The sequence below is a fragment of the Propionimicrobium sp. BV2F7 genome (genome assembly GCF_000510445.1).
Taxonomy (GTDB): Bacteria; Actinomycetota; Actinomycetes; order Propionibacteriales; family Propionibacteriaceae; genus Propionimicrobium; species Propionimicrobium lymphophilum.
In genome coordinates, this window is the sequence record NZ_AZIS01000003.1 from 114,010 (window position 1) to 171,309 (window position 57,300).

54 protein-coding genes, 3 tRNA genes, 1 pseudogene and 1 CRISPR repeat array (2 of these 59 cut by a window edge) are annotated in these 57,300 nt (G+C 52.4%); of the genes and pseudogenes, 36 read left to right on the top strand and 22 right to left on the bottom strand.

Annotated elements, in window-relative coordinates:
- Positions 1–572, bottom strand: partial view of a metal ABC transporter ATP-binding protein gene (locus tag HMPREF1255_RS01550; protein ID WP_024110736.1) — the 5' portion only. 175 nt of this gene lie to the left of the window's left edge; only the first 572 of its 747 coding nucleotides appear in the window; it begins with the start codon at positions 570–572; the stop codon falls past the left edge of the window.
- A complete protein-coding gene (locus HMPREF1255_RS01555; protein WP_231477440.1) occupies positions 569–1,618 on the bottom strand; it encodes a metal ABC transporter substrate-binding protein in 1,050 nt (349 codons plus the stop codon). Before HMPREF1255_RS01555 ends, HMPREF1255_RS01550 begins: the two co-directional genes overlap by 4 nt.
- A 166-nt stretch (positions 1,619–1,784) precedes the next feature.
- Here HMPREF1255_RS01555 and HMPREF1255_RS01560 point away from each other — a divergent pair, with 166 nt between their 5' ends.
- The 3 genes from HMPREF1255_RS01560 (at position 1,785) to HMPREF1255_RS01570 (ending at position 5,543) form a co-directional block, all read left to right on the top strand.
- On the top strand, positions 1,785–3,170 hold the full coding sequence (locus tag HMPREF1255_RS01560) for a glycine--tRNA ligase (RefSeq protein ID WP_016456295.1): 1,386 nt from the start codon (positions 1,785–1,787) through the stop codon (positions 3,168–3,170).
- 56 nt (positions 3,171–3,226) lie between these two features.
- Complete coding sequence (gene dusB / locus HMPREF1255_RS01565) at positions 3,227–4,378, top strand: tRNA dihydrouridine synthase DusB (protein WP_024110562.1); 1,152 nt, start codon at positions 3,227–3,229, stop codon at positions 4,376–4,378.
- A 94-nt stretch (positions 4,379–4,472) separates the two neighbouring features.
- The gene (locus HMPREF1255_RS01570; RefSeq protein WP_051112351.1) at positions 4,473–5,543 is read left to right on the top strand and encodes an HD domain-containing protein; all 1,071 of its coding nucleotides are present in this window, start codon (positions 4,473–4,475) and stop codon (positions 5,541–5,543) included.
- Here HMPREF1255_RS01570 and HMPREF1255_RS01575 read toward each other — a convergent pair.
- Positions 5,540–6,307, bottom strand: coding sequence for an ABC transporter permease (locus HMPREF1255_RS01575; RefSeq protein WP_016456292.1), 768 nt, complete (start codon positions 6,305–6,307; stop codon positions 5,540–5,542). The genes HMPREF1255_RS01570 and HMPREF1255_RS01575 overlap by 4 nt on opposite strands.
- A gap of 81 nt (positions 6,308–6,388) precedes the next feature.
- Between HMPREF1255_RS01575 and dnaG the strand changes: the two genes are divergently transcribed.
- From dnaG to HMPREF1255_RS01595, 4 genes are all read left to right on the top strand, one after another.
- A complete protein-coding gene (gene dnaG / locus HMPREF1255_RS01580; protein ID WP_024110933.1) occupies positions 6,389–8,251 on the top strand; it encodes a DNA primase in 1,863 nt (620 codons plus the stop codon).
- 49 nt (positions 8,252–8,300) lie between these two features.
- Positions 8,301–9,098, top strand: coding sequence for a sigma-70 family RNA polymerase sigma factor (locus HMPREF1255_RS01585; RefSeq protein ID WP_024110928.1), 798 nt, complete (start codon positions 8,301–8,303; stop codon positions 9,096–9,098).
- A gap of 24 nt (positions 9,099–9,122) precedes the next feature.
- Entirely contained in the window at positions 9,123–9,605 is a 483-nt protein-coding gene (locus tag HMPREF1255_RS09310) for a hypothetical protein (protein WP_024110965.1), read from the top strand.
- Between the two features lie 75 nt (positions 9,606–9,680).
- Positions 9,681–9,755 (top strand) — tRNA-Asn (locus tag HMPREF1255_RS01595).
- A 61-nt stretch (positions 9,756–9,816) separates the two neighbouring features.
- Positions 9,817–12,956: direct repeats of the CRISPR family, unit length 28 nt; unit sequence GGATCATCCCCGCTCGCGCGGGGAGCAC.
- A gap of 44 nt (positions 12,957–13,000) precedes the next feature.
- On the opposite strand, the gene cas2e is transcribed toward HMPREF1255_RS01595, so the two are convergent.
- The 9 genes and pseudogenes from cas2e to HMPREF1255_RS01635 form a co-directional block, all read right to left on the bottom strand.
- A complete protein-coding gene (gene cas2e, locus HMPREF1255_RS09555) occupies positions 13,001–13,345 on the bottom strand; it encodes a type I-E CRISPR-associated endoribonuclease Cas2e (RefSeq protein ID WP_081636659.1) in 345 nt (114 codons plus the stop codon).
- Complete coding sequence (gene cas1e, locus HMPREF1255_RS01600) at positions 13,342–14,388, bottom strand: type I-E CRISPR-associated endonuclease Cas1e (RefSeq protein ID WP_016456258.1); 1,047 nt, start codon at positions 14,386–14,388, stop codon at positions 13,342–13,344. The genes cas2e and cas1e overlap by 4 nt, the downstream gene beginning before the upstream one ends.
- A complete protein-coding gene (cas6e, locus tag HMPREF1255_RS01605) occupies positions 14,355–15,002 on the bottom strand; it encodes a type I-E CRISPR-associated protein Cas6/Cse3/CasE (protein WP_016456257.1) in 648 nt (215 codons plus the stop codon). Before cas6e ends, cas1e begins: the two co-directional genes overlap by 34 nt.
- Positions 14,977–15,705 carry a type I-E CRISPR-associated protein Cas5/CasD gene (gene cas5e / locus HMPREF1255_RS01610; RefSeq protein WP_024110924.1) on the bottom strand — a complete coding sequence of 243 codons (729 nt, stop codon included), beginning with the start codon at positions 15,703–15,705 and terminating at the stop codon, positions 14,977–14,979. Before cas5e ends, cas6e begins: the two co-directional genes overlap by 26 nt.
- A gap of 2 nt (positions 15,706–15,707) precedes the next feature.
- Complete coding sequence (gene cas7e / locus HMPREF1255_RS01615; RefSeq protein ID WP_024110525.1) at positions 15,708–16,829, bottom strand: type I-E CRISPR-associated protein Cas7/Cse4/CasC; 1,122 nt, start codon at positions 16,827–16,829, stop codon at positions 15,708–15,710.
- A gap of 8 nt (positions 16,830–16,837) precedes the next feature.
- Entirely contained in the window at positions 16,838–17,488 is a 651-nt protein-coding gene (casB, locus tag HMPREF1255_RS01620) for a type I-E CRISPR-associated protein Cse2/CasB (protein ID WP_016456254.1), read from the bottom strand.
- Positions 17,488–19,101, bottom strand: a pseudogene (gene casA / locus HMPREF1255_RS10020) (type I-E CRISPR-associated protein Cse1/CasA). The gene casB and the pseudogene casA overlap by 1 nt, the downstream one beginning before the upstream one ends.
- 174 nt (positions 19,102–19,275) lie before the next feature.
- Positions 19,276–22,074 carry a CRISPR-associated helicase/endonuclease Cas3 gene (locus HMPREF1255_RS01630; protein ID WP_024110945.1) on the bottom strand — a complete coding sequence of 933 codons (2,799 nt, stop codon included), beginning with the start codon at positions 22,072–22,074 and terminating at the stop codon, positions 19,276–19,278.
- Positions 22,075–22,301: 227 nt separating this feature from the next.
- Positions 22,302–22,375: transfer RNA gene (locus tag HMPREF1255_RS01635), tRNA-Met, on the bottom strand.
- Between the two features lie 153 nt (positions 22,376–22,528).
- Here HMPREF1255_RS01635 and HMPREF1255_RS01640 point away from each other — a divergent pair.
- From HMPREF1255_RS01640 to serA, 6 genes are read left to right on the top strand one after another with little or no spacing between them, the layout of a single operon-like run.
- On the top strand, positions 22,529–24,031 hold the full coding sequence (locus tag HMPREF1255_RS01640; RefSeq protein ID WP_036916722.1) for an ABC transporter substrate-binding protein: 1,503 nt from the start codon (positions 22,529–22,531) through the stop codon (positions 24,029–24,031).
- Positions 24,032–24,034: 3 nt separating this feature from the next.
- A complete protein-coding gene (locus HMPREF1255_RS01645) occupies positions 24,035–25,030 on the top strand; it encodes an ABC transporter permease (RefSeq protein ID WP_024110637.1) in 996 nt (331 codons plus the stop codon).
- A complete protein-coding gene (locus HMPREF1255_RS01650) occupies positions 25,027–25,842 on the top strand; it encodes an ABC transporter permease (RefSeq protein WP_024110947.1) in 816 nt (271 codons plus the stop codon). The genes HMPREF1255_RS01645 and HMPREF1255_RS01650 overlap by 4 nt, the downstream gene beginning before the upstream one ends.
- Positions 25,842–26,675, top strand: a complete 834-nt coding sequence (locus HMPREF1255_RS01655; protein WP_016456248.1) for an ABC transporter ATP-binding protein — start codon at positions 25,842–25,844, stop codon at positions 26,673–26,675. Before HMPREF1255_RS01650 ends, HMPREF1255_RS01655 begins: the two co-directional genes overlap by 1 nt.
- Entirely contained in the window at positions 26,647–27,444 is a 798-nt protein-coding gene (locus tag HMPREF1255_RS01660; RefSeq protein WP_024110536.1) for an ABC transporter ATP-binding protein, read from the top strand. Before HMPREF1255_RS01655 ends, HMPREF1255_RS01660 begins: the two co-directional genes overlap by 29 nt.
- A gap of 3 nt (positions 27,445–27,447) precedes the next feature.
- Entirely contained in the window at positions 27,448–28,671 is a 1,224-nt protein-coding gene (gene serA / locus HMPREF1255_RS01665; protein WP_255325099.1) for a phosphoglycerate dehydrogenase, read from the top strand.
- Here the strand turns inward: serA and HMPREF1255_RS01670 are convergent.
- Genes HMPREF1255_RS01670 through HMPREF1255_RS01685 form a run of 4 tightly spaced genes read right to left on the bottom strand, consistent with a single transcriptional unit; the run spans position 28,664 to position 32,310 of the window.
- Positions 28,664–29,452, bottom strand: coding sequence for an inositol monophosphatase family protein (locus tag HMPREF1255_RS01670; RefSeq protein ID WP_016456245.1), 789 nt, complete (start codon positions 29,450–29,452; stop codon positions 28,664–28,666). The two genes, serA and HMPREF1255_RS01670, sit on opposite strands and share 8 nt — an antisense overlap.
- A gap of 9 nt (positions 29,453–29,461) precedes the next feature.
- Positions 29,462–30,487: a ribosome small subunit-dependent GTPase A gene (gene rsgA / locus HMPREF1255_RS01675; RefSeq protein WP_024110544.1), complete on the bottom strand. Its 1,026-nt coding sequence runs from the start codon at positions 30,485–30,487 to the stop codon at positions 29,462–29,464.
- Positions 30,484–31,758, bottom strand: coding sequence for a 3-phosphoshikimate 1-carboxyvinyltransferase (gene aroA, locus HMPREF1255_RS01680; RefSeq protein ID WP_024110548.1), 1,275 nt, complete (start codon positions 31,756–31,758; stop codon positions 30,484–30,486). The genes rsgA and aroA overlap by 4 nt, the downstream gene beginning before the upstream one ends.
- Positions 31,759–31,773: 15 nt before the next feature.
- The gene (locus tag HMPREF1255_RS01685) at positions 31,774–32,310 is read right to left on the bottom strand and encodes a DoxX family membrane protein (protein ID WP_024110728.1); all 537 of its coding nucleotides are present in this window, start codon (positions 32,308–32,310) and stop codon (positions 31,774–31,776) included.
- A 105-nt stretch (positions 32,311–32,415) separates the two neighbouring features.
- Here HMPREF1255_RS01685 and HMPREF1255_RS01690 point away from each other — a divergent pair, with 105 nt between their 5' ends.
- A complete protein-coding gene (locus tag HMPREF1255_RS01690) occupies positions 32,416–33,222 on the top strand; it encodes a sigma-70 family RNA polymerase sigma factor (protein WP_024110682.1) in 807 nt (268 codons plus the stop codon).
- Between the two features lie 2 nt (positions 33,223–33,224).
- The gene (gene rsrA, locus HMPREF1255_RS01695; RefSeq protein WP_024110844.1) at positions 33,225–33,506 is read left to right on the top strand and encodes a mycothiol system anti-sigma-R factor; all 282 of its coding nucleotides are present in this window, start codon (positions 33,225–33,227) and stop codon (positions 33,504–33,506) included.
- A gap of 55 nt (positions 33,507–33,561) precedes the next feature.
- Here rsrA and HMPREF1255_RS10140 read toward each other — a convergent pair whose 3' ends face one another.
- Positions 33,562–33,636: a 50S ribosomal protein bL37 gene (locus HMPREF1255_RS10140; protein ID WP_369793279.1), complete on the bottom strand. Its 75-nt coding sequence runs from the start codon at positions 33,634–33,636 to the stop codon at positions 33,562–33,564.
- A gap of 160 nt (positions 33,637–33,796) precedes the next feature.
- On the opposite strand from HMPREF1255_RS10140, the gene HMPREF1255_RS01700 reads away from it, so the two are divergent.
- Positions 33,797–35,287 (top strand): sensor histidine kinase, encoded by a 1,491-nt coding sequence (locus HMPREF1255_RS01700; protein ID WP_024110697.1) that lies wholly within the window; start codon positions 33,797–33,799, stop codon positions 35,285–35,287.
- Positions 35,288–35,401: 114 nt separating this feature from the next.
- Here HMPREF1255_RS01700 and HMPREF1255_RS01705 read toward each other — a convergent pair whose 3' ends face one another.
- From HMPREF1255_RS01705 to HMPREF1255_RS01725, 5 genes are all read right to left on the bottom strand, one after another.
- Positions 35,402–35,656 carry a WhiB family transcriptional regulator gene (locus HMPREF1255_RS01705; RefSeq protein ID WP_016456238.1) on the bottom strand — a complete coding sequence of 85 codons (255 nt, stop codon included), beginning with the start codon at positions 35,654–35,656 and terminating at the stop codon, positions 35,402–35,404.
- A gap of 97 nt (positions 35,657–35,753) precedes the next feature.
- Positions 35,754–36,614 carry an SMP-30/gluconolactonase/LRE family protein gene (locus HMPREF1255_RS01710; RefSeq protein WP_036916727.1) on the bottom strand — a complete coding sequence of 287 codons (861 nt, stop codon included), beginning with the start codon at positions 36,612–36,614 and terminating at the stop codon, positions 35,754–35,756.
- 93 nt (positions 36,615–36,707) lie between these two features.
- Positions 36,708–37,592 carry a hypothetical protein gene (locus tag HMPREF1255_RS01715; protein ID WP_155948418.1) on the bottom strand — a complete coding sequence of 295 codons (885 nt, stop codon included), beginning with the start codon at positions 37,590–37,592 and terminating at the stop codon, positions 36,708–36,710.
- A 392-nt stretch (positions 37,593–37,984) separates the two neighbouring features.
- The gene (locus HMPREF1255_RS01720) at positions 37,985–39,421 is read right to left on the bottom strand and encodes a glycosyltransferase family 87 protein (protein ID WP_024110824.1); all 1,437 of its coding nucleotides are present in this window, start codon (positions 39,419–39,421) and stop codon (positions 37,985–37,987) included.
- Between the two features lie 45 nt (positions 39,422–39,466).
- A tRNA-Arg gene (locus HMPREF1255_RS01725) sits at positions 39,467–39,538 on the bottom strand.
- Between the two features lie 132 nt (positions 39,539–39,670).
- Here HMPREF1255_RS01725 and lysA point away from each other — a divergent pair.
- The 20 genes from lysA to HMPREF1255_RS10145 all read left to right on the top strand — a co-directional run.
- Positions 39,671–41,068, top strand: a complete 1,398-nt coding sequence (gene lysA / locus HMPREF1255_RS01730) for a diaminopimelate decarboxylase (protein ID WP_369793280.1) — start codon at positions 39,671–39,673, stop codon at positions 41,066–41,068.
- A gap of 15 nt (positions 41,069–41,083) precedes the next feature.
- The gene (locus HMPREF1255_RS01735) at positions 41,084–42,379 is read left to right on the top strand and encodes a homoserine dehydrogenase (RefSeq protein WP_024110577.1); all 1,296 of its coding nucleotides are present in this window, start codon (positions 41,084–41,086) and stop codon (positions 42,377–42,379) included.
- Positions 42,379–42,987: a bifunctional phosphoserine phosphatase/homoserine phosphotransferase ThrH gene (gene thrH / locus HMPREF1255_RS01740; RefSeq protein ID WP_024110566.1), complete on the top strand. Its 609-nt coding sequence runs from the start codon at positions 42,379–42,381 to the stop codon at positions 42,985–42,987. Before HMPREF1255_RS01735 ends, thrH begins: the two co-directional genes overlap by 1 nt.
- A 362-nt stretch (positions 42,988–43,349) precedes the next feature.
- Positions 43,350–45,035: a transcription termination factor Rho gene (rho, locus tag HMPREF1255_RS01745; RefSeq protein ID WP_024110801.1), complete on the top strand. Its 1,686-nt coding sequence runs from the start codon at positions 43,350–43,352 to the stop codon at positions 45,033–45,035.
- Positions 45,036–45,153: 118 nt separating this feature from the next.
- On the top strand, positions 45,154–45,369 hold the full coding sequence (rpmE, locus tag HMPREF1255_RS01750; RefSeq protein ID WP_016456230.1) for a 50S ribosomal protein L31: 216 nt from the start codon (positions 45,154–45,156) through the stop codon (positions 45,367–45,369).
- An 88-nt stretch (positions 45,370–45,457) separates the two neighbouring features.
- Positions 45,458–46,528, top strand: a complete 1,071-nt coding sequence (gene prfA / locus HMPREF1255_RS01755; RefSeq protein WP_024110919.1) for a peptide chain release factor 1 — start codon at positions 45,458–45,460, stop codon at positions 46,526–46,528.
- Positions 46,528–47,418 (top strand): peptide chain release factor N(5)-glutamine methyltransferase, encoded by an 891-nt coding sequence (prmC, locus tag HMPREF1255_RS01760; protein WP_024110606.1) that lies wholly within the window; start codon positions 46,528–46,530, stop codon positions 47,416–47,418. Before prfA ends, prmC begins: the two co-directional genes overlap by 1 nt.
- The gene (locus HMPREF1255_RS01765; protein WP_024110558.1) at positions 47,415–48,068 is read left to right on the top strand and encodes an L-threonylcarbamoyladenylate synthase; all 654 of its coding nucleotides are present in this window, start codon (positions 47,415–47,417) and stop codon (positions 48,066–48,068) included. The genes prmC and HMPREF1255_RS01765 overlap by 4 nt, the downstream gene beginning before the upstream one ends.
- A gap of 3 nt (positions 48,069–48,071) precedes the next feature.
- Positions 48,072–49,193 (top strand): MraY family glycosyltransferase, encoded by a 1,122-nt coding sequence (locus HMPREF1255_RS01770; protein ID WP_024110540.1) that lies wholly within the window; start codon positions 48,072–48,074, stop codon positions 49,191–49,193.
- Positions 49,194–49,241: 48 nt separating this feature from the next.
- Positions 49,242–49,700, top strand: coding sequence for a hypothetical protein (locus HMPREF1255_RS01775; protein ID WP_155948420.1), 459 nt, complete (start codon positions 49,242–49,244; stop codon positions 49,698–49,700).
- A gap of 14 nt (positions 49,701–49,714) precedes the next feature.
- Positions 49,715–49,945 (top strand): AtpZ/AtpI family protein, encoded by a 231-nt coding sequence (locus HMPREF1255_RS01780; RefSeq protein WP_036916939.1) that lies wholly within the window; start codon positions 49,715–49,717, stop codon positions 49,943–49,945.
- Positions 49,946–50,020: 75 nt separating this feature from the next.
- A complete protein-coding gene (gene atpB / locus HMPREF1255_RS01785; RefSeq protein ID WP_024110817.1) occupies positions 50,021–50,812 on the top strand; it encodes a F0F1 ATP synthase subunit A in 792 nt (263 codons plus the stop codon).
- 23 nt (positions 50,813–50,835) lie between these two features.
- The gene (atpE, locus tag HMPREF1255_RS01790) at positions 50,836–51,057 is read left to right on the top strand and encodes an ATP synthase F0 subunit C (RefSeq protein ID WP_016456222.1); all 222 of its coding nucleotides are present in this window, start codon (positions 50,836–50,838) and stop codon (positions 51,055–51,057) included.
- Between the two features lie 11 nt (positions 51,058–51,068).
- Positions 51,069–51,602 carry a F0F1 ATP synthase subunit B gene (locus HMPREF1255_RS01795; RefSeq protein ID WP_028822572.1) on the top strand — a complete coding sequence of 178 codons (534 nt, stop codon included), beginning with the start codon at positions 51,069–51,071 and terminating at the stop codon, positions 51,600–51,602.
- Positions 51,603–52,418, top strand: coding sequence for a F0F1 ATP synthase subunit delta (locus HMPREF1255_RS01800; RefSeq protein WP_024110735.1), 816 nt, complete (start codon positions 51,603–51,605; stop codon positions 52,416–52,418). It begins immediately after the preceding gene.
- 59 nt (positions 52,419–52,477) lie between these two features.
- Positions 52,478–54,106, top strand: coding sequence for a F0F1 ATP synthase subunit alpha (gene atpA / locus HMPREF1255_RS01805; RefSeq protein ID WP_024110977.1), 1,629 nt, complete (start codon positions 52,478–52,480; stop codon positions 54,104–54,106).
- 3 nt (positions 54,107–54,109) lie between these two features.
- Complete coding sequence (locus tag HMPREF1255_RS01810) at positions 54,110–55,063, top strand: F0F1 ATP synthase subunit gamma (RefSeq protein ID WP_024110552.1); 954 nt, start codon at positions 54,110–54,112, stop codon at positions 55,061–55,063.
- A gap of 3 nt (positions 55,064–55,066) precedes the next feature.
- Positions 55,067–56,536 (top strand): F0F1 ATP synthase subunit beta, encoded by a 1,470-nt coding sequence (atpD, locus tag HMPREF1255_RS01815; protein ID WP_016456217.1) that lies wholly within the window; start codon positions 55,067–55,069, stop codon positions 56,534–56,536.
- Positions 56,536–56,949, top strand: a complete 414-nt coding sequence (locus HMPREF1255_RS01820; protein ID WP_016456216.1) for a F0F1 ATP synthase subunit epsilon — start codon at positions 56,536–56,538, stop codon at positions 56,947–56,949. Before atpD ends, HMPREF1255_RS01820 begins: the two co-directional genes overlap by 1 nt.
- Positions 56,950–56,955: 6 nt before the next feature.
- Positions 56,956–57,300: the 5' portion of a DUF2550 domain-containing protein gene (locus HMPREF1255_RS10145; protein ID WP_028822567.1), read on the top strand. The gene runs 90 nt beyond the window's last position; 345 of the gene's 435 nt are visible here — the first part of the coding sequence; the start codon lies at positions 56,956–56,958; the stop codon falls past the right edge of the window.

Below are 57,300 nucleotides of genomic sequence, written 5' to 3' on the forward strand. Positions count from 1 at the left end.
GACAGTCCCTGCTCGTTGAGCGATGCCAGCAAGTGAGCAAGCTCGGTTTGGGTGCGCACATCAAGAGCTGCCAGCGGCTCGTCTAGAACCAATAATTTGCTGTGCCCGGCAAGTGCTCGCGCAATAAGCGCACGCTGTTGTTGACCGCCCGAGAGCCGCGCTATTGCGCGATTTTCGTAGCCACCCAGCCCGACTCGTTCGAGAGCGTCGGAGACGGCGAGCCGGTCTTTCTTGTTCGGGATGCCAAACCAGGGGTGCCTGGAGAGTCTGCCGAGCAACACCACTTCGCTGACCGTTGCCGACGGGACTTGTAACGATCCGCGTTGGGGAACGTAGCCGACCTTCGACCAGTCGTGGAAGTGCCCCAAATCTTTTCCGAACAATTCGATGCTTCCCGACGAATACGGAATTAACCCGAGCAGGGTTCGAATCAGGGTCGTTTTGCCGGAGCCGTTACCTCCTAAGAGTGCAACGACCTCGCCGGCGTTGACGTCCAAGTCCACACCATGGAGGATCTGGTGATCACCAAGGAAAACGTCAACGCCGGCGGCGTGAATTACTTTTTCGCTCACTTGCAGCTGTTTGCTTTCCTGAGCGATTCAAGATTCGATTTCATAACTTCAACGTAGTCGCTGCCCCTTGACCCGTCACTTAGGGTTTCAAGAGGATCCAGTACGTCGGTCTTGAGTTTGAGGTCGCTAGCGATTGTTTCGGCAACCTTCGGGGAAACCGTCTGCTCGTAGAAGATCGTGGTCACTTTGCTGGCTTTGGCGATCTCGTGGACCTCTTCGATGCGTGCGGGGCTGGGTTCTTCTTCCGTGGATAGCCCGGAGATCCCGACCTGCTTCAGGTTGTATTTGTCTGCGAGGTATCCGAATGCTGCGTGGTTGGTAACGAAGGTGTCGATCTTGCAGCTCTGCAGGCCTGCGGAGAATTCGCCGTCCAGTTCGCTCATCGACTCGCTCAAGGCCGACGCATTGTTCTTGTAGCTCTCGGAGTGCTCGGGATCAATCTTCGATAGCTCTTCAGCTATGTGTTGACCAATCTCAGAAACGTTCATTGGGTTGAGCCAAACGTGCGGATCGTATTTTCCGTGGTCGTGTTCGCCGTGCTCGTCCGATTCTTCATGCTCGCTGTGATCGTGATCTGTGTGCTCAGCAGAGTCCTTGTGATCTGCGTGGTCGTGGTCGGCATGATCGTGGTCTTCGGAATGTTCTTCTTCGTGCTCGTGGTCGGCGTTGTTAGCCAGCCTAAGCTTCAGAAAAACAGCGGTGTCCAGCACGTGCTTGGGGGACTGCTGGGCTACAGCGTCATCGAGAGCGCTTTGCAACTTGGACTGGTATACCACCAGGTCTGCGTCTTTAACTGCAGATACTTGCTTGGCTGTTAGCTCGAGGTCATGGGCATCAGTTCCGGGGTTGAGCAGGTTCGTCACCTGCGCGTTATCGCCAGCGATTGCCTCTGCTGCGTACTGGAATGGGTATGCTCCGACGATAATTTTTGGCTTCTGCGCAGAAGTCTCGTTTGATTCAGCGGAGCAGCCAGTTGCTAGTGCGAGCGAACCGGCAGCGAAAAGTAGGAATGTAGTCTTAAAAAACTTGTTAAACACGATAATCATTCTCATATTATTTTGGTTAGTTTTCAAATTCATAAAAACTCGATTCGAGACAACATTGCCGAACAGATAACCTATATATGTTGTGTCGGTTCTTTCACCGACCAGGCTCGGTGCCAGCCAGGTATCGAGAAATAGCCCTAATGGGGCCTGCGTAGATGAGGATTTAATGGCTGAAAGCAAGCTGGATAAGGTAATCAACCTTTGTAAGCGTCGCGGTTTTGTTTTCCCCTGTGGTGAGATTTACGGCGGAACTCGTGCCGCCTGGGACTACGGCCCGCTTGGTGTAGAGCTGAAGACCAACATTAGGCGTCAGTGGTGGCAGCATATGGTCACCTCTCGTAGTGACGTCGTAGGTTTGGATTCGTCGGTAATTTTGCCTCGAGAGGTCTGGGTTGCTTCCGGTCACGTAGGAGTCTTCACCGACCCGCTGATTGAGTGCCTGAGCTGCCACAAGCGTTGGCGCGCAGACCAGTTGATGGAAGAATTTGCGGCTCGCAAGAACATATCCGAGGAAGACGTTGCGTTGACCGACGTGCCTTGCCCAAGCTGCGGCAACCGCGGCGAATACACCGAGCCTCGCGACTTCAATATGATGCTCAAGACCACCCTCGGTCCGGTCGAGGATGAGTCGGGTCTGCACTACCTGCGTCCCGAGACAGCTCAAGGCATCTTCGTGAACTTCAAGAATGTGCTCAATTCTTCGCGCATAAAGCCTCCATTTGGCATTGCCCAGATCGGTAAAAGTTTCCGCAACGAGATCACCCCAGGCAACTTCATCTTCCGAACCCGTGAGTTTGAACAGATGGAGCTCGAGTTCTTCGTAGAGCCGGGAACCGATGAGGAATGGCACCAGTACTGGATCGATAACCGCAAGGCCTGGTATATGGACCTGGGCATCAGCGAAGAAAACTTGCGTTTCTACGAGCACCCGCAGGAGAAGCTGTCGCACTACTCGAAGCGCACGGTGGACATCGAATACCGCTTCGGATTCCAGAACAGCGATTTCGGTGAGCTCGAGGGTATCGCGAACCGCACAGACTTTGACCTGAAGACCCACTCCGAGCACTCCGGCACTAACCTCGAGTACTACGATCAGGCTCAGAACAAGCACTACATTCCGTACGTGATCGAGCCTTCCGCTGGTCTGACCCGTTCCTTGATGGCATTCATGGTTGAGGCTTACACCGAAGACGAAGCTCCCAACACTAAGGGCGGCGTAGATAAACGCGTTGTTCTCAAGCTAGACCCGCGCCTGTCGCCCGTTAAGGCCGCTGTTCTACCACTCTCGCGCAACGAGAAGCTTTCTCCGAAGGCGCGTGATCTAGCAGCTGAGCTGCGTAAGTACTGGAACGTCGACTTCGACGACGCACAGGCAATTGGTAAGCGCTATCGTCGTCAAGACGAGATCGGCACTCCCTACTGCATCACGGTGGACTTCGACACTCTTGACGACGATGCCGTGACGATCCGCGAGCGCGACACCATGCGTCAGGAACGCATCGGAATCGACAAGGTCAAGGAATTCCTGGCCGGCAAGTTGATCGGCTGCTAATAATCAACCGGGGTGCGTTCCTTGGAACGCACCCCCATTATTTTTCTTTTTGCCTAGTGAATCTTCTACCTCCGCTAAAACTCAGCGCACCTTCTAACCCAGACGCGCTAGTCGTAAACACTCCTGTTATCCTCGCGCCTATGGCGGGGGTAACCAATGCCGCTTTCCGTCAGCTTTGCGCAGAGCAGGGCGCGGGCCTGTACGTGTGCGAAATGATCACGGCACGAGGCCTAGTGATGGGTGACTGGAAAACCGCGGACATGCTCACGTTCGCCGATAATGAGGTCTTCAGGAGCGTTCAAACTTATGGCGCAGACCCCGAGTCCATCTATGTCGCAGTCGGCATATTGTGCGAGTCGTTCAACGTCAGCCATATTGATCTCAACTTTGGCTGCCCGGTGCCTAAAGTAACTAGAAAAGGCGGGGGTGGCGCCTTGCCATGGAAGCTCGACTTGATGCGAGCTGTGCTGAAGGCCGCTGTAGATTCTGCAGACCGATATGGGGTTCCGGTAACCGCCAAGACCAGAATCGGAATCGACCAGAATCACATCACATATCGCGATTTCGGGCAGATCGCTCAGGACGTCGGCATCGCCGCGGTTTGCCTGCACGGGCGAACAGTATCCGAATATTACGGCGGGCACGCCAACTGGGAGCCCATCGCAGATCTGGTGGAGCTTCTTGATATTCCAGTCATCGGCAACGGAGACATTTGGGAAGCTTCCGATGCAGTTGAGATGGTTAAGCAAACCAACTGTGCTGGCGTTGAAGTGGGCAGGGGCTGTTTAGGAAGGCCTTGGATATTCAGGGATCTCGCCGATGCAATGGCAGGCAAGCAGACGCTTACACTGCCAAACCTGGGGCAGATTGCTGCATTGGCCAGAAGACACGCCCAGCTGCTGATCAAATATAGGGGAGAGCAACACGGTATGCCGGATTTCCGAAAGCACACTGCCTGGTATTTCAAGGGATTCCCCATCGGCGGCGAAATGCGACACGCTTTCGGAATGGTCAGTACTCTAGACGAATACGACGATCTCGTTAGTCAGCTTGATCCGCAAATGGAGTTTCCAGAGAAGCTGCTAGGGAAAACCAGGGGAAGAACAGGACGAGCAAAACGAGTCGCGCTTCCAGACGGTTGGCTAGAAACTCGCAGCGTCGAAGGATTCGATATGAGCGGTGCCGAAGAACACGTCGACGGCGGGTAGTTCCTGCAGGCAGGAATTTTCTTTCTTCAGGTGGCAAGCTGGATGTGTGGCAAAGCTAGAACCTAATTCCCGCACGAAAGCATGGGCTAAAACGATGAGTGGCCATGGTGGTGGAGAATTCATCACCGCGCATAAGGATACGCATGCCGAACTCGAACCTGGAAAGACGGTAGGACGCGTAGCAAGGGAAGAGTTAGAGGCCGCCACTTTGCGACCCGGTGCGACGCTTTCCAAAGGTGCGGGTAATCGGGCGCTCCCGGAAGAACCAGATCCGGAGCGAACGTGTTTCGAGCGAGACAGGGACAGAATCGTCCACTCGACCCCTTTTCGACGCCTAGCGGGTAAAACGCAGGCAGTCGTTTTCCCTACTGACCATCAGCGCACTCGACTTACACACGCACTCGAAGTCGCTCAAGTGGCTACGTCAATTGCCAGGGGGATAGGCGTAAACGTTGCGCTGGCAGATGCCATGGCTCTTGGCCATGATTGCGGTCATGGTCCAGGAGGCCATGCCTCGGAGGAGGCCTTCGATATGTTTATTCCAGAAGGATTCGATCACGGGCCTTGGGGTGCGGATGTTTCTTTAGCGCATCTGAATTTGTGCGAAGAGACGTTGGATGGAATCCGTAATCACTCTTGGTCGAGGCCGGCTCCTTTCACTGTCGAGGGTGAGATTTGCAGCTGGGCCGACAGGATTGCTTATTGCTGCCACGATCTCGAGGACGCGATTCATGCCGGCGTCGTCTCAGAATCGGATCTGCCATCAGATATCTCTGGTGTGCTGGGCATATCCCGTCGTGAACAGTTGTCTGTGCTGATCCGCTCCGTGATTGACACCACTAACAAGCACGGCGTAGTGGCGATGTCAGCGGAAATATTTGAGGCAATGGCCGCCTTGCGTAGATTCAACTACGACCAGATCTACACCAGACAAGAGTCTCTTGATCAGTCGTTGACAGTGATAAAAGTTCTGCAGGCGCTCGTAAGTTTCTACATCGATAACCCTGCCTACCTGCCAGATTCATACAGAGACCCAAAAGATCCGGTTAAGGCCGCGGTTATCTATACGTCGGGCATGACGGACCGGTTTGCGTTCGATCAAGCCGAGAAGCTCCTAGGCTGGGATCCTGCGAAGCTGCCTAAAGGTATTGGAAGAGGAGCCTAGGGGTGTAGGGCTGCTTTGAGGTGGGGAGGAAGCAGCTTCGTCCTCTTAATCAACTCATGGGAAACTGCCACACAGCAGACCTGGCCGGCCATGATGCCAAGCAGTACCAATACTTGTGATGCGCCTGCTTGCAGGGCTGTTCCTCCGCCAAGCAGGACTCCGATGAAAGCACCTGGAAGCGTCACCAGGCCTGCGGTTTTGGTCGAGTCGATGTTCGGGATGAGTGCTTCTTTGCGTTCTGGTTTTATGACGATCCAGACGGCTTGGGGGCGTTTGAAACCCAGAGCTAGGGCTGCCTCGTAAATGCCGATATTTTCTCTTAACGTGCCGAAAATTCGTCGTCCGGTGAGGGTTTGAGCCTTCATCACGTTACCGATGATGATTGAGCCGATCGGCACCAAAGAAAAGCCGTTAAAAGGGGCAGTTTCAGACAGGAAAATTACCGCCAAAACCGGCAGCACACCTGAGCCCATTGCCAAACAAACCCATAGGAAAGAGTTCCTGTTTTTTACTGTGCCAGTTGTTGTCCAGACCGCATACAAGAACATTGCGATGATGAAAAGCAGCCCACTCCACCAGCGCTGAACCGCAAGCACAACTATGAATGAAACGGCCGCGAGCTGCAAGATGGAGCGGATCGCGGCAATAATGATTTGTTTGCTGAGAGTTAGCTTCGCGAACCTGGCAACTGTCGCTGCCAATGCGCACAGTGCAATCAGAGCGATTGCTAGCTGCCAGGTCGGATCTATCTGCATGATTGTCATTATGCCGTTTTAGCCGGGCTGTTTCGTCTTTCATTCAGATTGGGCTAACCATAGTTTCTCTCGCTAGCTAGACTTCAATCCATGGCAGGCCTTATCAGCAACGACGACATAGCGCTTGTTCGCGAGCGAGCAAATATCGTTAGCGTGGTCAGTGACTACGTGACGCTCCGTCCTGCCGGTTCCGACTCCATGAAGGGCCTTTGCCCGTTTCACGACGAAAAAACGCCCAGTTTCCAGGTGACCCCTTCTCGCGGGCTTTTCTACTGTTTTGGCTGCGGCGAAGGCGGGGACGTGATCACGTTCTTGCGCAAAATTAACAATCTGGATTTCGTCGAGGCGGTTCAGTTGCTCGCCGACAAAGTCGGGGTCGAATTAAGACAGACTGAAGACTCTGGGCCGCGCGTCAACGTTGGGGCCAGGGCGAGGATTCTTGCCGCTAATGGCGCCGCAGCAGATTTTTATGCTTCCCAGATCGAAAAATCCGATAACGATGTATTCCGTGAATTCGCGATGGGCAGGGGATTCAACAAACAAGCCTGCCGACACTTTGGCATGGGGTACGCGCCTAAAGGTGGTAGGGCGTTGCACAATGCCCTCAACCATGCAGGTTTCGACGACAAGACCCTCGTGCAAGCCGGCCTGATCCGCCAAAACGGTTGGGACTATTTTCAGGGCAGGGTCGTTTGGCCGATCCGCGACTCCGCTAACTCCGTGCTCGGCTTCGGCGCTAGAAGGGTATTCGACGATGATCGCATGCCTGCAAAATACTTAAACACCCCAGAAACGCCGGTCTACAAAAAATCTAATGTTCTCTACGGTCTCGACCTAGCGCGTCGACAGATTGGCAAACAAGCCCAAGCGGTCATCGTCGAGGGGTACACGGACGTCATGGCGGCTCACCTTTCGGGCGTAGAGACCGCTGTTGCTTCTTGCGGCACTGCGTTTGGTGAAGGTCACGCTCGTCTCATTAGAAGGCTGATGGGTGCCAGCGACGCCTTCCACGGAGAAGTAATCTTCACATTTGATGGCGATGCGGCCGGTCAGAAGGCGGCGCTAAAGGTTTTCGATCTAGATCAGGAATTCACTTCTCAGACCTACGTCGCCGTGGAACCAAGCGGTTTAGACCCGTGTGATCTACGTCTTCAACACGGTGAGGCCGCGGTGCGAGAGCTAATCGGTAGGCGCGTTCCGCTCTATAGATTCGTCATGGATAATATTGTCAGCAAATACGATCTTGATCGCGCAGACGGCAGGCTCGACGCGGTCCGCGAAGCATCCGGTTTGATTAAATCCGTCAGGGACCAATCACTAATTCCCGGGTACTTGCGTGAGTTAGCCCAAATGGTGGGCATGGATCCAAATGACGTTAGGCAGATAGTTAACAGAACCAACCGAGTCAATATTCCGCCCGAAAACCAGCGGCGCAGAAGGCCAGCTCAAATCAGCGCCGCACAGAACGCAGCGACGCTGATGCCGATGCCCGACAGGAACGATCGTAGAATCGGCGTCGAAAGAGGCACACTGAAACTGATGCTGCAGGCTCCTACCACTTTCGATACTTCCTGGAATAGTCTTACCCCGGAAGATTTCACGCACCCCGCTTACCGGGCGCTGGCTGAAAACATCTTGAACGTTGGCTTCCAGGCAAGTAACTGGCCACAAGCCGTAAACGATTCGCTCGAGGACGAATCTCTCAGAAAGCTACAGCTTTCGTTGATCGTTGAGGAAGTCTTAGCTCAGCCCAGCGAGGATTACGCAACTGCATACGTGGCAAGGCTGAAGCTGATTACCACCAACCGAAAACTCGCCAATCTGCGTTCAAAACTGCAGCGCCTGAACCCGGTACAAAACCCTAAAGAGCACAAAGATCTTTTTGCTCAACTCCTAACTCTCGAAACCGATAGACGTAGATACCAGGCTGAGTCTCTCGGAGTTGAAGAATAGCTGTGGATAACTAAGTTTTTGGCTCAACACGCGGCCCAAAATTTAGGGCATGAGCATTTGCAAACTAGCTATAGATCCACTGACCCATCCCGAAGAGATAGAACTGGCCAAAACTGTCGAATCAGGCGTATATGCAAAACACCTGCTTAACTCGGGCAGCGCGGTTCCCACTGGATTGCTGGAAGCAGTCATAGCTTTAGGCGAAGACGCCAGATCCACGCTATACCGAGCCAACCTGCGTTTGGCTTCAAAACTTGCCAACGCCTGGTCTCGAAAAGCAGGGCTGCCGAACAACGAGTTGCTGCAAGAGGCGTGCATCGGGCTAGGGGAGGCAATCAAACGCTGGGACTGGGCAAAAGGGTATAGATTCACCACCTTCGCTTGGAACACAATAAATGGGGTTCTGGCACAAGCTGCTGCGCTACGTTGCGGAGAGCTAGATACTTCTATTAGTGCGGCACGAAAAATATGGCAGGCAAGAAAAGCATGGAATAGACGGCAAGCCGAAGCTGACGAAACAATCTCAGAAGGCAGGTTCGCCAGAGAAGCAAAGCTAGGCGCTTACGCGCACTTGGTGATGAGCGCAGGACGGCACCTTGAGCTTGTCCCGGAGATGGCAGAAAACATTGTCGAGCTGAAAATTGAAAAACCCGATCTGCCACCTGGGTGGTCGAGCGTGCTGACCCAAAAAGAAAATCAGATAGTCCGAATGCATTACGGTTTGGGCTGCAAACGCAGGACAAGGAACTACATCGCAGAGCAAATGCAACTGAGCGTCAGCAGCGTACGTAGAATTGAACTTAAAGCGTTAAGAAAGCTTCGTGGCTACATTCAACAAGCCGCGTAACCAACGGTAGACACTGGAAGGCAAATGAAAGTATCACGAGACGACCTGCAAGCCCTTCGCGAGAAATTGCCTAAAGCGAGAATCATTGTTTCCGCTAAAGGCCTCAAGGGGACAGCGGCCATTCTCGAAGATCACTTTGCGTTACTTGGCTCAGTTGGTTGGGACATCATCGCCTGGCAAGAGATCCAGTCAGGATCTTGGGACGCAAAAAACGGTGTTCTAGCTTGGGAACTGCTTGACGGCGTTCGTGGCGGTATAAAGCTAGATGATCCCGGAGATCTTCCCCTCGTATTCGCCGAAAAAATAAGGGCATCGATAATCACCGAAACTAACGTCGATCTGGGTGACGGTCTCGGAAAAGTAACGATTGCCGGCCGTCGCGCGCCCAGCGGCGGCAAGATAACTTGGACGGTCTACGCTCTTGGCGCCACGGATCTTGCAGATGAAAAGGTCAAAAAGCGTGTAATCGAGAAGACGAAACTCATTCAGAAGGAGTACGACAACTAGGTATTTCTGGCTCAGAAACGGTCGATTTTGAATCTTCGCCAACATGTTGCTAGTGTTTCTTTCTGCACCGAGCGATCCCCTGTAGCTCAACGGCAGAGCATCTGACTGTTAATCAGAGGGTTCCTGGTTCGAATCCAGGCGGGGGAGCCAAGTGAGCCATCGTTTTTGGAGTAAAACGATGGTTTTTATTTTCTGTCTAATCAATAAGTTCTGAAAATCCCCGATCGCGCGGGGAACGAATTGGGAATCAGTTCTTCTTCCCCTGGTAAACGGATCATCCCCACTCGCGCGGGGAGCACATCATGGAACAAACCAGCGACGCACACGGCAACGGATCATCCCCGCTCGCGCGGGGAGCACTCGATCCTCGCCATGAGCTCATGACCGGCTTTAGGATCATCCCCGCTCGCGCGGGGAGCACGCGCGACAGCCTCACCGACACGCAGGCCACACAGGATCATCCCCGCTCGCGCGGGGAGCACCGTGGTCTGGCAAGAGCTGCCCGCTGATAGTGAGGATCATCCCCGCTCGCGCGGGGAGCACTGAACGTCGCCTCTACCCCGTTAGGCGTATCGTGGATCATCCCCGCTCGCGCGGGGAGCACTAGTTAGGCAATGTGTCAAGTCTTTAGCTTTAGGGATCATCCCCGCTCGCGCGGGGAGCACCGCGCGTAACCATAACAACTAGGCAAGCCATGAGGATCATCCCCGCTCGCGCGGGGAGCACCACCTTTTTCGATGCGGGTGCCCTTCCTTTTACGGATCATCCCCGCTCGCGCGGGGAGCACTAGCTAGCAGCATCACCGCAATAGACATGGCCAGGATCATCCCCGCTCGCGCGGGGAGCACACCCATATACCGGCACGAACTAATCGCCGAAGCGGATCATCCCCGCTCGCGCGGGGAGCACGGGGCGCCCAGCAAGGTCGATCCTGCGGTGTTGGGATCATCCCCGCTCGCGCGGGGAGCACAAGTGGGTAAAGATGAGCCGCACCGATTCAGGGGGATCATCCCCGCTCGCGCGGGGAGCACGCTGCTGTGCGATCGGGGTCGTCCGGTCGACCAGGATCATCCCCGCTCGCGCGGGGAGCACCGTGCCGCGTCGCGACTCCATAGGGCGTGCGTGGGATCATCCCCGCTCGCGCGGGGAGCACGAAATCCAGCTGATACCGGCATGGCTCGGAGACGGATCATCCCCGCTCGCGCGGGGAGCACTCAGCGATAGAACCATCGACGTACTTGTCGTAGGGATCATCCCCGCTCGCGCAAGGAGCACGCCCGATAGCCCTACCTTGCAGGAGACTGACTCGGATCATCCCCGCTCGCGCGGGGAGCACGCCAGAATGAACCGAATGCTCGGCTAAATTCTTGGATCATCCCCGCTCGCGCGGGGAGCACGATGGTTGATGGGCTGTTGCAGGCCGCGACAGGGGATCATCCCCGCTCGCGCGGGGAGCACGATGGTTGATGGGCTGTTGCAGGCCGCGACAGGGGATCATCCCCGCTCGCGCGGGGAGCACTTCGCTGAGGTTGCCGAGACTGGTAAGCCGCAGGGATCATCCCCGCTCGCGCGGGGAGCACAGGGCTACGCGGCGAGCTTCCCCGTTGCCATATGGATCATCCCCGCTCGCGCGGGGAGCACGTCGATCGCTCGCTCGGAGAGGCTCCTCACATGGGATCATCCCCGCTCGCGCGGGGAGCACCGAGGGAAACGCGCCGAAGCGCTCAACAATCAAGGATCATCCCCGCTCGCGCGGGGAGCACGACATGAAGGCTAAGCAGCCGATTCTTAACCTGGGATCATCCCCGCTCGCGCGGGGAGCACAGGACGCTATCGCCGCGTATTTCCGGCGCGCCGCGGATCATCCCCGCTCGCGCGGGGAGCACAGCGTGTCTGGTGTGATCTAGTTTTGTGATTTCGGATCATCCCCGCTCGCGCGGGGAGCACGGCGCGAATCCGAAGATGTTTTGCTCGTCTTTAGGATCATCCCCGCTCGCGCGGGGAGCACCAAGTACGGCAATGGCGACGAGCGACGCAGGCGGGATCATCCCCGCTCGCGCGGGGAGCACCTATCGCTATGCGCCGTTGGGCAGACAACTGGCGGATCATCCCCGCTCGCGCGGGGAGCACGATGCCGTTCGCTAACGCCCATGCCCAGAACTGGGATCATCCCCGCTCGCGCGGGGAGCACCGCTACTCGTGGCGCTCCTGTTGCCCGCATCTAGGATCATCCCCGCTCGCGCGGGGAGCACGTATCGGTGGAGACTATCGGCGGTTGGGGCGAGGGATCATCCCCGCTCGCGCGGGGAGCACTGTCTGTGGCTGGACCGAGGAGGGCGATCATGAGGATCATCCCCGCTCGCGCGGGGAGCACAGCGCTAACGCTGCTTGTTGTGGCACGACACCGGGATCATCCCCGCTCGCGCGGGGAGCACGCCGCAGACGAGTTCTACGACTCACTAATGCGGGGATCATCCCCGCTCGCGCGGGGAGCACATCTGGTACAAGCCGGAACTGCAGGAGCAGGTGGGATCATCCCCGCTCGCGCGGGGAGCACGTCCTCTACTTCCTCTTGCTCAGCCTTGGCCTTGGATCATCCCCGCTCGCGCGGGGAGCACCGGGAAGTCCCTATCGCTGCGTCGGTGCTTGCCGGATCATCCCCGCTCGCGCGGGGAGCACCTTCTCCCGCTTGGGCACGAGCTGATCGCATTAGGATCATCCCCGCTCGCGCGGGGAGCACGGCCGGGAATGACCAAAACCGACCCCCAAGTGTGGATCATCCCCGCTCGCGCGGGGAGCACGTCTTCCGTTTAGGATAATTGATCACCTGGCCGGGATCATCCCCGCTCGCGCGGGGAGCACCCTGTGCGTCGTCGCCGATAACCCCGCTCATCGGGATCATCCCCGCTCGCGCGGGGAGCACCTCCCCTAGTTCTCGTTTCGCCCCCACCCATTCGGATCATCCCCGCTCGCGCGGGGAGCACGGCGAGATTATCACTAACCCGCCGCTGTGGGGTCGGATCATCCCCGCTCGCGCGGGGAGCACACCGGCACAAGCATTTGAAACTTGCGAAGGAACGGATCATCCCCGCTCGCGCGGGGAGCACATTAACTTGTCTATTGTTATAACGGACTATATCGGATCATCCCCGCTCGCGCGGGGAGCACGAGCGCAAGCCATCTTTAAGCGCCAGTCGAAAGGGATCATCCCCGCTCGCGCGGGGAGCACTGCTCTAAGTAGGCTTACCCCCGGCGTGTTTGAGGATCATCCCCGCTCGCGCGGGGAGCACAAGTTCGACGCTGGACATGTCAGCCCAATAGTCGGATCATCCCCGCTCGCGCGGGGAGCACGCTTTTTGGCTAGGCAAAATAGTTAGGAGATGTGGGAAATAATGCTATTTTAATTTCCTTGCCTTCCTTCTTCGGCTAGCTAAACTCCACCCTGACTTTAGTCTGTTGGTGCTCTGTTTTTTCGGTCTTAGCATTAGTTGCAAACCGTCGATGTCCACAGGAATCCAGTCGTGATGGTGAGTGCGGAAAGTTAAGCCCTGTTCGTTTCGAGCGTTCTCAACCATGATGGCTCTTCCGCTGCCAACCATCTCTACAGTTCTAGCCCAAATGGCATCCCTTACGCGTGCACTAGATTTTCCTACATAGACTCCGGGTGAGATTTCAAGCAGCCACCTGGTAAGAAAACCTCGCAAGCCGTTGGGACAGGCGGTTAAAACTAGGACAATCAAAATGGTGGCTCCATGTCTTCGTAATCTGGACTATAAGATTTGCCAGCTTGTACCGATCCAACTTTTTCATCCCAGAGAGATAAGACCTCTATTTCTTCTAAATCTTCGACGTTATTTTCTCCAGATGTGTCAAAAAGATGTTTTATATCTTTTACGCACTTCGTGATCAGCTGAGTCTCCTTGAAAGTGTCTCGCATGCGATGCCGAATTTTAGCTGTCAAGTCTTCTAAAAAATGTTCGGAAAATAATCCGCTATCAGATTCAGTCTTTTCTAATCTTTGTTTTTCACTCACAATGCTGAACGAAATCGGAATAGTGGTCTCAGCCTTGTAAAGATCAGCGATGTCGTAGACAAAACTCAAGTCATGCCCGGTGTGGACAAAGCCGAGAGCAGGGGAGCATCCGAGAGCAACGACGACAGAGTGCACTAGACCATATAGGCAGGCATTGGCAGCGGATAGGGCTTGGTTAATATCATTCGAATCATAGAAGTCGTTTGGATCGTAATCGCGCTTATCCCAATCGACTTTGTATAGTTTCGAGTATTTCCTGTACGTGGCTCTAACACGTGCTCCTTCTCGACCTCTGAGCTGTTGCATAGTTAGTGAGCTGACGTCTTCGTTAAAACGCATTTGATACATCTCTCTAGCAACTTGAAGACGCAAAGAACGGTTCGAGACCAGCCTGGCCTGTTCTACTACCAGCCTGGACGATCGTGCCATAGAACGCCCTGAAGCGTACATGCGGACGCCTTGTTCACCAACCCAGATAGCAGTTGAGCCGCTGTCTGCGATCAATACCATCGCTTGGTGGGTGACATTAGTCCCGGGGCCTAGTAGCAACACGCTCAAGGCAGCTGACGGAATATGCACAGTACCGCGATCGTCTGTAAATGTGATCGCATTTGCATCTCTCTCAACTATGCAGTGTTCAACATAAAGAAAAGAGAGCCTATCCTGAACCCTAGTGAGTTCTTTGAGCTCACTAGGGCGAGCGCCAGGAATCGGTCTCAAGATAGTCTCGCTAAGGTTAACAGCCCACATCCGTAGGCTTTAGCTCTGCCAATGCCCATAACTAGAGCTGTTCGCAATAGTTCGGCATCTGTTACCTCTAGGCTGCCCGAAAAGGAGGCAACATTCAGGGTCACAGTTTTTCCCTGGCGCCTGAATGTTTTCACCTTTCGATCGTGGACAACGAGATCATGTGGATCATCAAATTCAGGTTTGCCCAATTTGCGAATTTTAAATCCATGCTGTGATGCTTTACGCAAGAGCCAATTCTTTTGTTGTTCTATAGTTACGTGACCATAACGCTTTTTTACGCCATTTTCAGTAGAAACATGAGTTGGGTTCGCAGTAAGGCGAAAGGCATATTTCTGGTCATTCTCGAGTGAGTTGAGCAGCCCATCATAATCAGCGCTTTCAGGGTCCTGATTCTCCCAACCTATCTGATCGTTCAGAGTGCAAACATCAGGAGTCTGCGGGCTGACGATGTAGAGATCAATTGATGAGTCAGTCTCATCAATGCGCCAAAGAATTCTCTCACCCTCATTTGGGTTACAGGTCTTCATTACGACTGCATGCATCGCCTGCGGATCGCTAAGTAAACGCCGCGACTGCCTACGCATAGGGTTAACTTCCAGTTTGCTCAGAAACATCGGCTACCTCCTTAGCAAGCAACATAAAATCATCCTTAGCTTTAACCTTTGAGTGCATATTTTCTAGAAGACTGCTGTACTCCCTAACAACATTTCTTATGCCATAGCTACGGTTTCTAATGTCAAAAGAAATCGGTACGTCACGAACAGCCTCATGTGGTTGCTCATTGTCGAGTGCATCTCTGGTTATTTCGCGCCTTATCTGTGGAGCAAGTTTCATTAAGTAATGCCTCGATGCGCGTATCGGCTCTTCGTGGAGTACATCTACGAAATTATCGTCTCGTAGCCCCACGACAATACGGCCGGACGGGGGGCACGATCTTCTACCAAGGAAAAGCGGAAACACCGGATTAAGCAAGGCGTCATGCAAGGCCTCGATCAGGTGATCGTGCCCTTCGATAGTTGCTAAGAAAACCGCGTCGCTTAGGTAATACCGGTGGGTGAGTGGAAAAGCTTTTCCGTTTCTCCAGTCGATCTCTGTTTGGAAATCTCTCAGAATTTTCCCAGGCTGCTCACATCGAACGCCGAACTTTAGTGATAGCAAATCTTCAATAGGATCAGTACGCCGTCGTCCTTGTGCTGCCGCTAGAAGACCGAAAACTCCGCTTTTAGTTGGCTCAGTTCTTGTCTTTCTGCGATTAAAACGGCTGCCATCTCCCCAAGATTGGAGGGGGCCAGCTAGCCTCAATAAAAGTGTCGCCATAGTTATCCTTGGTTACGGCTGGCGACCAGAGACGAGACATTAGAAACTAATTCGTCGAGCGGGCAAGAAGTTATTTCTGGATGATCAGTGAGAGCTTCCTTGCAATCTTTCACTGCTATAGCAAACTCCGCAACGGGCTTAGAGCCGTATGCTTCTTGAATTTCTTGTTCTTGTTGAACCAGAAGTTCTGCTGCTTTTACCGATCTCCCAGAAGTTATTTCAACAGGGTCTTCGAAGGCTCCCACCAGATTGATTGGCTGGTCTTCACGAATCGTCACTAAAACGAACTCAGGAAGTGTTCTATTAGCGAAAGTGTTTTGTTTACCGGTAGGCATGCTTGTTACGAAAGAGCGGATAAAAGCAGAAGTGGCTTCCGCTGCTGCTGCCGGTGAGCCGAGAACATTGGCTAGTTCGTGTGCGTTTACTGTCGCATACCGGTAAAGGGTAGAAGAATTGAACTCGACAGTACCGATCATTCCGGCGCCAGCATTACCTGCCTCGGCGTTATCGTCCACAGCAGTAAAGTAGTCAAACTCAGTGTCTACCGCGTGCACGCTAAGCGCATGAGAAACCTGACAACAAGCATCGATATTCAGTCCAGGATCGTCAGCAATCATCCTGCCAAATAGGGCCACGTCAATAGATACCCCTTCAGTTAAAGCCTGTTTTGCCTCTTTCTTGGTTAATTTAGTGTCAGGGGAATCGGCGATTAGCTTTGCCATGGCTTGGATCTGTGGGCGGCTAGCAAAGATTAGATAGTCCGTTTGAGCTCTCTCTACTGTTTCATCACCTCCTACCTTTACGGCAGATTTTTTTGCCTTGATTCCGGCTGCCTTCAGAGCGTCGACGCTTAGGTCTAGTGCTGTATCAGCTAACTCCGGATTTAGATTTCTAACTTCTTCAGCGATTCTCTCAGCGAGAAATAGAGTCCTTTCGCCGAGTTTGTTCTGATCGAGAAAATCAGAGAAATCCTTCCGAACCGCCCGTTTCCAGGCCTGGCTGGAAACGCGTGCTCTTCTTGCGCCACCAAAAATCGCAGTTTTAGGGCTACCTGTATCGTCTCGGTTAAGGTTGCTAGGCGGTACGGTCTGGATAGCGTGGATGTCTACGTAAGTCTTGGTCATTATTACTCCTACTCTTTTTCTTGCTTTTCTTCAGGACGATTGACTTTATAGAGTTGGCGAGCCCAACGAAGCCGGACAGAATTCTGTCTGGATGTGACTAGTAGGTCTGCAAAATCTTGAGCGAGCATTCCGTAGTCAAGCGGAATATCTTTTGCGCGCATTAGTTGAATAAGGCCTCTGGCGTGATATGCAATCTCAGCGAAAGTAGACGCAGTGCCTAAGGCGTGGAAACGTCGCATTACTGGCGAGTCTTGGTCGTCTCGGCTTCCTGCGTCTATTAGCTTGCGAATGGCTTGGCCAAGACCCACTCGAGAGACATGACGGGCGCTTTTTGCAGATTGCATGTGCAGCGAAAACAGCGCTAATGCTGTATGAGCAGCCAGCTCCCATCTGTTGGGCTCATCACTTTTTCCGATTAGGTTTTCAGGGAAATCTTCGAAAACGATTTGCCAGGTTTCAGGATCTGAGCCCACAGGCTTGTTAATGCTCTTTCGAAGAGCTGCCAATTTAGCTTTTGCCTTAGGGTTTTGTTTCAGATAGTTAGCTTGAAGCTGCTGGGCTTTGCTAGAGACAAAATTTCTGAGATTCGAGTGATTGCTCGGAGAAAAGGTGTGTAGCGATTCTCTTGTCTCAGATTTATCTTTTTCTTGTGTTTCCATTAGGCATTTACCTCCTGGGTTTTGCTAGAGCGGGGAAGAGCTTTCTGTAAAGCGTGTTGGAACCAAACCTCTGCTTGGCCAGTGGAATAGACCCTCGTCGTATTGTTTTGGGTTACTGATCTGCCAACCCAAGCTTCTGGGCCGGCGTTTTCTACTAACTGCGTAGCTAAATCACGAATTAGTTGGTAAACCTTAGAAGTCCAGGCTGCTAGCTGCTCGTTAACATCTTCAGAAGGGGAAAAATCAGCCAACCAATTTCTGAAGGGGGCGTCTAGCTCCGAAAAGCCAAGCGAACGCGCTTTACCGCTAGCCGATTCCGGATCTCCGCCTGCAGCGGTAGCCAAATTTCCGCCGAGGCGGCCAACTATTCTGGCTGCTTCTGCAGCTCTTTCAGCAGCAAGGTAAACCGCTTCTTTTGCTCGAGTGCTTTCCGAAGAAGCTAGCAGCACGTTGAATGCTAACTCGTCACTAAATATCTCGTCCCATGAAGCACTCTGAGGGCCATAGACAACCCCAACGGTTTTGATCTTCGTGATTTGAGTTCTGGGCAGAATATCATCCAGGGCCAGATCAGCCGACCATTCTATTACCGGGCAGTTCTTGAAATCATTGTTGCTTGAGTCCGCTTTAGAAGTAGGAAGCAAAGCGTTAATTCCTCGCCACAGAGTCTCTGATGGATCGAACTGGCGCGGCATATAAACGTCTTGACCGAACTTCTTGCTTTGGGGAGCGCTTAGCCTCCAACCACACATAACTTCGTTGCTGTCTTGGGACTGATAGGCGATCGGATCACCATTGCAAATCAAAATTTCTGATACGTCACCGGCTGAATTCTGAAAGAGCCGTATTCTTCGCTGTGGTCAGGTAAATAGTGCCACCGGGCCATGAGCCTGAGCATCTTCGCGTTGCGCAGAGGTAAGCGGAGGCTCTTCCCAGATCGGGACGTCCCGTTCGTCATGCTCACGAGCGAAGACAAGATTGAGGAGCAGAGTTTCTCGCAAATTGCTTCCTGTGACGACGATTCCACCTAGCCAGCCAGCCCAACCAATTCCGATCGGATAGCCTTTTCCGCCTTTAACTCTGCCGTCGCCGACAGCTCCGGTTTTGATGCCGGAAATATCATATGCGTGGCAATGAGCCAGCCAACGTGCAGCCTCAGCCGGCGTTATGCTCTCATAGTCCCTACGCATCGAAAATAGCCCGCCTTCAATTGGGCAATCTGGAATTAGCAAATCAACTGGCTTTGTGCTGCCACTTGTGCTTTCTAGATCCGCAACCTGAAGCCATGGCCGGGCGTCGTCAAAAAGATAAAATCGGTCGTACCATTTGTCTAAGTATTCGCTAATTTCATCTACTGGCAGATCAGACCTCTCCCAGATTTCTCCCCATTCCTCTGTCGGGGAATCATGGTCTTCAGCGTCAAAAACCCTGTAGAGCACAGCCAGAAGGATTCTTAATATAGCGAAATCTTGGGAAGGTAACTCGCCAGCCAGACACTCGAACTGGTGGGCACGTTGAAAAAGCTCACGCATAGAGACCGTTTTCTGAGCGCCATCAACATCTTTGACGAGGATCCAGGGCTGATCAATCACATTGAATCTGGATTCATTCATCTCTATCCACTTTCACGGTTGCTCCTATCTAACTTGCTTCATGTCTACTAGGTTGGTGCTGTTGACGGAGAGTGAGCCCAACGGGCGCTATTGCCGTCAAACAACTTGGTATCTACAGTCTTGCTGTCGGCACTGACATTTTTTGAACGGATCAGTCGGTTTAGGAAATATTTTTTAAGATTCTTCAATTTTTTCGACGACCAATCCAACATCTCTGCTGTACCGGAGCAGGTAGTTGCCCACTTGTTTAGTCAGATCGCTGTTGAGAACCAATGGCAACAGACCTCTAAGCCAATATGAACTTTGCCAACACGGGATGCCATCTTTTTCAAGCTCTGAAATAACCAAATCTCCTAGTTTTCCTTTAGCGAGCCAGGCGGGCAGCCGAAGAGAGCACTGGGCTATGTGTTTTGCAAAGTCATCATCCAAGCCGACGCCTAGATCGACAGGCTCGTCTGCGTGCTTGTCTAGCCAGTCCAAAGTTCTAATAACGCCATCGGAATCTCGCACCACAGCTATTACTTCGATTGAGTCGGAAATATCTCTCACCGCTTTTGCGAATGCATTCTCGTTGGCATCTTTTTTAGCTTTTGACCAGCCATCCAGGCTGGTCGCCTTTATGGCTGGCTTAGGCACCAATCCTGTCTCTGCTCGTGCAACAGCGGCAGACATTTCTTTTCTCCTTATGGACTCGGCCTCAGCCCACATATCCTCCCAGCCACACGGTGCCACCAAATCATCCGAATAAGCCCGCTCAACCAGTAATGGCACATCTGAGGGGCTGGTCAAAGTTTTTGAGCTTTCTAGATGATGGTGCAGAGTTGAAAGCGTGCGCAAGAGAAGCGACTCGCCGTAGACTATCGCAGAGCCTTTCTCCAGTTCCGGTGGTTGTTCACTGGCTTCTTCCAATCCTGGAATGAGCAGGCGAGGGGAGCGCATGCGTTCTGGTCGATCTGAAGACAATCGATCGTGTCTATGGAGCCGACCGATTCGTTGAATCAAAGAATCAATAGGCGCAAGGTCGCTGATCATCAGATCAAAATCCAGGTCTAAAGACTGCTCAATTACCTGGGTAGCTACCACTACGAGTCTTCGCGGGCGACTTCCCTTTGGGCCAAGAAGATTGACCAGCTTCGCTTCACGTTCTAGACGATCAGTTGCTATAAAACGAGAGTGCAGCAAGACGACTTCGGGGCCAAGCGTTTCTCTCAGCAGGCCAAAAGTTTTCTGTGCACGTCCTACTGTGTTGTGAATTACCGCGACGCAGCCGCCAGCCTTCGTCTCTTCAATAACTTTTGCGGCTAGTTCTTCGGGTTCAATTCCCAAAAATTCGATAGCGGTCGAACTGCTTCTGCCTGAAGGAGGAGCTACTCTAGGGGCTAGCTCTGCTTCAGCGACTGATATTAAGGGGTAACCGCTGACAGAAAATGCTGATTGTTTTACGTTCTCTATTTCTTCTTTTGAATCATGTCTGCCCTGCTGGTAAGCGCTGAGCATTTCAGCCCTACGTTTGGGGGGCAGGGTAGCCGATAGAGCGATGACAGGAACTCCGAGAGCACCCAACCACTTCAATGTGCTGTCAAGATATACCTGCATGTATTCGTCAGCAGCATGTACTTCGTCGAGTATGACTACCTTGCTAGCAAGGCCGAGAAGTCTTAACACTACGTGCTTTGAACTCAAGGAAGCCATCAAAACCTGGTCGATAGTGCCCACAACGAAATCTGCAAGGATAGATTTCTTTCGACCGCTAAGCCACCAGTGAGCTTCCAAAGCGTCGTCTTTGTTCTCACCGATTGCTCGAAGATTCCAACTCTTCAAATCTGAAAATTCATCATTGAATTGGGCCTTGCCGTGCATGAGGTTAACAGAGGCTGTGTCCTCATTGGGAACAGAGTGTTGAAGCCATTTGATTGTTCGAGAAAACATTGCATTCGAGGTTGCTTGGGTCGGCAGTCCGATAAACACCCCACTAGAGCCAAAACGCTGGGCAAAGATTTCAGCGGCAGCAAATGCCAGCTCGGTCTTGCCCTCACCTGTAGGAGCCTCAACGATCATTAGCGAAGGACGTTGAATCTCACGGGCAACACGCATTACTTCTTTTTGGACGGGGCGAGGCGCGGCGCCCTTTGGTAGCTCGAATCTGTTAATGAAAAGTTCTTCATCATTACTGGTTACCATCGGAAGCCAGGGGAGAGGAAGCTCGAGTTTATTGAATGCATCGAGCGCTCTTTCCTGAGCAGTGCTTGAAGAATGATATGAAAACAAGTCTGCGTTGGAAGCTATCCAGTCGCAGATGATCACAAAGGCGGTGAGGATGATTTGGCAGGGTTGACTCAAGCCGACTTCTGTGATCATTTTTAGCTCGTCATCGGTAAGTCCCGAAGCTACCTGGAGATCCTCGAGTAAGGCCTCCCTGGCTTGCTGCCAGATCGGTTCTGACCCAGTTCCTATTGATCCTGGATCAGCTTCGCGTAAAGCAGACTTATCCTGAAAATTTCCGTGGTGACCGCCAGAAATGCATGCAATGGTTCGTATTCTGGGTGCTGATGAAGACGGGAACTTCTTTTCGAGCCAGGCAGAAGTAGCTGTTTGAGAAATCAGGGAGTGCCGGTAGAAGCGCCTTTCTTTTTCGCTCAGCGGGTTCGTGTATAGAAAGCCTGCCGATTCCATTTTTGCTCGCAAAGGCTCAACTTGAATCGAAAATGCGGGCGACAGTTTTCCAACATCGTGGGAAGAGGCCAGAAAAACAGCCAGTTTTCTAGCTAGTTGATTAGCGTCATTAGAAACTTCATTTGTGGACAGCCATTCCTCGAGCGTGCGCTTGCATGATTCGGAAAGGTAGTGCTCCCAGTACAGCTCGGCTACCGCTCCGGTGTCTTCGCAGTGAGTTATCAGTGGCATCGAGTCGCCGGTGAAACGATCTGATTTAGCCCAGGCTGAAGCGTATATGGGTTCTTGCAGTTGGGACATCGGTGTGCGCCTGTCTTGTTAAGCGTTTATTGGCATTAACAATAAAACTTTACCTATTTGAACGGGCCTACCGTGGATAAAGAGTCCCGCCGGAGCGAGGAACACTTAAGTAAGTTGAAGATGAATCAACAAAACAACGGGGATCATCCCCACATATAGGTATCTGAATTATCTCAGCTTGGCGGCAGATATAAAAAGAGGGATCCGCGCGGATCCCTCTTTTTTCGTAGCGGGGGCAGGATTTGAACCTGCGACCTCCGGGTTATGAGCCCGGCGAGCTACCGAACTGCTCCACCCCGCGGCGTCTGATCAACTATAAGGCATGTTTTATAAAATGCAAAATTGAAGCGCAGTGAGAATTCTCTGTATAACCTAACGTTGTTAGGCGCTAAACTATCCCAAGACTACAATCACCTGGTGGTCGGTGTAATACGCGATGAGCGTTTGGAGGATCATGTTTCGCAAAGCTTTGGTGTGCCTGGTCGCATTGCTCCTAGTCTTAAGTGGGTGTGGCTCTAATTCCAACGTTGCCCCACAAGACAGGGTTCTTATAGTCGGCACCCATACCACACCAAGCACGTTGGACTTATCGGCAAATGATGCTGCCGCTATCTCTGAGGCGCTCCTATATAACGTTTACCAAACCCTCGTACGTACAGATGATCAGGGACAACTACAGAAGCTCTTAGCAAGCGACTACCAGATCTCTAGCGATCGCAAGACTTACACCTTCACGCTACGCCCCGGGGCAAAGTTCTCTAGCGGCGCTCCAGTTAATGCTGAAGCGGTAGTGAAGTCGATCAACTACATAATCAACGACGAGAATACTTCTAAAACACGTAAGAAAGAGATGGCAGTAGTCGATTCTGTCGAGGCTAAAGACTCAGACACTGTTGAGTTCAAGTTGAAGCGTCCAAGCAACTTCTGGCTGTACAGCATGGCTGGCCCCGCCGGCGTGATTTATGACCCTGCGGCGCTTGACTCTGGCGACTTGGCAACACAGCCGGTCGGATCTGGGCCCTACAAACTTGATACTTGGCTGCAGGGCGAAGAAATCAGGCTCATCCGTGATCCTGGATATTGGGGTACCCCAGCTCGTGTTGCCGGCGTCAACTTCAAATATTTTGCCGACCCGAATGCTATGAACAATGCGATGGCATCAGGCAGCATCGACATCATCCGCAATGTAACTGCTCCGCAGGCTCTCGGACAGTTCGAAAAAAACGACCAGTACAAGGTGCTAGAGGGCTACACCAATGGCGAGGTTGTTCTTGGAATGAACCAGCAGCGTGAGCTGCTCAAAGACCTTAGAGTCCGTCAGGCAATCAACTACGCCATTGACAGGCAGGCTCTACTGGACGCGGTTTGGGCAGGAAAAGGAACGCTGATCGGTTCCATGGTTCCACCGTTCGAGCCTTGGTTCGAGGATCTTTCCGATGCCTATCCTTACAACCCAGAAAAGGCTAAAGAACTTCTGGCCGAAGCTGGATACGGTGACGGCTTGACTCTTACCATGCGCGTACCGACACTGCCGTATGCCACTGACTCTGCCGCTTACATCTCCAGCGTTCTTTCCCAGGTCGGTATCACGCTGAACATCGAACAGCTAGAGTTTCCAGCGCGCTGGATCGATGAGGTTATGGTCAAGTCGAACTACGATCTGACCATCGTTTCGCACGTGGAACCGCGAGATATCGTGCGTTTCGCGACCCCCGACTACTACTGGCATTTCGATAACGAAGAACTACGTCAAGTCATGGCACAGGCCGATCAGTCTCCAGAGCCAGAGCAGATTGAACTTTTGAAGAAGGCCGCAAGGATAATTTCCGACCAAGCTGGCGCCGATTTCCTTTGGCTGCTGCCCAACTTGGTCGTCACCAAGCCGGAAATTGTTGGGATCAGCTCAAACGCAACTAATCTCAGCTTCGATCTGACGAACGTGGCGATCAACGAGTAACTCATGTCTGCGCAAACCGCGAAAGCCACCTGGGGCTCTAGGCTCAGGCTGCTAGGAATAAAAATCCTTTCTTTGTTCGTCAGCCTGGTAGCGGCATCTTTAGTTGTCTTTTTACTTGTCAACCTGCTCCCGGGTGACGTCGCGGGAGTCATCCTCGGCCAAAACGCTGATCCAACTTCCGTTGCAGCCTTGCGTGAGACGATGAATCTAGATCAGCCTTGGCCGGCACGTTATCTGGCATGGGTAGGAGGCCTACTCCAAGGCGATTTGGGGTCTTCGATCTTCACTAGCCAACCTATTTCCATGCAGCTCGGCAGAAGGCTGGGCGTGACTTTCAGCCTCGTCATTCTAGGAATGCTTTTTGCTGTTGGCATTTCGCTGCCGTTAGGGGCGTATGCCGCGGCGAGAAGAAACAAGGTCACTGGTGTTGCGGTTTCAATACTCAGCCAGCTCGGAATGGCAGTGCCAGCTTTCCTTGCCGGTCTGTTGCTCGTCATCGTGTTTGCGGTATGGCTCGGCTGGCTGCCAGCAAACGGGTACATAGAGTTCAGAACGAACCCGCTTATGTGGGCGAGGAATCTCGTTCTGCCGGTCGCATCCTTGGCTATGGTTCAAGGGGCAATTCTCACTAGATACACTCGATCGGCATTCGTTGAGGTACTCAATCAGGACTACTTTCGGACGGCACGCGCTGTCGGATGGAGGTTTCGCCCGGCCATCATCCGGCATGGCATCCGAAATGCCAGTCTTCAGGTGATCACAGTGCTAGGGCTCCAGCTAGCTAGCCTGCTTGTTGGCTCGATCGTTGTGGAACGAGTTTTCAGCCTTCCGGGACTCGGTAGCTATCTGATCGCTGCCGTGGGGCAGAGAGACCTGCCTGTTGTGCAATCTGTCGTGATGATCCTCGTTGCGCTGGTTCTAATTATTAACACGGTGGTCGACATCATCTACCACCTGCTAGATCCCCGACTAAAAGCAGCCGAGGGGGTAGAGCGGTGAAAAGGGCAAACTTATATATCGGCGCTGTATTGGTAGGCATCGTGATTTTGCTCGGCATAATCTCGTTTTTCTGGATGCCGTTTGATCCTACCCAGGTCTCGACAGACCGATTGCAGCTTCCGAGCGCTCAGCACCTGTTCGGAACCGACGACTTTGGTCGAGACATCTTCTCCAGGATCTTGTCTGGCGCAGGCATATGCCTGCTGGTCGGAATCGTCTCTGTAGGAATTGGCGCCATCATCGGAGTTCCGATGGGCATGATCGCTGCTGTTAAAGGCGGTCTATTCGAACGATTTGTCATGCGAGTTGCGGACATCATGTACGCCTTTCCTGCGATACTCTTGGCGATTTTGCTTGCAGCCGCGAGAGGATCTGGCTCAACCTGGACGGCAATGGTGGCGATTGGCGTAGCGTCGATTCCTGCTTTCGCTAGGGTTTCTCGCGCATCGACTCTCCAAGTGCTTAACCAGGACTACATGGTTGCTTCTAGGGCCTGCGGAACGCCTAGGTACGTCTCGATCTTTACACACGTTCTGCCCAACGTTGCTCCTACGATTATGGTTCAGGGGTCCGTCAGCTTCGCACTGGCGATTCTTGCTGAGGCAGCTTTGAGCTATCTGGGCTTGGGCGCGTCCCCAGACCACCCGACATGGGGCCTGATGCTATTTGATGCGCAGAAGTCCATCCTGGTTGAACCAAACCTTGCGCTATGGCCCGCGATGTTTATCGCAATTACAGTTCTCGGCTTTAACCTGCTTGGAGACGGCCTGCGTGAGATTCTCGACCCTCGTCTTCGGGAGCAGGGACAGTGATGGTAAGCAAGAACTTATTAGAAGTCAGGAATCTTCGAGTTAGCTTCAAAGGCAAAGAAGCGGTTCGAGGTATCGATTTAGAAATTAGGCCTGGTCAGCGAGTCGGCCTAATTGGAGAGTCAGGATCCGGAAAGTCTGTCACAGCCCTTGCCTTGATGAAGCTGCTGCCTCCTAACGCAACAATCGAGGGCTCCATAAAACTAGCTGACGTAGAGCTCTCGAATCGAAATGATGCGCAGATGTCTTCGATCAGGGGCAGCAAAATCGGCATGATTTTCCAGGAGCCCATGACCGCGCTAGACCCCACTATGCAGGTTGGGCGGCAGGTGGCAGAGGCTCTTTTGCTCCACTCTGAGCGACAAGGTAAATCATCTGATCGTGTTTGTCAGATGCTGGAGCAGGTCGGACTTCCTGACCCACAGAGAATCGCTAAGAGCTACCCGCATCAGCTTTCCGGTGGGCAGCGGCAGCGAGTCCTAATCGCAATGGCGTTAATTAATGCTCCTTCGCTTCTTATCTGTGACGAACCCACCACTGCGCTGGATGTGACCGTGCAGGATAAAGTCTTAAAATTGCTAGATAAAGAACTTGCTAAGGTTAACGCCGCATGCTTATTCATCAGCCACGATTTGGCGGTAGTCTCGCAGATCTGTGAATACCTCATGGTCATGTACAAGGGTGAAATCGTGGAAAGCGGACGAAGGACAAAAATCCTGAATGATCCTCAACACCCTTACACAAAGGGGCTGCTGGCCGCAGCTAACTTCGTTAGCGCCAATCCTGGACAGCCATTAAGAGTTCTGGATGATTTTTGGAGCGGAAATGATCTATAGGGCTCGTGGCCTGCGAAAAATTTACAAGCACGGCAAGAATGAAGTTACCGCTGTCGACGACGTTAGCTTAGAAATCGCTGCTGGCGAACGCCTTGGAATAGTAGGGGAATCAGGTTCCGGCAAATCCACACTGATCAGAATGCTCGCGGGACTAAGCAAACCCACTTCCGGCGAAATCTTTCTTGATGATGAAAGGATAACCGGCAAAAAAGAGCGCGAGCTGGCTCCGATGAGGGCAAGAGTCCAAGTCGTATTCCAGGATCCGCGCAGCTCGCTTGATCCGCGAATGAAAATTCGCAAAATCGTCACAGAGGCACTTAGGTCCCCGTGGGTTAAGGGGAGGCTGGGAATCACCGATGATCCTGATGCGCGCTGTGCACAAGTGCTAGAACAAGTAGAGCTCGATCCAGCAGATGCAGACAAATACCCACACGAATTTAGCGGTGGACAGCGCCAACGAATAGCTATAGCACGAGCGCTGGCATCACATCCGGACGTCCTTATCGCTGACGAGGCGGTTTCAGCGCTGGACGTTTCCGTGCGGGCTCAAGTGCTCAACCTTTTGAACCGCATTGCTGACCAGGAGAACCTTACACTGCTATTCGTCAGCCACGACTTAGCGGTTGTCAGATACCTTTGCGACAGGGTCATAGTAATGCGAAACGGCAAGATCGTAGAGTCAGGCGATACCTCGAAAGTCCTTTACGAGCCGGAGGCAGAATACACGAAGAATTTGCTCTCAGCTATCCCACGTTTGAGAGTCGATTAGCGACTGAGAGTTTTCTTACTAGAATCTCATGTCATGAAGGCTTTACTTTTAGAGAACATCGATAAAACCGCAGTTGACGCTTTCGAAGCCGCCGGATTTGAAGTCGACTACCGCAAAGGCGCCTTAGAAGGTGACGAATTAATTCAGGCTCTTCAGGATGTGAACGTCGTCGGTGTTCGATCCAGGACTAACCTGACGGCAGATGTCATCGAGCAGATGCCAGAGCAACTGGTGGCCATCGGAGCCTTCAGCATTGGCACTAATCAGATTGCTTTGGACGCGGCCGCCAAGCGTGGAATCGTGTGCTTCAACGCTCCATATTCCAACACTCGCTCTGTCGTCGAACTCGCGATGGGTGAAATCGTAGTTATGGCCCGCAGGCTCTTCGACAAGAGCCAACAGATGCACAACGGTGTCTGGCAGAAGTCCGCCGACGGCAGCCATGAGGTTCGTGGCCGCACGCTCGGCATCATCGGCTACGGAAATATTGGTTCGCAGCTATCTATCCTGGCTGAGTCTTTCGGTATGAACGTCAACTTCTACGATGTAGCCGACAAACTCGCCCTAGGAAACGCTCACCGCTGCGATAGCCTAGAAGAACTGCTCAGCATCAGCGAGACCGTCTCTATCCACGTCGATGGTCGAAACGAGAACCACGACATTTTCGGTGAAAAAGAATTCGCCCTAATGCCGGAGCGTTCGCTATTCCTCAACCTCTCGCGAGGATTCGTCGTAGACGAGGAAGCTCTAGCCGAGAACCTGCGCTCAGGACATATCGCAGGCGCAGCTGTCGACGTCTACCACAACGAGCCCAAGAAGAGCGGAGACCCATTCACTAACCCGCTTCAAGGCATTCCAAATGTGATTCTGACTCCGCACGTTGGTGGATCTACTCGCGAAGCACAGTCTGACATTGGTGGCTACGTTTCCGGAAAGCTAATCGACTACGTCAGGACGGGTAACACCTCCATGAGCGTTAATATGCCTGAGGTTCAGGTTCAGCCCATTTCTGGCCACCGGATTCTGCACATCCACCACAACGTGCCGGGCGTTATGGCGGATCTTAACTCGATCCTCAGCAACCACAACGCTAACATTGCTTACCAGGCGCTATCGACCATCGGCGAGGTCGGATTCGTAGTGATGGACATTACAGCCAGCACTCCTGGGCTAACCAAAGAATTAGCCCAGGTTCCTCACACCATCAGGGTTAGGGAAGTTAGCTAGTTGGACGCAGACGATCCAGCATCTCTCGGTGAAGCATCCCGTTCGTAGCAAGTGCCCCCGGGCCAAACGGACCATCTTCACCGTCGATGCTGGTGAACCTGCCTCCAGCCTCACGGACAATTACGTCTAGTGCCGCCATATCGTGCAGGGAAAGTTCTGGCTCACAGGCGATGTCCACGACGCCTTCGGCGACAAGCATGTAGCTCCAGAAGTCTCCGAAAGCGCGGGTCCTGCCTGCGTCCCTTAGCACGTCTACAAATCCTTGGCCGCGGCCGGATGAGATCCACCCGTGCAGTGAGGAGTAAGAAACAAACGCATCCGACAAGCTAGAAATGCCGGAAACGTGTATTCTTTCGGCCTTCATCAGCGAACGGCCGGTCCACGCGCCTAGGCCCTCGCCGGCCCACCAGCGTTTTCCTAGCATTGGTGCGGAAACCAGACCAACCTTCATTTCTCCTTCGACTTCGAGACCAATCAGCGTAGCCCAGACGGGTACGCCTCGAACGAAGTTGGCCGTTCCATCAATAGGATCTATGATCCAACGGCGAGGCCCGTAGCCGGTATCTTCGAATTCTTCTCCGTGCACTGCATCTCTTGGACGGGTGCTCGAAATCATCGAGCGTATGGTTTTTTCGACGCTACGGTCAGCATCGGTAACTTCTGTGTGATCCGGCTTCGTCTCGATTTTGAGATCTTGGGCGCGGAAGCGTTCTTCGGTGATCGCATCAGCGCTATCTGCAAGCAGATGAGCGAGGCGAATATCTTCAGTGTAGTCAGCCACGAATCCAGGCTAGCTGCCCGGAACGTCATTTGCCTGCAACGCCTCGAGGATCCTGCGTAATGATACGAGCCTATTTTCGTCTATGGCCTCGTCCTGTAGCGCTTTGTCTAGTCCGCACTCGCTTTCGCCTGTTTCGTGTGTACAGCCACGAGGGCAAAGATCCAAGTATTCGGCTAGTCCGCTGAATGCGGCCAGGACTGATTCGGGGGTAACGTGTGATAACCCGAAACTACGTACCCCAGGGGTGTCTATTACCCAACCTTCCGAATCGGGAAGCCTGAGCGCTTGTGCAGAAGTGGAGGTGTGCCTGCCACGACCTGTGTTCTCATTAACGCTTCCAGTCTGACGATTAGCGTTTGGCACAATCCGATTTATTAGGGTCGATTTTCCTACGCCTGAATGGCCAATGAATACAGTTACGTGACCGGCAAGCGCTTCGAGAAGTTCGTCGATTTCCACATCCGGCCCAACTACGAAGATAGTCAGGTCTAGGGGAGCGTAAGTATCAATCAGATGCTGTGGGCTGGCTAGATCCGCCTTGGTCAGACACAGTATCGGCTTCATTCCAGCGTCGTAAGCGGAAACCAGAATTCGATCAATCATTCCCTCTCGTGGCGGGGGATCCGCCAGCGCGGTAACGATCAGTAGCTGGTCGGCGTTGGCGACGATTGGCCGTTCCAGGGGGCTATCGTCATCTGCTGTCCTGCGTAATACTGTTTGTCTTGGGACGATCTCGACAATTCGGGCGAGCGTACCAACTTTCCCAGAAGTATCGCCAACAACCCGAGCCTTGTCTCCAACGATTACTCCCTTACGGCCTAGCTGCCTTGCCTTAGTGGCAATGACCAGGTTCCCGGTGGATTCCATCACGCACTGGTAACGACCGCGATCGATCGTGATGACCCTGCCTATCTCTGCATCAGAGTAATCTGGTCTGACCTTTGTCCTGGGCCTGCTACGTTTTTTTGGCCTACCAAAGTTGAAGTCGTCGACGTCTAAATCGCGAATATTGCGGCCGGCATATTTCCGGCTCATTCGGCATTCACCATTTTTGTCCAGCGCTCGACAAAATCTGGCATTGTCTTAGAGGCAGCCTTGGGATCTTCCACCTCGAGGTTTGAGCACTTTAAGGCTAACAGGGCGCCAAGGTGAACCATTCGATGGTCGGCATAGGTTTTGAAGGGGCGGCGTGGGCTCAAAGACCCATGCGATCCGATTCCCTCGATTTGAATTCCATCTGCTAGTTCGGACGCTGTGACGCCAATGGCGTTGAGTTCGTCGACTATCGCTTCGATGCGGTTTGTTTCGTGACCTCTGATATGCCCGACACCAGTGATCCTCGTCGTTCCATTACAAAAGACTGCCAGCGCGGCGACAACCGGAGTCAGTTCACTAGCAGAGCTCATATCTAGATCTACGCCAGACAAATCTTCGGAAGACCAAGCGCTAAGCCCGTCTTTTGTCAGTTCGCTGTGAGCCCCAACTTTATCGAGCACGCCTCGGATCAGGTCTCCGGGCTGCGTAGTTTTGCTCGGCCATGCGGGAACCGTGACGCGACCACCGGTAATCACTCCGGCAAGCAAGAACGCGGCCGCATTCGATAGGTCTGGTTCGATGCGTTGGTCCAGGCTGGAAATAGTGCCGGGTTCAACCGTCCAAGTCATGCCGGAGTTTGACACTCTTACGCCTCGTTGGGTGAGCATTGAGACGCTCATCTCTATATGAGGCAGCGATGGCACAGAATCACCAACATGATGGAGAACTAGCCCATTGGGGAACCGAGCCGCGCTTAGCAAAAGCCCAGAAATGAATTGGCTCGAACCAGAAGAGTCGATGCGAACCTCTCGGCCGGTAAGTCCATCGGGCGCGGAAATGCTAAAGGGGACATGTTCGCTGGAACAGGATGCTCCTAGCTGCCTGAGCCCATCGAGTAGGGGAGCGATAGGCCGCTCGCTCATCTTGGGATCTCCGAAGAAGCTGCACTCGCCACCAGAAAGAGCCGCAAGCGGTGGCAGGAATCTAGCCACCGTTCCGGCTAATCCACAATAAATTTTGGCAGGAACGAAATGTTCGGGAGGAGTGACTACCACTTCGTCGTGGTCTAGCTGGATGCGAACTCCGAGGTGCCTTAGGCCAGCGATCATCAATTCTGTATCGCGGGCCTCAAGAACACCTGAAAGTCTACTTGGTCCATCGCCTAATGCACCGAGAACTAATGCACGATTCGATTCTGATTTTGAGCCGGGCACTGGGCATACGGCATTGATCGTCGCCACGGGCGTGGGCGCGGGCCAAACTTCAAGCACTAAATTACCTTTAAATTATTTAAAAGACTTGCGTGTCTTGTTTAGCTTCTTTTCGGCCTTTTTGGCTGCCTTCTTAGCCTTACGATTTACCTTATCGGCCTTACGGTCTAAAGCCTTGCCTGCTTCTTTGCGAGCCTGTTCTGCCCGCCAAGAGAGCGAAGGCTTTCCGTTCCGGTCACGAGTTGCAACGATCGCAGCGCCCAACAAAGACAGCGGAACAAGAGAACTGCCCTCTTCGTCCCTAGCGTTTAGTGCCTTTGGTACTGCGGAAATAGCAAGCAAGAGAGCGCCAAAGCGACGTCCTAAACCAAGCGTGTACAGAGCGCCACCAGCTACCTGCATGCAGCCGAAAATCCTAGACCAGGTTTTGGGGTCTTCCGGGAGCGCGTCGGAAGCACCTTCGGGAAGAACTCGCTGAACTAGCGGAACTATGCGGTCGGTGGTTGTCTCTACTCGCTCAGCGCCCTTGTCGGGGCTGGTTATCATTCCTACGCCATCAGCGACGAAGTACGAAGAGAAAAGTGCGCGTCCAAAGAATCTAAGCAGTGCCATGAGTCTTTTCTACCAGGTTTATCAAACCGAGATTCGGTTGAGTCAAATAAAACTGATTTAGTCCAGCCCAAGGAATAGATCTAATAATTCGTTGTTGTAAATAGTATGAAGTCAGCAAATGTTCTCGCGCAAAGCTCAAGTTCTTTGCCGGGCTATGCCGTTAGACCGCTTGCTGAGCGTCAGAGTAAGAAGATATACGCTAATTCGGCGAGCGATATTGAGTCTAAACCGCTAATCTCTGATGTGATGGTCACTTCTACTACAGATTCGACTTCAGATGCTGAGTCGACTACGCAACCGGATTTACGTAAGAACGAAACCGAGGAAGAGCGTCGCGAACGGTTCGAAAGAGACGCCCTCGAGTACGTAGATCTGCTCTATGCAGCTGCCTTGCGCATGACCCGAAATCCTGCAGACGCCGAAGACGTGGTCCAGGATACTTACGCAAAGGCGTACGCTTCCTTCCATCAGTTCAAGCCTGGAACCAACCTACGCGCTTGGCTCTATCGGATTCTGACGAACTCGTACATCAACACTTACCGAAAGGCTAAACGTCGTCCTCAGATAAGCGATGCCGAGAACGTCGAGGACTGGCAGATAGCCAGGGCGGCTTCGCATACTTCGGATGGTCTTCCTTCTGCAGAGCTTGAGGCTCTTGGTCGAATGCCAGACCAGGAGATTCTAGATGCCTTAGAGACGCTTACCCCGGAATTCAGGGAAGTCGTCCTGTTAGCAGACGTCGAAGGGTTTGCGTATAAAGAGATTGCCGAGATCATGGATACTCCAATCGGTACTGTCATGTCTCGTCTGAATCGCGCTAGAAAGCAGCTACGTGTCCTCTTGGCAGATAGAGCAGCAGAGATGGGAATCGGTAGAACAGATACCGATAAATCTGGCGGGGAGGATAAATAAACATGTCTGAGCCGCAAAAGACGAATCGTTTCGAGTCAAACCAGGATTTAGAGTGCGGACTGGCGCTCAGCAAGGTTTATGCATTTTTACACGGTGAATTGACCGAAGAAACGGCAGACCAGGTCCGTCAACATCTCATGAACTGTGAGAATTGTATGGACTACTTCGACGTTGAAGCGTTGATCTCCAGCATGCTTAGGAAATGCTGCCGAGAGGTCCATGCGCCTAAGACGCTGCGCGCAAAATTATCCGTGCTGCATGTGACGTGGAGTGCGGGACAATAAAAAATAGGGTTAGAGTCCTTGAACACTTAATGTTCGGACCCTAACCCTTTATTAGTTAACCGTTAGGCCTTTTGCCGTGGTTAGCAGAGTTCTTGCGACGAGACTTGCGTTTGCGTCCTCGTTTGCTCATGGTTGCCTCCAAAGCGCTAGTTGTTAAGTTTTTGCTTCGGCTCACGAGTATAACCGACGCATCGAACCGATTCTGCCACCCGTTTCCTCGTCGACCAAATATTTTGCATATAATCCCTCGCCAGGTGGGATTTGAAGGCATTTATAACTAGCATGGCCCCATGTCTTCAATGTCGCAGCTGCTGGAAAAACACTCGAATCTTTCTAAAGATAATCACGATTGGCTGGTCAGCCTCGTAGAGCATTGGCATCTGTTAGCCGACACCAGCTTTTCTGACCTCGTTTTGTGGGTGCCGGACGCCGAAGACGACAACATCTTCTGGGCAGTAGCTCATATCAGGCCGACTACCGGCCCTACCGCGATCGAGGAGGAGGTCGTCGGTGATGAGATCAACTACGATCCCGAATCTCCAGTCACTACCGCGTATTTCAGCCAGGAGATTTATCGCACCAGCGAGCACTCGATGGATGCAGGAATACCTGTAGATACATGCGGAATTCCTATCATTCGTAACGGGCGAGTTATCGGTGTTGTAGAGCGAAACACGAACCAGATGGGTGTTCGCGCACCCGGCGCCCTTGAAGACGCATACTTAGAAATTGCAAAAATTCTTGAGGAAATGCTTTATAGGGGCGAGTACCCGGTTTGCGACTCCAGCGAGGATTATTACCCGCCTATGGCGGGAGACGGGATGACGCTTCTTTCTGACATAGGTTTTGTCTTATACGCCAACCCAACAGCCGTTTCCGCCTGGCGTAGGTTAGGGATTCTTCAGGACCTGATGGGCGATAATCTCGAAGATCTATTGAGCAGAGTCGACGAGCTGCACAGTGGTCGGGATTCTGCTGAAGAGCCCTGGAAGCTTGGCTTGAAGCAACTTGCGAGCTTCGAATTGGAAACAGCTAACACAGCTTTACAGATTCAGGTTGTACCGCTGAAGACAGAGGAGAAAGAAAGGACGCTGGTTCTTTGCCGCGACGTCACAGAGGTTCGCGAACGCGATCGCGAATTAGTGACTAAGGACGCGATCATCCGTGAGATTCATCACAGGGTTAAGAATAATCTCCAGACGGTCGCGGCTCTTCTTCGGATGCAGTCACGCAGGCTGGATAGCGAATCTTCCAGGGAAGCAATGCGTGATGCGATGAGGCGGGTCGAATCGATCGCAACCGTTCACGAGATCTTGTCTCAAAGTTTCGATGAAGTGGTTAATTTTGACGAAGTGGCAGACAGAATTCTTTCGATGGTCGGCGATGTTGCCGCCTCTGATGGACTGGTGTCTACAAGGCGCGACGGCACGTTCGGGATGGTGCCTGCCGAAGTAGCCACCTCTTTGAGCCTCGCTGTGACGGAACTTTGTCAGAACGGTGTTGAACATGGGCTCGACTCAGGAAGTGGGGAGCTACTTCTGAAACCGAACCGAAAAGATAACCAGTTAGTCGTAGAGGTGATCGACAATGGCGCTGGACTGCCCGAAAACTTCGACATTAACAACACCAATTCTTTAGGGCTGTCGATAGTAATGACGCTGATTCAAGATCTAGGCGGGGAGTTCATGTTGGTCGATTCGGGGGAGGAGTCACCGTTCAAACACGGCGCGACGGCCCGAATAATTATTCCAATCAATCACAAAAAAATCGATCTTGGATAAGTGGCGGAAGAATTTGAATAACGACGAATTATTTTGGGAAGGGTAACCTATCTAGGAACAAAATTCCATGCATAGTTAAGGTCTTGAAAATTATTTCCAACGGCTTAAGCGTTTTTAATTTCGGCCTCTACCTTTGGTTCGAGCTGCTCGTCGTTTCATTGACCTGCGCTCGTCTTCGCTAGTTCCGCCCCAAACTCCATGGTCCTGACCATTCTCGAGTGCCCACTGAAGGCATTCTTCGCGAACGTCGCAGCGCATGCAGACTTTCTTGGCCTCCTCAACCTGAGCCAAGGCTGGGCCAGTCACGCCAATAGGGAAAAATAGCTCGGGATCCTCAGTTAGGCATGCTGCGCGGTGACGCCAGTCCATACTGTCAGACTCCTTTTCAAAATCAGGTAAATGTTAGTCCGCTCGGTAAACTTTAGCTTCGGGGTCAGTCGTTGTTTAAACGAACCAGCAGACAAACTTAACCGTCAAACGGCAGAGGTTCAAGACCCTTAACGCCGATTTTTTTTGCAAATAGAGCTCCAGCTGCTGGTTCGTCGCCATTCGCGACATCGTTTCTGGAGGTGGTAACGAATAATATCGATAGGTCATTCCCGCCGAATCCCACGGCGGTTGCCATCGTCACTGGAAGGTCAATGCGTTCACTGAGCCTTCCCTCGGGATCGTACCTTCGGATATGTCCAGCACGGTTCATAGCTATCCAGACTCCACCTTCGGCGTCCACGCATAGCCCATCAGGACGTCCCTCGCCGTCTCGGTATCTGACGAAATCGCGCCGATTTTGGAGGCCTCCCTCGAAGGTGTAATCAAAAACCGAGGTGACCATGGTCTCGGTGTCGTTGTAATAGGCAAGTGTCCCATCCGGACTGAAAGCAATGCCGTTGGACGTGGTCAAACCGTCTAGAACAGGTTCCGGGGAATCAGCTCCCGGAGAAATCCTGTACATCTGAGAAGCGCCGATCTTCTTTTTCCACGACATGTTGCCTATGTAGAACCTGCCGTGCGGATCGCACCCGCCTTCATTGAATCGTTTGGAAGCATCGATGAAATCACCGGTTATTGTCTTCAGATCGCTTAGATCTTCATTTTCGCACAGCGCGACATCTCTAGTTCTCGCGACTATTGCTCCGCCATTCTTTCTTGGACGAATGCACGCGACAACTTCTGCGCCAACCGGCAGCCGCCTATGGTTACCGGATTTGTCAACCGCTAACACGTCACCAGAAAGCATGTCAAGAAATCGAATTTCTTTGGTCTGCTCCCACCAGACTGGTCCTTCGCCATGGAAAGAGATGGAATCAGTGATCTGTTCCATTCTCATGGCTGTACCTCGTGTCTTGGTTTGGATTGTCCCGCAAACGCGGAACACTTGACGCTTATCAAATGTACATATCTATGAGATGTTTTTCAGGTGTTATAGATAATTCGTGGCTACTGTGTTTGCCTCTTTTCTGAGGCTATTGAGCCGCTTTGCTGCGAGGTAAACCGCCACAACGGTCATCAAAACCAATAATGCATTTCTGAACACAAGAATGAGCGTCGCAATTTTGTCGGGCGGAGTAATTAGTAATTGCGCGTAAGTGATCGGATAAACGAGCTGAGTACCCGCTGCGACAAAGAATCCCATAATGCCGATATGAAAGAGTGCCTTGCTGCCGCCCTTACCCTTAGGTAAGCGGGTCAGCATAGCCAGTGGGCCGCCTAGCCAGACGATATATTGCGGGCTCAGAGTTTTGTTTGTGATGATCACGGCGAGGATGAGCGCTAGGAATGTCAAAATGACAGTTTTTGTGTGAAGGGCAGTTCCCTCAAGCGAGCGGTCTGTATGGATTAGCTGAACAGTCGCATAAATCGCGAAACAAACTGCGGCGGCTATCGCGAGTGAACTAAAAAGTAGAGGAATGGAGTCGTTGCGCCACGAAATTTCCCACGCGTTATAGATCGAGATGTTCACCTGGTATTTGTCGGCGTTACCGAAGGCTCGGTCAGCCATCGCCGGCGTTGCGGCAATGGATTCGATTTGCAAGCCACGATCTGATTGCCAGGTCAGGGCTGAGGTCGAGCCAGACCATCCTGCGATTAGCAAAGAGCTCATACCAAGACCGAGCCCGACTACGAGAAAACCCTTCAAGCGCTGGACGGCATTTTTACTCTTGCCAAGTAACCCGGATAGCAGAAGGGCTGGCCAGAGCTTAGTTGCTGCGCCAATAGCGATTGCTAAACCCGAACCGAACTGTCCAAGTCTCGATTGACTTTTGAACAGAACAAGGGCGAAGACGACCGCTGCTGCGGGCAGCATGTCGATCCTGAACCAAACTATTGGGCCAAGTAAGAAAACAAAAAGAGTCCAATAGATCGCAGACTGCCATGAGTCTTTTCGCCACAAAACAACTGTCACGGTGACATCGAGAAGCAAAATGAAGAATACGAAAATTGTTTCGAAAGCTGTGAAGTCGCCTCCGCTCAATGCGTAGATCAGCCTCATGAGCCAGGCAATTGGCGGAGGGTACTCGACCAGTCCGGGCGTATTCGTCGATATCGCTTCTGCAGTCTGGTTGAAGTAATAATGAACATCAGCTTCGACAAATCTGGTTCGGTTAAGCCAGATCCAAAGCATCGACAGCCTAGTCAGCGACCATAAGATCGTCATCAAAACACCATCGACAGTGATTTTTGTGGGTGCCTTCTTATTTACCACTCTGCCTCCGGCTTTTCGGGTTGTTTCACAGGCTCGAGAGCCACAGTGGGATAGTCAGTCTTGACGCCCCGGACTATCTTGAAAGCCCTAGGCGAAACAGCCTTGAAAATCCAATACAAAATGACGGCTAGTAGCGCCACAATTAAGACATTTCTAGATACCAGAACTAGGGTCACAGGCAGCCTGAAGATGCTCGAGAGCCCTCCGTCTCGGACTAGAGGCCCATACCCAATCGGGTAGACAATACCGGTGGCTGCAGTCATCGTTATCGTCATTGCCGTGATGATCCATAGCCTTCTCCGGTCAATAACGTAAGAAGGCGATCCCGGGGCCCTAGCCCCCATTATGGCGAAAGACGCACAAAGTGGGCCTCCAAGCCAGAACGCGTACTGTGGGCTGAAAGTTTTATTCGTGACGATCATCACCAAAATAACAAGCAGCATGAAATAGCTTGCTTCCATCATGTGGCCATGACCTCGAAGCAGCCAGAGGCCGTAGCAAACGCAGACTAGTAGCACTCCAACTACGAAGGCTATCGAAGCTGCGGACGTCCAGAAACTAACTGTGGTCCCGTATACCTCGAATGCCTGATACCTGGAAATGAGAACCGCGTAGTCGCCAATTCCGAGAGCGCGTAAAAGCATTGGGACCGTAGCCCAGACAGATTCGACCTGGAGGCCTCTGCCCGATTGCCATGAAAGGGGAGAGACTAATCTGTCCCAGCCAGCCCAGAGAAGGCTTACTGCGACGACAATTATGCCGGTCAAAGCGAAGCTGTAAGTAGCCTTCAGCTTCTGTCTCCAATGCCCTCCGCACAGCGCAGGCCAGAGGAGCGCAGGCCACAATTTAACTGATGCCCCTACCGCCGCTAGGCAGCCAGCTATTGCTGTGTGTCGGCGGAGCAAGAAGAGCAGGCACCAGCCAGCAAACACAGAGGTCACCAAGTCGAACCGCATGTAGATAGTGGGACCACAGCAGAGAACAAAAACGATCCATGCCGCAACAGCATGAGGCGCTAGGCGTTTAGCTGTGTGCCAAAGACTTATAGAAAATAGCGCGTCTAGGGCGACCATGGAGAAGATGAAAGAAATAACATAGCCGGTCTTGGTGCCAAATCCGGTCAGCCAAAATCCGGCCAGCATCCACAAAACAGGTGTCGGATATTCCCGCATGACCAAAGACGGGTCGGTGCCTGTGAAGAGTGAGTTAATGCCTTGGTAGTAGTAAAGAACGTCACCTTGAGCGGACGGTGAGAAAACGACCCAGATAACAAAGACCAGAATTCTGGTCAGAAACCAGAAAAACAGCAAAGACCTGCCGGAATGCAGATCGAATTTTCTGAACTGGCTAAATGACCACTCTGCCGAGCGGCGAACCCAGTTCCTCGAACCGGAAGATTCTTTCCGAGAAGAAGTCGGGTGATTCTTCAAGGCTCCTCCCGAGGCTCAGGTCAAGTTTGCGTTAAAAGAAGCGAGCGCCCCTACGAGGATTCGAACCTCGGCTCCCGCCTCCGGAGGGCGGTGCTCTATCCACTGAGCTATAGGGGCAAATAACTAATAAGCTATTCTAGGCCTAGCGGCACAATAACCTAATCATTTCCGCATGACCGATGAGCAAATATAGTAGCAGAAATCCGATTATCGGTCATCGGCTTTAATATCAGGGTTTCTTTTGCCAGAATTTTCAGCATGCACACCATCAGCGCCTCCAATGCACAAGCAGCAGCAGCTCATCCTGATTGGCTGATTAAGCCAGAGGACGCGAATGCTTTGACCCCAAAGATTTGGCCTCGTACCGCAGAACGAATCGATGGGATGCTTTCGATTGGTGGTGTAAGCGTTGCCGAGGCAGTGGCTGAGTCCGGATCGCCGGTATACCTGATTGACGAAGAGGATTTTCGCGCCAGGGCTTCCTCATTCAAGGAGGCGTTTCACGGTTGGGACGTCTTTTATGCTGGGAAGGCTTTTCTTTCTAAAACGATTGCCAGATGGGTAAAAGAAGAGAGCTTGAATCTTGACGTCTGCTCTATGGGCGAGATCGAAACCGCACTTCGAGCTGACTTTGACCCTGCGAAGATCGGTTTCCACGGAAACAACAAGTCGATTGACGAGATTCGTTTCGCACTGGAAAACGGAATCGGTCGAATCATCGTCGACTCCTTCTATGAAATCTCTCGAATAGAGCAGATCGCTCAGCAGCTTGGCGTCACTGCGAACGTTATGGTCCGCGTGACTGCGGGCGTATCGGCCCACACCCACGACTACATCGCTACGGCTCATGAGGATCAGAAGTTTGGTTTCTCCATCGCCTCGGGGCAGGCATTGGTCGCGATGATTAGGTGCCATAATTCTGCACAGCTAAATCTTCTCGGCGTTCATTCTCATATTGGTAGTCAAATATTCGATACGAGTGGTTTTGAGGTCGCTGCGCAGCGAACCATGAAGCTGCTCGCGCAGTTCGCTGATGCCACTTCCACTCAGCTACCTGAACTTGATCTAGGCGGTGGTTTTGGTATCGCTTATACAGATGAAGACGAGCCTGCCACTCCTCAGTCGCTCGCATCTGACCTGCAGGGAATCGTCAAAAAACAAGCCGAAATCCTAAGCCTCGATTTGCCGCGAGTGTCTATCGAACCTGGTCGCTCGATAGTCGGACCAACAGGAGTTGCAGTATACGAGGTAGGTACTGTCAAAGTGGTCGACTTGGAGGAAGGCAGCAGGGTCTATGTTTCAGTCGACGGTGGGATGAGCGACAACATCAGGCCTGCACTTTACGGGGCAGAATACACCGCAGTGCTTGCCAGCCGAGCTTCCGATTGTGAACCCGTCTTGTGCAGAGTAGTCGGAAAACACTGCGAGGGTGGAGACATAGTCGTTCATGATGTCTATCTACCTGGAGATATTGTTCCTGGCGATCTGATCGCTGTTCCTGCCTGTGGCGCTTACTCCTACGCAATGGCCAGTAACTACAACCACATACCCCGTCCTCCGGTGGTATCTGTTAAAGCAGGTAGGCTACAGACAATGATTCGTCGTGAAACTCTTGCTGATCTGGCTAGATTAGACGTAGGCGAGTAAAGAAAAGGTTTATTAATGGGTGAAAAATCCAAGCCCCTTAAGGTGGCCCTTGTTGGTGCTGGAACAGTCGGCAGTGAAGTAGCGAGGCTGTTGTTGACGCAGCGTGAAGAATTCGCGCGTAGGGCTGGTCGCGAAATAGAGCTAGCCGGAGTTGCCGTACGAAATGTCTCCAAAGAACGTCCCGGCATTCCCTCTGAACTATTAACAGACGACACTATGGGCCTTGTCTCAAGGAAAGACATCGATATCGTCGTCGAGTTGATGGGCGGTGTCGACGAAACCAAAGGCCTGATCATGAAGGCCATTGAGACTGGCAAGTCTGTCGTTACTGGAAACAAAGCTTTGCTCTCTGCTTTCGGTGAAGAGATCTTCTCGGCGTCGAATAAGGCGGGCGTAGACGTCTACTTTGAAGCTGCAGTAGCTGGCGCGATACCTATTATTCGTCCGCTGCGTGATTCTCTTGTTGGTGACAAGATCACTAAGGTTGCTGGAATCGTCAACGGCACTACCAACTACATTCTCGACAAGATGACCACAGAGGGGATGGAGTATGAGACCGCGCTGAAGCAGGCCCAAGAATTGGGCTACGCGGAGCAAGACCCGACTGCTGACGTAGGTGGGGCAGACGCCGCAGCTAAGGCCGCGATTCTCGCTAGCTTGGCTTTCCGCACGCCGGTCAACATTAGTGATGTCTATTGCGAGGGAATCACCAAGATTACCCAGACAGAGATTTCTGCTGCCCATGCTGCCAATTGCGTCGTAAAGCTTCTCGCCATGGCAGAGCTAATCGACGGTGAAGTCCACGTTCGTGTGCACCCGGTAATGCTTCCGAAGAGCCACCCGCTGGCGTCGATTGCTGGCGCCTACAATGCCATCATGGTAGAAGCCGAAGCGGCAGATAAGCTCATGTTCATGGGCCCGGGCGCAGGCGGAGCGCCGACAGCAAGCGCTGTAGTTGGCGACTTGGTGACGGTGGCACGCAACAGGGTCGCAGGTATTTCCTTGCCCGTTCTTGCAGGGTTCAAAAAGCTTCCGATCGCAAAAATGGGGTCCACTCGCTGCCACTATCAGCTAACGCTTGATCTAACCGATGAGGCTGGAGTCCTTGCTTCGGTCGCAACTACGCTGGCAAAACACAACGTTTCTGTTTACTCCCTCGAGCAGGTTGCGGTTGATGAATCCGGAGATCACGCCTCGGTTGGTTTAATGACACACGAGGCGCTAGAGGCTGATGTTCTAGCCTGCATGAAGGAACTACGAGACAGCGACTACGTGTCGAACAACATCAGTTTCATAAGGGTTGGTAGCTAATGATCGTTGCTTGCTTAGACCTAGAGGGCGTTCTCGTCCCGGAAGTTTGGCTTGCCGTAGCAGATAAAACAGGCATCGAAGAGCTTAGGCTGACCACCAGAGAGATCCCCGATTATGACGAACTGATGAAGGGTCGTCTAAAGGTGCTCGCCGAACACGGTATTAAGCTCTCCGATATTCAGGAGGTCATCTCCACGCTCAAGCCGCTTGAGGGCGCAAAGGAATTTTTGGATTGGCTGCGTGAACGTTTCCAGGTAATTATTCTTTCCGATACTTACTACGAATTCATGTGGCCGTTGATGAGGCAACTTGATCACCCAACTCTTTTCTGCCACGACCTCGTCGTAGAAAACGATTCGATCGTTGGGTACAAGCTGCGCCAGTCGAATCAGAAACAAAAGGCAGTACAGGCTTTGCAAAGCATCAATTTTAAGTGCGTTGCTACCGGCGATTCGTATAACGACACCACAATGCTGGGGCAGGCTGATGCGGGAGCATTATTCAAGCCATCCAAGCAGGTGGCGAATGACTTCAAGCAGTTCCCTGTGGCCAACAATTATGACGAGCTCCGTGCCTTCTTCGAGAAGGCTGCCGCAAAATTGTCATAGGTGAAGTTGGGGATATCTCTCCAAGCGGGTTATACTGATTAGTAGAAATCGGCAGTCACTATGTTTGGTGATTTCGATTCTGCTAATCAGCAAAGCAAGAGGCTCGGGTTCGATCAGCCGAAATTTTGAAAACCATTTTTATTGTTTTCATCACTTGCGCTAACTTACTTCAGAGCCAATTGCTTATAGGGTCAACCGACTTTCGAATTATTAAGTCGATTCCCGCCAAAAGATTAGCTAGAAAAATCTAGTTTCGGCCTGCGGTCTGCGGGTTTAAATAGCTTCGATTCACCCACTAAGGGCTTGAAAGTTATTAGGTATCGCTACTTGATATCCGCTGCAGATCTTGAAAGGACAATTAAGTGAGCGAAAATATCGCGAACAATCCAGGATCTAATCTGGCGACCATGAACGTCGCTGATCTGAAACGCGTCGCATCACAGATGGGAATTAAAGGCGCGGCAAAGCTGCGCAAGGCTGAGTTGATCGAAGCGATCAAGTCCAATGGCGCGCCTTCTGGCGGATCATCCAGTCAGTTAGAAAAAACTGCCAAGTTGTCAAGGCGTCAACGAGCAGCAAAGAAAGCTGCCGAAGAGTCCAACGGAACCTTGTTTGAAGATAACCAGCCTCAAGAATCCTCTAACGAGCAGTCTGCTAGCACTGATACTTCCGTTGAGATTGGTGCCAGGCTTGATGCTTTGAGCCAGGATCCTGCAGTCCAGGAAAGACTTCGCCAGCGCAAAGCCAAGCGCGCCAACAATCAGCAGAAGTCTGAAAGGTCCGAAAAACAGTTTAGGCGTGACGATCAGTCAAATCACGAGGGCGGTGGCCGCAGGTCTCGCCATCGCCGACAACGCGATAGGCAGAACAGGCGATCGCGGAACGATTCTAGGGTAGACGAAACCATTCGTGAAGACGACGTTTTGGTGGATGTTAAGGGCATCCTTGATGTTCTTGATAACTACGCATTCGTGCGCACCCAGGGATATCTTCCTAGCCCTCAGGATGCTTACGTTTCCATGTCGATGGTTCGCAAGAACAATCTGCGCAAGGGCGATGTAGTGTCCGGAGCGATCCGTCAGCAGCGAGAAGGGGAGCGTAAGGAAAAATTCAGCCCCCTAGTACGCATCGACACGATTAACGGTGTTTCCCCAGAGAAGATGGCAGACCGACCGGAGTTCAATAAGCTGACTCCGCTTTATCCGCAGGAAAGATTGCGGATGGAAACGAGTCAGAACGAGCTTGCTGGCCGTATCATCGATTTGATTTCTCCAATCGGTAAGGGCCAGCGCGGTCTTTTGGTCAGCCCTCCTAAAGCCGGAAAAACCATGGCGATGCAGACCATTGCCAACGCCATCACGCGTAACAACCCAGAAGTTCACTTGATGGTCGTTTTGGTTGACGAGCGTCCTGAGGAAGTGACGGATTTTCAGCGGACGACCTCGGGCGAGGTAATAGCCTCGACTTTCGACCGTCCCGCTTCCGATCACACGACAATTGCCGAATTGGCAATTGAACGCGCGAAAAGAATGGTGGAGCTCGGTAAAGACGTGGTGATTCTTCTAGACGGAATTACCCGCTTAGGTAGGGCGTACAACCTATCGGCTCCTGCATCCGGCCGAATCCTTTCTGGTGGCGTCGACTCAGCTGCGCTTTATCCGCCCAAGAAGTTCTTCGGTGCCGCCCGAAACATCGAAAATGGTGGATCGTTAACCATCCTTGCTACGGCTCTGGTCGAGACCGGCTCAAAGATGGACGATGTCATTTTCGAGGAGTTCAAGGGAACCGGAAACATGGAGCTGCGACTCAGCAGGCAGCTTGCGGATAAGCGAGTGTTCCCGGCGATTAACGTTGAGGCCTCTGGCACTAGGCGAGAAGACTTGCTTACGTCGAAGCAAGAGCTAGACATCATCTGGAAGCTGCGCAGGGTTCTCTCGGGTCTTGACGACCAGCAGGCATTGGAGACATTGCTGAAGCAGATGCGAAAGACTCATAACAACGCTGAGTTTTTGGTTTTGATCAGCAGGACTACCGCTAATAACGATTAAGAAATTCGATTGCGCCGGTAATTCGCGTAAGCGTAAATACTTGCGATAGCATTAACCCTCGGTTCCGGTTCACGCCTTTATTCGTTTGGCGACCCGGCGACTAGACAGGAGAAATAAAATGAAGCAGGGTATTCACCCCGAGTACCACACCGTTAAGGTGGTGTGCACTTGTGGCAACCAGTTCGAGACTCGTAGCACCTTCGAAGGTGACGTAATGAGCGCCGATGTTTGCTCGGCTTGCCACCCGTTCTACACCGGTAAGCAGAAGATCCTCGACACCGGTGGTCGTGTCGCACGCTTCGAGCGCCGCTACGGTAAGAAGAACGCTAAATAGCTTTTATTACGGGCGTCGGCAGGGTTACTCTGTCCGGCGCCCGTAATTTTGTTTAATCAGCTTGAATGAAGTCTTTAGGAGCCAATAAATGTTTGAGCAGGCAGAAGGACTGCGAGACGAATACCGCGAAGTCACCGCGCAGATGGCTGATCCCGAGGTCATGTCTGATGCGTCAAAGTCGCGCAAGGTGGGCCGTCGTTTTGCTCAACTTGGCCCTATCATCAAGGCATTGGATGCTCATGAGCGTTTAATAGCCGACCTGGATGCGGCGAAAGAGCTGGCCGACGACCCCGAATTCGCTGCTGAAGCCGAAAGACTCAGCGAAGAACTCTCCGAAATCGAGAGCAAATTGACTGAGCTCCTCGCTCCGAGAGATCCCAATGATGCTAACGACGCCATCATGGAGATCCAGTCGGGTGAAGGTGGTGAAGAGTCTGCGCTTTTCGCTGGCGACCTCTTAAACATGTATCTCCGCTACGCGGAACACCGAGGTTGGAAGACGGAAATGCTTGAATCGGAACAGACAGATCTGGGCGGCTACAAATCAGTGACCGTCGCGTTCCGCGCTAAGGATAACGATCCCAGTAACGCTCCGTATGGTGTGCTTAAGTTTGAGGGCGGAGTCCACCGAGTCCAGCGTGTTCCGGTCACCGAATCTCAAGGTCGTATTCACACATCTGCAGCCGGTGTGCTGGTCATGCCCGATGTGGAACCCGATGAGATTGAGATTAATGATTCGGATCTTCGGATCGACGTTTATCGCTCTTCGGGTAAGGGTGGTCAGGGCGTAAACACTACTGACTCCGCAGTGCGAATCACGCACCTGCCGACCGGAATCGTCGTTACCTGCCAGGACGAGCGCAGCCAGTTGCAGAACCGTGAGCAGGCCATGCGCATTCTTCGAGCACGTCTTGTTGCCCAGCAAGAGATGGAAAACGCCGCTCAGGCGGCAGATGCCCGTCATTCCCAGGTCCGCACTGTCGACCGTTCTGAGCGTATCCGCACCTATAACTGGCCTGAGAACAGGATTACTGATCACCGAATTGGGTTCAAGGCTCATAACCTCGATCAAGTCTTAACCGGCGAATTGGAACCACTCATTTCAGCGCTTCAGGAAACAGACCTGAAGGAACGTCTTCAGCACGTCGGTGAGAAATAATGCCTGATTGGCCGAAACCCAATCGGCCCAAGACTTTGATAAATATGGCTGCTTACGTGTTGGCCGAAGGAAACAGTTTATCTCCCCAGGCTGATGCCAGGCAGCTCATGCAACATGCGACGGGCCTAGATCCGCTTGGCCTCGCAACCGTACGAACCATAGACGACGCGACTATCGAGAAGTTTTTCGGATACGTTAAAAAACGAGCCGAGGGCGCTCCTTTGCAACATATCTTGGGCAAAGCGTGGTTCAGGCATACTGAGGTTGAAGTCGGGCCCGGTGTATTAGTTCCGAGACCCGAAACAGAGATCGTGGCTGGTTGGGCGATAGCAGCTTGCAAGGACGAGATCAAAAAGGGTAATCGAGCTCCCGCAGCGGCTGATCTTGGTGCCGGCAGCGGCATAATAGCGAAGTCGATTGCTTTAGAAGTGCCTGGATCTCGCGTCTTTGCCGTCGAAATAAGTAAAGACGCTGCAAAGTACCTACGCTCGAACCTCTCTGAGACCAGCGTCGAAATAATCGAAAGCGATTTTTCCGATTTACCGAAACTTAGGCCTGACCTTGCTGGCAAACTCGATGTCGTGGTGTCTAACCCGCCATACATCCCGGATTCTGAGGTCGATAGTTTACCTGCCGATGTGCTTGCTGACCCGGAAATCGCGCTGTTCAGCGGAGAAGACGGACTCGATGCGATTAGGGCGCTCCTTCCGGTCGCTGCTTTCCTTCTTAAGGAAGGCGGAAAATTGGTTTTTGAGCATGGTGACGATCAACGTAACGCGGTACTTGAACTAGCATTGTCAGACGGAAGGTTTACCGATGTTGAAGATCACGATGATCTGACTCGTAGGCCTAGATTCCTGACTGCTAAGCGAACCGGGATAGAAAAATGAAACTGGATCTGAAAAAGGGCAAAAACGAGTCCCTAAGCGTCGCGACTAAAGCGATTAAGCAGGGTAGATGCATAGTTTTGCCTACAGATACCGTTTACGGAATTGGCGCAGATGCTTTTTCTGCTTCAGCAGTGCAAAGACTGCTGAACGCAAAACATCGCGGACGTGATATGCCACCTCCCGTTCTAATTGCTGAGCCGGAAACTCTCCCTGCGATGGTTCAAAACGTTCCTAAGGCGGCAAAAAAATTAGTCAAGCACTATTGGCCTGGAGCTCTAACGGTCATTCTTAAAGTGGCTACGGATCTACGAATGGATCTTGGCAGGACACACGGCACCATCGCTGTACGAGTGCCCGACAGCGACGACGCTAGGGACTTGCTGCGCATTACGGGCCCTTTGGCTGTCAGCAGTGCGAATGTTTCCGGTCAACCTTCCGCTACTAACGTAGAGGATGCAATGCGCCAGTTGGGTGACTCAGTAGCTGTTTACCTAGATGGCGGACCGACTCCTGGCCCCGTTCCCTCGACAATCGTGAACTTCGTCGACAACCCGGAGGGCGAGCTTATTCGCCTAGGCGCGATTAGCGTCGATCAGCTTCGCAAGTATGCTCCTAACCTGGATGCTAGCCAGACGGATTTTGCGGATTAAACAGTGCGCGAATACTTACTTGTCCTGCTAGTCTCGGCCGCAGCAACTTATCTATTTGCGGCTCCTGCTAGGCGTCTCGCGATACGCACCGGCGCAATGGCCAAGGTCCGTTCAAGGGATGTGCACACCGTGCCAACGCCCTATCTAGGCGGCCTTGCCATGCTGGGTGGGTTAGTCATCGGAGTCTTAGTTGCTTCTAGGATGCCGTTTCTCGGGCATAGGCAAGTTATCACCCAAGATTCTTGGGGAATAGTGGCTGCTGCTCTAGTGATCTGTTTAGTTGGGGTCGTAGACGACCTCATCGAGCTGCCAGCGGTAGCTAAAATTGCGGGTCAGGTTTTGGCTGCAAGCGTGGCAGTGCTCAATGGCGTGCGAATGTATTGGATATCGCTTCCTAACCAGATCATTGCTCTTGACCAGGCAACTTCGATTCTGATCACAGTGGTGTTCATTTTTATCTGTGTGAATGCAATCAATATCGTCGATGGCTTAGACGGGTTGGCCGCTGGCGTCGTGGGTATCGGTGCGTCCGCACTATTTGTCTACACGTACGTATTGGCTAGGGAACAAAACTTCGTCGTTGCTACAACATCTAGCCTCATAGCAGTAACTACAACTGGAATTTGTTTTGGCTTCCTGCCACACAATTTCTATCGAGCCAAGCTTTTTATGGGGGATACGGGCTCAATGCTGCTCGGCCTTCTTCTGGCTTGTTCATCCCTATCTCTTACCGGACAAATCGATGCCAGCACTGTTGACGCATCACGCGGTGGCTTACTTCCCAACTGGTTGCCGATCATGCTGCCTTTTGCGATCATGGCACTGCCGATCGGCGATATGACGCTTGCTTATATTCGACGAACCATGCGAGGCCAGTGGTGGTTTGAAGCTGACAAGCAACACCTGCATCACAGGCTAGTCAGGCGGAGCAGGTCGACAATCAAGGCCGTTCTGATTATGTACGTTTGGACAGCGCTAATCGCTTATGGAGTCGTTTTCGCTGGGTTAATGAGAAATTTGGCTGCACTATTTGTCGTTGTGCTTGTTTGGCTGTTGGCGTTGTTGGTCACGTACTTCGTACTGCGAAAGCTCTCAAAACTCCCGCTACCTGTCGCTGGTACATAGTCATTATCCAGAGTGATCTGTGGCTGCTTTCTAGATAGGATGAAGTCTGTGAACTGGCAAAAGAAATTAACTATGACGGCTCTTGTGTCATCGTTAGTCACACTTCTTGTCGTTTGCTTGCTTGGGGTCTTTATTTCCGGAACCGATGGTGCACTCGGCTCGCTCACGGGCGGGGCAGTGGTGTTGGTATTTTTCTTTTCGGGGCAGTTGATCTCTACGTTTTCCCTGACAAGATCCAACCTAGGCTTTGGTTTCTCAGTGACCATGATCGGTCTTGTCCTGAGATTTGTATTCGTAGGTATTTCTTTTTGGGCAGTAGGCATATATTTAAACATCGAACCGATTTGGTTAGTTATAGGTGCTTTGGCTACTCTAATCTCGTGGTTAACCGGCTTGTTGATCGGGCATTCCAGAGCACGCATTCCGGTTTACGACGCGCCATATAAGGCTAAGCGAGACGTCGCGGAAGCCTGTGGGCAGACTTCTGGCGGCGACACACCCCGTTAGGCCGAAGCAGGATGATGACTAAAGAATACGAAGAGTTCGAACAAGACACAGATCAAAGCACTGGGTCTGGATATTCGGACAACGGAATGCGTATTTTTTCGTATCTGCTAGCTGGAATTATTTGCTATGGCGCCTTAGGTTGGTTGTTGGATGCGAAGCTCGGTACAAAGTGGTTGACGCCGCTCGGTATCGTTTTTGGACTTGCGTGCAGTATTTATTTGGTTGTAAAGAAATATGTCCGCTAGAACTTTTTGCAGACAAGCGTTAGATGAGATGATGGCAGAAGAGGTACAAGTGACGAGCAAGACCGGAGGTCTGTTATGAGCGTATTTATGCAGCTTCCTCTGCCTGCTCAAGGCGAATTCAAGACGCCAGGTAGCGATGACTTCAAGTTCGACGGTCTATTCGGCATCGATTGGCTTAACAAACCAATGCTGCAGATTTTTATCGCAGCGGTTCTGGTTTTCCTCTTCTGGGGGCTATCCAGCCGAAACTTGAAAATAGTTCCAGGCAAGGGTCAGTTCTTCGCGGAAAGCGTTTATAACTACATTCGAAACGGTGTTGGTCGCGACATCATGGGCCCGGATTTCCGCCGTTATATCGGCTTGCTCGTGGGCATATTCACCTTCATCCTGCTGAACAACTGGTTTGGCGAATTTTTCTTCTTCATGTTCCCGACATTCTCGAATATCGGTTACGTGTGGGGTGTAGTTGCGTTTATTTTCATTGCCTATGTCGGGGCAGGTTTCAAGCAGCACGGCATCGGTTATTTGAAGAAGGCACTAATCCCGGAAGGTGTTCCGTGGTTCCTTGCTTTCATCATCGTGCCAATCGAGTTCATATCTAACTTCGTCACTCGGCCGCTGACTCTGGCTGTTCGACTTTTTGCGAACATGTTCGCCGGGCACCTAGCGGTTATGGTTTTCACGCTTGGTGGCGCATTCCTACTTACATACTCCGGAAACATCGCATACAACTTTGCGGGTTTCTTCTCAATCGTTTTTAGTCTTGTGATGATGTGCCTTGAGCTGTTTATCGGCTACCTGCAGGCGTACATCTTCACAATTTTGGCCGCACAATATATTTCGTCTTCGGTTAGTGAAACCCACTGATTGGAATTTGAAAGGAAAAAGTAATGACCCCAATGGAGTTGACTGGCTCGATCAACGTGCTGGGCTACGCAATCGCCACCATCGGCCCGGGCCTCGGCGTTGCTTGGATCTTCGCTTCGGTGATTAACGGCATTGCTCGTCAGCCTGAGGCCCGTGGCGCCATGATGAGCGCTGTTTACATCGGCTTCGCAGTGGTTGAGGCGTTGGCCATTCTGGGCTTCGTTCTTGCCTTCATCGCTCGCTAGTAGGTCCCTAAATGATAGGGTTTGGACTTGTTCCTCTTGAGGGAACTTTTGGCCCGCTAGCTCCAACTCATTGGAGCGAAGTGATCGTCGGCCTTGCTTTGGCTTGCCTGATCGCTTTCGGTGTGCAGAAGTTTGTGGTACCGCGATTTGAAGAGGTCTACAGGCAGCGTTCTGAACAGATTGAGGGCGGCATTAGGCGCTCCGAGCAGGCTCAGCTAGAGGCTAAAGAATCCAAGCAGGAGTATCAGCAAATGCTTGAGCAGATGCGTACTGATACTTCTCAGGCTAGGGAAGAGGCTCGTGCACAAGCCGCCCAGATTGTTTCAGAGGCTCGTGAGCAAGCTCAACGAGAGGCCGATCACATCATTGAGCAGGCACGTCTTCAGATTGTTGCTGAGCGCAAGCAAGCTTTCGACAGCCTACGCGGCGAGGTCGGGGGTTTGGCTACTACGCTTGCTGGCCGGATTGTCGGAGAGTCTCTAAAAAACGATGAGCTTGCTGATAGAACTGTCGATCGATTCCTCGCGGAGTTGGAGACCAGGTAAATGAGTGTAGCGATTTCGAACCAGGCACAGGCTTTGATTCAGAGTTGCGACAAGGTAACTGCTGAGGCTTCTACGGGCGCAGAATTATTCGGATTGGTTGATTTACTGATCGACAATCCGCAGCTTTGTCGTGGCCTGTTTGATAGCAACGGTTCGTTGGAAAATCGTCGCGATCTTGCGAAACAGATATTCAGCGAAAATCTAGGGGAGCCCGCCTGCGAAATCCTAGATGCTGCACTTACCGTTAACTGGAACGACCCTCGCGAGGCCTTGGCTGCCCTAGAGGTCCAGGCGCTTAGAGTTCAACTTCGGTGTTCTGAAGCAGATATTGACGAGATAACTCAACAACTCGCCGCGCTTTCTCGAGCAGTCAGAAATAGCCCAGAGTTAATGGCTACCATCACCGATCAGACGATTGATCTTGATGCGCGTAGAGATCTTATCTCAGAACTGGTGCCTAGTGGCTCCCCAGAGACGGTTTCTCTGCTTGCAAGACGAGCCATCAATTCGGTTGTTTTCGGTAGCGTGGCTTTCTCAGAGAATCTGAGGAACTATGCTACTGCTTCTGCGGACATCCGAGGACGGCAGTTAGCATTGACGACTGTAGCCAAGCCATTGAGCGATCGGCAGCGTCAATCGCTGAGTCTGAGTTTGGAAAGGCTCTATGAGCGTCCAACCGATCTACTGGAGATAATCGATCCAGAGGTAATTGGAGGAGTTCGCGTTGAGATCGGCGACGAAGTCATCGACGGAACTATAAGAGCGAAACTGAACGAAGCTGAGCACGCGGTTCAAAGCTTAAATGAAGAAAGCTGAGTCAAGATGACTTCAGCAGACACGACAAAATCAAAAACTAGTTACATGGAGAGCAAGTCATGGCGGAACTAAATATTAGTCCCGATGAGATTAAAGATGCGCTCGATAAGTTCGTATCGAACTACGCCCCATCTGCCAGCACCAAAGAAGAGGTCGGCAGGGTTATCTCTTCGGGTGACGGCATCGCTAAAGTCGAGGGACTACCGTCTGCGATGGCGAACGAGCTGCTTCGTTTCGAGAACGGCACGTTAGGCATCGCGCTGAACCTTGACTTGCGCGAAATCGGTGTGGTCGTTTTGGGCGAATCCGAGGGAATCGATGAAGGTTCCACAGTTCGCGGCACCGGTTCGGTGCTTAGTGTTCCGGTGGGCGACGGATACCTCGGACGCGTCGTAAACGCCATGGGCGAGCCGCTCGATGGCAAGGGCCCGATCAGCAGTGAAGAACGTCGCCCGTTGGAGCTACAGGCTGCAGGCGTTATGGACCGTCAAGAGGTCCGTGAACCATTGATGACTGGTTTGAAGGCTGTCGACTCCATGACGCCAGTTGGCAGGGGACAGCGTCAGCTGATCATTGGCGACCGTAAGACCGGCAAGACTGCTCTCGCAATCGATACCATCATCAACCAGCGAGCCAACTGGGAAAGCGGAGATCCTAAGAAGCAGGTTCTTTGCATCTACGTCGCAGTCGGTCAAAAGAATACGACTGTTGCTGAGGTGCGAGCTCAGCTTGAGAAGGCAGGCGCGATGGATTACACCGTAATCGTTAACGCTCCTGCTTCCGATCCAGCCGGTTATAAGTACATCGCTCCCTACGCTGGATCGGCTATTGGTCAGCACTGGATGTATCAGGGCCGTCACGTGCTCATCGTGTTCGATGACCTTAGCAAGCAGGCCGAGGCATATCGTGCCATGTCTTTGCTGCTTCGTCGACCGCCGGGCCGTGAAGCGTACCCCGGTGACGTTTTCTACTTACACTCAAGATTGCTCGAGCGTTGCGCAAAGCTATCCGACAAGATGGGCGGCGGCTCGATGACGGGCCTGCCGATCGTCGAGACTAAGGCAAACGACGTATCGGCCTACATTCCTACGAACGTGATTTCTATCACCGACGGACAGATCTTCCTGCAGTCAGACCTATTCAACGCAAACCAGAGGCCCGCGATTGACGTTGGCATCTCCGTGTCTCGTGTCGGCGGTTCTGCGCAGACTAAGGCTATGCGTAAGGTCTCGGGCACTCTCAAGATTTCACTTGCCCAGTACCGAGACATGGAAGCCTTCGCTATGTTTGCTTCCGATCTGGACGATGCTTCTAAGATGCAGCTTGAACGCGGAGCTCGCTTGACTGAGCTGCTCCGTCAGGGACAGTTCTCTCCGGTTCCTATGGCTAAACAAGTCGTGTCGATTTGGATGGGTACGCACGGCCACCTCGATATCGTTCCAGTCGAAGATGTCCTTCGCTTTGAGAAGCAATTTTGGGACTACCTAGAACACGACACCGACATTTTGAAGAAGATCGATGAGACCGGAGAGCTTAGCGCTGATATCGAAGCCGAGCTTGAGAGCAACATCGAATCTTTCCAGCAAACCTATCGGACTGCTGATGGACAATCGCTGATCGGTGATGCTGATCAGGACGAGGAAGCTCCTATTAGCCAGCAGGTTATTACCAAGCAGAAGCGGGGTTAGTAAATGGCTGCCACGTTGCGCGAACTGCGGGAACGCAGAAACTCTGTGTCCACGACGATGAAAATCACTCGTGCCATGGAGATGATCGCAGCTTCGCGGGTGACCAGGGCTGAACGGAAGGCTGTCGGCGCTGAGGAGTACACGCTTGAGTTGCGCCGCGCTGTCTCCGCTGTCGCTGCTTTCAGCGATACAGACCACCCACTTAACTCAGAACACAAGCAGAGGAATCGTTCCGCGCTTTTGGTGATCAGTTCAGATCGCGGTCTTGCCGGCGGTTATCCGAGCAACGTCAACAAGGCAGCTGAGAAGATCTTGGGCCGTCTTAATGCCGAGGGTATCGAGACGGATATCTATACTTGTGGTCGCAAGGCGCGTGAATATTTCGAGTACCGCGAAGTAGAACTCGCTGGATCTTGGGAAGGATTCAGCGAGGATCCACGCTACGAGCACGCAGAACAAATCGGTGAACTGCTAATGAAACGTTTCCTCGACGGTTCCGCTAAAGACGGTATCGATGAGGTGCACATTGTATACACGCAGTTTAAGTCTCTTGTTAGCCAGCAGACCCGGATCGTTCGTCTGTTGCCTCTGCTCATAGTCGATGCCGATGATGAGGACGATACATTCGACGAGTTGCTTCAGTCTCAAAGAATCGGGACGGGGGATGACGCTAAGGGAATAGTTCCTGAGTACTCATTCGAGCCCGATGCTGAAACGGTGCTTGACGCCTTAACGCCGATGTACATCATCGACACAATTAAATTTATGCTTCGTGAATCGGCTGCCTCTGAACTGGCTTCCCGCCAGCAGGCGATGCACTCTGCAACGGATAACGCGAAGCAACTAATCAACGATCTGACTCGACAGGCTAACCAGGCTCGTCAAGGTGAGATCACACAGGAAATTACAGAAATCGTCAGTGGTGCTGACGCGCTTTCTGATGGACAGGAGAACTGAGCGATGGCGTTAACTGAAGAAAAAACCCTAAAGCCCAGTGGGACAGGTGAGGCTTCTACAACCCCAGCCGGACGCGTAACCCGTGTAATCGGCTCGGTTGTTGATGTCGAATTTCCTGCCGGGAACATTCCCGACATTTACAACGCATTAAAGGTCGAAGCCACGGTTGGCGACACCACTTCGACTCTTACTCTTGAGGTTGAGCTACAAATCGGTGGCAACACCGTTCGATGCATCTCGCTTAAGCCGACTGATGGTGTGCGCCGAGGTGCGAAGGTCGTTGATACGGGCGAACCGATCACCGTTCCGGTCGGTGACGTCACGAAGGGCCATGTCTGGAACGTGACCGGTGAGGTGCTGAATGCTGATCCGGAGACCGTCAAGGTCACCGAGCGCTGGCCCATCCACCGTGATCCGCCGCCTTTCGATGCGTTGGAACCGGAAACTCAAATGCTGGAAACTGGCATTAAGGTCATAGACCTGCTGACACCTTATGTGCAGGGTGGAAAGATTGGCCTTTTCGGTGGCGCAGGTGTTGGTAAAACCGTCCTGATTCAGGAAATGATTTTCCGAATCGCCCACAACTTTGGAGGTACCTCGGTATTCGCCGGTGTCGGTGAGCGTACTCGTGAGGGCAACGACCTGATCACCGAGATGGAAGAAGCGGATGTTCTTAAGGACACCGCCCTTGTTTTCGGGCAGATGGATGAGCCGCCGGGCACGCGTCTACGAGTTGCACTTTCGGCGTTGACGATGTCCGAGTACTTCCGTGACGTGCAAAACCAGGACGTTTTGTTGTTCATCGACAACATCTTCCGTTTCACTCAAGCAGGTTCCGAGGTATCAACTCTGCTTGGACGTATGCCTTCGGCTGTTGGTTATCAGCCGACTCTAGCCGACGAAATGGGCTTGTTGCAGGAGCGCATCACTTCGACGAAGGGCAATTCGATTACGTCGATGCAGGCGATTTACGTCCCCGCTGACGACTACACGGACCCAGCTCCAGCAACCACGTTCGCACACCTGGACGCGACTACCGAGCTTTCACGCTCGATCGCTAGCCGTGGTATTTACCCGGCAGTAGATCCTCTTACGTCCACAAGCCGTATTCTCGACCCGCAGTACGTCGGTCAAGAACACTACGACGTAGCTACCTCGGTTAAACAGATTCTGCAGCGCAACAGCGAGCTCCAGGACATCATCGCCATTCTTGGCATTGATGAGCTTGGCGAGGAAGACAAGATCGTTGTTTCTCGTGCCCGTAGAATTCAGCAGTTCCTATCCCAGAACTTCTACGTAGCTGAGAAGTTCACCGGTGTGGTCGGATCGACTGTTCCGGTTTCCGAAACCGTTGAGGCCTTCAAGATGATCGTCGATGGTAAGTGCGACGACATTCCGGAGCAAGCTTTCTTCAACGTTGGCGGAATGGAAGATGTCGAGGCTAAGGCAGCTGAACTTAAGAAGGGTGCCTAATGGCTGAACCGCTTAATGTTCGAGTCGTTTCAAACGACTCGCCAGTGTGGGAAGGAGAAGCCACAAGCGTTGTCGTCCGCACTACCGAAGGTGACCTTGGTATCCTTTCGGGGCACGAACCGCTGATGGCTATCCTTGTCCCGCAGGCGGCCGAAGTGCTGACAGTTCAAGGGGAGCGAGAAATTTTCGCTATTTCGGGCGGATTCGTCTCTATCTTCAAGAACCGTGTTTCCCTGATTTGCCCTTACGGCGAGTTGGCTAAATACATTAGCGTCGAAGAGGCTGAGAAGGGCAAGGCTTCCCTGTACCGCAGGATCAACAATGGCCACGCCACTAATCAGGAGCGTATGGCGTACGACAAGTATGTGTCCCAGCTTCGTGCAGCTCGTAAATGGGCCGGAAAGAACGATTAATAGGCGATGAGGTGGATAGTGATTGCAATAGCGTTGCTAGCTCTGCTTGTCGTTATTGCAATCCTGTTCCGCGCTCGTTTGCTGGCGAGTAACAAGCTCGCTTTCAGCTGTTCCGTCCGACCGAGTGGCGAAAAACGGTGGCGGCATGGCTTAGCCCATTACAATGGCCCGATGCTACTTTGGTATCCGGTTTTGGGTCTTGGGATGAGGCCTAAGCTGATCTTTTCCAGGAGCAGAATTTCAATAAGTCGGGTTGAAGAAATCACCTCGCAGATCGGTTCTATACCGGAGGCACAGATTATCGATCTGATATCCGATCAGCCGGTGGGTGATAAGAGTAACAAGTGGCAG

Excerpts from the sequence above, each read along its gene's own strand:
- HMPREF1255_RS01555 (WP_231477440.1), bottom strand. The coding sequence starts at position 1,618 with ATGATTATCGTGTTTAACAAGTTTTTTAAGACTACATTCCTACTTTTC.
- HMPREF1255_RS01560 (WP_016456295.1), top strand. The coding sequence starts at position 1,785 with ATGGCTGAAAGCAAGCTGGATAAGGTAATCAACCTTTGTAAGCGTCGC.
- HMPREF1255_RS01570 (WP_051112351.1), top strand. The coding sequence starts at position 4,473 with ATGAGTGGCCATGGTGGTGGAGAATTCATCACCGCGCATAAGGATACG.
- HMPREF1255_RS01575 (WP_016456292.1), bottom strand. The coding sequence starts at position 6,307 with ATGACAATCATGCAGATAGATCCGACCTGGCAGCTAGCAATCGCTCTG.
- dnaG (WP_024110933.1), top strand. The coding sequence starts at position 6,389 with ATGGCAGGCCTTATCAGCAACGACGACATAGCGCTTGTTCGCGAGCGA.
- HMPREF1255_RS01585 (WP_024110928.1), top strand. The coding sequence starts at position 8,301 with ATGAGCATTTGCAAACTAGCTATAGATCCACTGACCCATCCCGAAGAG.
- HMPREF1255_RS09310 (WP_024110965.1), top strand. The coding sequence starts at position 9,123 with ATGAAAGTATCACGAGACGACCTGCAAGCCCTTCGCGAGAAATTGCCT.
- cas1e (WP_016456258.1), bottom strand. The coding sequence starts at position 14,388 with ATGTGGGCTGTTAACCTTAGCGAGACTATCTTGAGACCGATTCCTGGC.
- cas6e (WP_016456257.1), bottom strand. The coding sequence starts at position 15,002 with ATGTTTCTGAGCAAACTGGAAGTTAACCCTATGCGTAGGCAGTCGCGG.
- cas5e (WP_024110924.1), bottom strand. The coding sequence starts at position 15,705 with ATGGCGACACTTTTATTGAGGCTAGCTGGCCCCCTCCAATCTTGGGGA.
- cas7e (WP_024110525.1), bottom strand. The coding sequence starts at position 16,829 with ATGACCAAGACTTACGTAGACATCCACGCTATCCAGACCGTACCGCCT.
- casB (WP_016456254.1), bottom strand. The coding sequence starts at position 17,488 with ATGGAAACACAAGAAAAAGATAAATCTGAGACAAGAGAATCGCTACAC.
- HMPREF1255_RS01630 (WP_024110945.1), bottom strand. The coding sequence starts at position 22,074 with ATGTCCCAACTGCAAGAACCCATATACGCTTCAGCCTGGGCTAAATCA.
- HMPREF1255_RS01640 (WP_036916722.1), top strand. The coding sequence starts at position 22,529 with ATGTTTCGCAAAGCTTTGGTGTGCCTGGTCGCATTGCTCCTAGTCTTA.
- HMPREF1255_RS01645 (WP_024110637.1), top strand. The coding sequence starts at position 24,035 with ATGTCTGCGCAAACCGCGAAAGCCACCTGGGGCTCTAGGCTCAGGCTG.
- HMPREF1255_RS01655 (WP_016456248.1), top strand. The coding sequence starts at position 25,842 with ATGGTAAGCAAGAACTTATTAGAAGTCAGGAATCTTCGAGTTAGCTTC.
- HMPREF1255_RS01660 (WP_024110536.1), top strand. The coding sequence starts at position 26,647 with ATGATTTTTGGAGCGGAAATGATCTATAGGGCTCGTGGCCTGCGAAAA.
- rsgA (WP_024110544.1), bottom strand. The coding sequence starts at position 30,487 with ATGAGCCGGAAATATGCCGGCCGCAATATTCGCGATTTAGACGTCGAC.
- HMPREF1255_RS01685 (WP_024110728.1), bottom strand. The coding sequence starts at position 32,310 with ATGGCACTGCTTAGATTCTTTGGACGCGCACTTTTCTCTTCGTACTTC.
- HMPREF1255_RS01690 (WP_024110682.1), top strand. The coding sequence starts at position 32,416 with ATGAAGTCAGCAAATGTTCTCGCGCAAAGCTCAAGTTCTTTGCCGGGC.
- rsrA (WP_024110844.1), top strand. The coding sequence starts at position 33,225 with ATGTCTGAGCCGCAAAAGACGAATCGTTTCGAGTCAAACCAGGATTTA.
- HMPREF1255_RS01700 (WP_024110697.1), top strand. The coding sequence starts at position 33,797 with ATGTCTTCAATGTCGCAGCTGCTGGAAAAACACTCGAATCTTTCTAAA.
- HMPREF1255_RS01705 (WP_016456238.1), bottom strand. The coding sequence starts at position 35,656 with ATGGACTGGCGTCACCGCGCAGCATGCCTAACTGAGGATCCCGAGCTA.
- HMPREF1255_RS01710 (WP_036916727.1), bottom strand. The coding sequence starts at position 36,614 with ATGAGAATGGAACAGATCACTGATTCCATCTCTTTCCATGGCGAAGGA.
- HMPREF1255_RS01715 (WP_155948418.1), bottom strand. The coding sequence starts at position 37,592 with ATGCTGCCCGCAGCAGCGGTCGTCTTCGCCCTTGTTCTGTTCAAAAGT.
- HMPREF1255_RS01735 (WP_024110577.1), top strand. The coding sequence starts at position 41,084 with ATGGGTGAAAAATCCAAGCCCCTTAAGGTGGCCCTTGTTGGTGCTGGA.
- thrH (WP_024110566.1), top strand. The coding sequence starts at position 42,379 with ATGATCGTTGCTTGCTTAGACCTAGAGGGCGTTCTCGTCCCGGAAGTT.
- rpmE (WP_016456230.1), top strand. The coding sequence starts at position 45,154 with ATGAAGCAGGGTATTCACCCCGAGTACCACACCGTTAAGGTGGTGTGC.
- prfA (WP_024110919.1), top strand. The coding sequence starts at position 45,458 with ATGTTTGAGCAGGCAGAAGGACTGCGAGACGAATACCGCGAAGTCACC.
- prmC (WP_024110606.1), top strand. The coding sequence starts at position 46,528 with ATGCCTGATTGGCCGAAACCCAATCGGCCCAAGACTTTGATAAATATG.
- HMPREF1255_RS01765 (WP_024110558.1), top strand. The coding sequence starts at position 47,415 with ATGAAACTGGATCTGAAAAAGGGCAAAAACGAGTCCCTAAGCGTCGCG.
- HMPREF1255_RS01780 (WP_036916939.1), top strand. The coding sequence starts at position 49,715 with ATGACTAAAGAATACGAAGAGTTCGAACAAGACACAGATCAAAGCACT.
- atpB (WP_024110817.1), top strand. The coding sequence starts at position 50,021 with ATGAGCGTATTTATGCAGCTTCCTCTGCCTGCTCAAGGCGAATTCAAG.
- atpE (WP_016456222.1), top strand. The coding sequence starts at position 50,836 with ATGACCCCAATGGAGTTGACTGGCTCGATCAACGTGCTGGGCTACGCA.
- HMPREF1255_RS01795 (WP_028822572.1), top strand. The coding sequence starts at position 51,069 with ATGATAGGGTTTGGACTTGTTCCTCTTGAGGGAACTTTTGGCCCGCTA.
- HMPREF1255_RS01800 (WP_024110735.1), top strand. The coding sequence starts at position 51,603 with ATGAGTGTAGCGATTTCGAACCAGGCACAGGCTTTGATTCAGAGTTGC.
- atpA (WP_024110977.1), top strand. The coding sequence starts at position 52,478 with ATGGCGGAACTAAATATTAGTCCCGATGAGATTAAAGATGCGCTCGAT.
- HMPREF1255_RS01810 (WP_024110552.1), top strand. The coding sequence starts at position 54,110 with ATGGCTGCCACGTTGCGCGAACTGCGGGAACGCAGAAACTCTGTGTCC.
- atpD (WP_016456217.1), top strand. The coding sequence starts at position 55,067 with ATGGCGTTAACTGAAGAAAAAACCCTAAAGCCCAGTGGGACAGGTGAG.
- HMPREF1255_RS01820 (WP_016456216.1), top strand. The coding sequence starts at position 56,536 with ATGGCTGAACCGCTTAATGTTCGAGTCGTTTCAAACGACTCGCCAGTG.